This window comes from Microbulbifer variabilis (assembly GCF_056232115.1).
Genome location: NZ_CP174325.1, coordinates 2087501 through 2144143 on the forward strand (window position 1 = coordinate 2087501; position 56643 = coordinate 2144143).

At 52.0% G+C, this 56643-nt stretch carries 60 protein-coding genes, 5 tRNA genes and 2 rRNA genes (2 of these 67 only partly in view); 58 read left to right on the top strand and 9 right to left on the bottom strand.

Annotated elements, in window-relative coordinates; translation table 11 throughout:
* A 23S ribosomal RNA gene (locus ACJJI7_RS09070) occupies positions 1 to 2342 on the top strand (it extends 536 nt beyond the left edge of the window).
* Between the two features lie 199 nt (positions 2343 to 2541).
* Positions 2542 to 2657: ribosomal RNA gene (gene rrf / locus ACJJI7_RS09075) — 5S ribosomal RNA — on the top strand.
* Positions 2658 to 3595: 938 nt separating this feature from the next.
* On the opposite strand, the gene ACJJI7_RS09080 is transcribed toward rrf, so the two are convergent.
* On the bottom strand, positions 3596 to 4552 hold the full coding sequence (locus tag ACJJI7_RS09080) for a hypothetical protein (protein ID WP_444902284.1): 957 nt from the start codon (positions 4550 to 4552) through the stop codon (positions 3596 to 3598).
* A 189-nt stretch (positions 4553 to 4741) separates the two neighbouring features.
* Here ACJJI7_RS09080 and ACJJI7_RS09085 point away from each other — a divergent pair, with 189 nt between their 5' ends.
* From ACJJI7_RS09085 to tuf (ACJJI7_RS09205), 25 genes are all read left to right on the top strand, one after another.
* The gene (locus ACJJI7_RS09085; RefSeq protein WP_444902283.1) at positions 4742 to 6163 is read left to right on the top strand and encodes an alpha/beta hydrolase; all 1422 of its coding nucleotides are present in this window, start codon (positions 4742 to 4744) and stop codon (positions 6161 to 6163) included.
* Positions 6160 to 6912: an ABC transporter ATP-binding protein gene (locus ACJJI7_RS09090; RefSeq protein WP_444902282.1), complete on the top strand. Its 753-nt coding sequence runs from the start codon at positions 6160 to 6162 to the stop codon at positions 6910 to 6912. The genes ACJJI7_RS09085 and ACJJI7_RS09090 overlap by 4 nt, the downstream gene beginning before the upstream one ends.
* Positions 6909 to 8102, top strand: a complete 1194-nt coding sequence (locus tag ACJJI7_RS09095; RefSeq protein ID WP_282951747.1) for an ABC transporter permease — start codon at positions 6909 to 6911, stop codon at positions 8100 to 8102. The genes ACJJI7_RS09090 and ACJJI7_RS09095 overlap by 4 nt, the downstream gene beginning before the upstream one ends.
* Positions 8103 to 8127: 25 nt before the next feature.
* Positions 8128 to 9240: an alanine racemase gene (gene alr / locus ACJJI7_RS09100; RefSeq protein ID WP_282951746.1), complete on the top strand. Its 1113-nt coding sequence runs from the start codon at positions 8128 to 8130 to the stop codon at positions 9238 to 9240.
* Between the two features lie 5 nt (positions 9241 to 9245).
* Positions 9246 to 10247, top strand: coding sequence for a bifunctional biotin--[acetyl-CoA-carboxylase] ligase/biotin operon repressor BirA (gene birA, locus ACJJI7_RS09105; protein ID WP_245556634.1), 1002 nt, complete (start codon positions 9246 to 9248; stop codon positions 10245 to 10247).
* Entirely contained in the window at positions 10244 to 10993 is a 750-nt protein-coding gene (locus tag ACJJI7_RS09110; protein ID WP_444902281.1) for a type III pantothenate kinase, read from the top strand. Before birA ends, ACJJI7_RS09110 begins: the two co-directional genes overlap by 4 nt.
* 14 nt (positions 10994 to 11007) lie before the next feature.
* On the top strand, positions 11008 to 11697 hold the full coding sequence (locus tag ACJJI7_RS09115; protein ID WP_020411100.1) for an SPOR domain-containing protein: 690 nt from the start codon (positions 11008 to 11010) through the stop codon (positions 11695 to 11697).
* A gap of 194 nt (positions 11698 to 11891) precedes the next feature.
* Positions 11892 to 11967: transfer RNA gene (locus ACJJI7_RS09120), tRNA-Thr, on the top strand.
* 110 nt (positions 11968 to 12077) lie between these two features.
* Positions 12078 to 12161 (top strand) — tRNA-Tyr (locus tag ACJJI7_RS09125).
* A gap of 60 nt (positions 12162 to 12221) precedes the next feature.
* Positions 12222 to 12295 (top strand) — tRNA-Gly (locus ACJJI7_RS09130).
* Positions 12296 to 12364: 69 nt separating this feature from the next.
* Positions 12365 to 12439 (top strand) — tRNA-Thr (locus ACJJI7_RS09135).
* 129 nt (positions 12440 to 12568) lie between these two features.
* Positions 12569 to 13762: an elongation factor Tu gene (gene tuf / locus ACJJI7_RS09140; RefSeq protein WP_020411101.1), complete on the top strand. Its 1194-nt coding sequence runs from the start codon at positions 12569 to 12571 to the stop codon at positions 13760 to 13762.
* A 101-nt stretch (positions 13763 to 13863) separates the two neighbouring features.
* Positions 13864 to 13939, top strand: a tRNA-Trp gene (locus tag ACJJI7_RS09145).
* Between the two features lie 117 nt (positions 13940 to 14056).
* Positions 14057 to 14425: a preprotein translocase subunit SecE gene (gene secE, locus ACJJI7_RS09150; protein ID WP_020411128.1), complete on the top strand. Its 369-nt coding sequence runs from the start codon at positions 14057 to 14059 to the stop codon at positions 14423 to 14425.
* A gap of 10 nt (positions 14426 to 14435) precedes the next feature.
* A complete protein-coding gene (nusG, locus tag ACJJI7_RS09155; RefSeq protein ID WP_026304859.1) occupies positions 14436 to 14969 on the top strand; it encodes a transcription termination/antitermination protein NusG in 534 nt (177 codons plus the stop codon).
* 158 nt (positions 14970 to 15127) lie between these two features.
* A complete protein-coding gene (gene rplK / locus ACJJI7_RS09160; RefSeq protein WP_020411126.1) occupies positions 15128 to 15559 on the top strand; it encodes a 50S ribosomal protein L11 in 432 nt (143 codons plus the stop codon).
* Complete coding sequence (gene rplA / locus ACJJI7_RS09165) at positions 15560 to 16255, top strand: 50S ribosomal protein L1 (protein ID WP_020411125.1); 696 nt, start codon at positions 15560 to 15562, stop codon at positions 16253 to 16255.
* Positions 16256 to 16535: 280 nt separating this feature from the next.
* Positions 16536 to 17030 (top strand): 50S ribosomal protein L10, encoded by a 495-nt coding sequence (gene rplJ, locus ACJJI7_RS09170; protein ID WP_020411124.1) that lies wholly within the window; start codon positions 16536 to 16538, stop codon positions 17028 to 17030.
* Positions 17031 to 17107: 77 nt separating this feature from the next.
* Positions 17108 to 17476: a 50S ribosomal protein L7/L12 gene (gene rplL / locus ACJJI7_RS09175; RefSeq protein WP_444902280.1), complete on the top strand. Its 369-nt coding sequence runs from the start codon at positions 17108 to 17110 to the stop codon at positions 17474 to 17476.
* A 297-nt stretch (positions 17477 to 17773) separates the two neighbouring features.
* The gene (gene rpoB, locus ACJJI7_RS09180) at positions 17774 to 21847 is read left to right on the top strand and encodes a DNA-directed RNA polymerase subunit beta (protein WP_282951744.1); all 4074 of its coding nucleotides are present in this window, start codon (positions 17774 to 17776) and stop codon (positions 21845 to 21847) included.
* Positions 21848 to 21978: 131 nt separating this feature from the next.
* Positions 21979 to 26208 carry a DNA-directed RNA polymerase subunit beta' gene (gene rpoC / locus ACJJI7_RS09185; RefSeq protein WP_020411121.1) on the top strand — a complete coding sequence of 1410 codons (4230 nt, stop codon included), beginning with the start codon at positions 21979 to 21981 and terminating at the stop codon, positions 26206 to 26208.
* Positions 26209 to 26457: 249 nt separating this feature from the next.
* Positions 26458 to 26832 (top strand): 30S ribosomal protein S12, encoded by a 375-nt coding sequence (gene rpsL / locus ACJJI7_RS09190; RefSeq protein ID WP_020411120.1) that lies wholly within the window; start codon positions 26458 to 26460, stop codon positions 26830 to 26832.
* Between the two features lie 110 nt (positions 26833 to 26942).
* A complete protein-coding gene (gene rpsG, locus ACJJI7_RS09195; protein WP_020411119.1) occupies positions 26943 to 27413 on the top strand; it encodes a 30S ribosomal protein S7 in 471 nt (156 codons plus the stop codon).
* A gap of 90 nt (positions 27414 to 27503) precedes the next feature.
* Positions 27504 to 29609, top strand: coding sequence for an elongation factor G (gene fusA, locus ACJJI7_RS09200; protein ID WP_444902279.1), 2106 nt, complete (start codon positions 27504 to 27506; stop codon positions 29607 to 29609).
* Positions 29610 to 29684: 75 nt separating this feature from the next.
* Positions 29685 to 30878 carry an elongation factor Tu gene (tuf, locus tag ACJJI7_RS09205; protein WP_020411101.1) on the top strand — a complete coding sequence of 398 codons (1194 nt, stop codon included), beginning with the start codon at positions 29685 to 29687 and terminating at the stop codon, positions 30876 to 30878.
* Between the two features lie 147 nt (positions 30879 to 31025).
* On the opposite strand, the gene ACJJI7_RS09210 is transcribed toward tuf (ACJJI7_RS09205), so the two are convergent.
* The gene (locus tag ACJJI7_RS09210; RefSeq protein ID WP_020411383.1) at positions 31026 to 31535 is read right to left on the bottom strand and encodes an aminoacyl-tRNA deacylase; all 510 of its coding nucleotides are present in this window, start codon (positions 31533 to 31535) and stop codon (positions 31026 to 31028) included.
* Positions 31536 to 31677: 142 nt separating this feature from the next.
* Here ACJJI7_RS09210 and rpsJ point away from each other — a divergent pair, with 142 nt between their 5' ends.
* The 30 genes from rpsJ (at position 31678) to ACJJI7_RS09360 (ending at position 46916) form a co-directional block, all read left to right on the top strand.
* The gene (gene rpsJ / locus ACJJI7_RS09215; RefSeq protein WP_010133849.1) at positions 31678 to 31989 is read left to right on the top strand and encodes a 30S ribosomal protein S10; all 312 of its coding nucleotides are present in this window, start codon (positions 31678 to 31680) and stop codon (positions 31987 to 31989) included.
* A gap of 110 nt (positions 31990 to 32099) precedes the next feature.
* Positions 32100 to 32735: a 50S ribosomal protein L3 gene (rplC, locus tag ACJJI7_RS09220; RefSeq protein ID WP_353377120.1), complete on the top strand. Its 636-nt coding sequence runs from the start codon at positions 32100 to 32102 to the stop codon at positions 32733 to 32735.
* An 18-nt stretch (positions 32736 to 32753) separates the two neighbouring features.
* Complete coding sequence (gene rplD / locus ACJJI7_RS09225) at positions 32754 to 33368, top strand: 50S ribosomal protein L4 (RefSeq protein ID WP_020411385.1); 615 nt, start codon at positions 32754 to 32756, stop codon at positions 33366 to 33368.
* Positions 33365 to 33661, top strand: coding sequence for a 50S ribosomal protein L23 (gene rplW / locus ACJJI7_RS09230; protein ID WP_020411386.1), 297 nt, complete (start codon positions 33365 to 33367; stop codon positions 33659 to 33661). The genes rplD and rplW overlap by 4 nt, the downstream gene beginning before the upstream one ends.
* Before the next feature lie 14 nt (positions 33662 to 33675).
* Positions 33676 to 34500 carry a 50S ribosomal protein L2 gene (gene rplB / locus ACJJI7_RS09235; protein ID WP_020411387.1) on the top strand — a complete coding sequence of 275 codons (825 nt, stop codon included), beginning with the start codon at positions 33676 to 33678 and terminating at the stop codon, positions 34498 to 34500.
* Positions 34501 to 34537: 37 nt separating this feature from the next.
* On the top strand, positions 34538 to 34816 hold the full coding sequence (gene rpsS, locus ACJJI7_RS09240; protein WP_020411388.1) for a 30S ribosomal protein S19: 279 nt from the start codon (positions 34538 to 34540) through the stop codon (positions 34814 to 34816).
* A 15-nt stretch (positions 34817 to 34831) separates the two neighbouring features.
* Positions 34832 to 35164 carry a 50S ribosomal protein L22 gene (gene rplV, locus ACJJI7_RS09245; protein ID WP_020411389.1) on the top strand — a complete coding sequence of 111 codons (333 nt, stop codon included), beginning with the start codon at positions 34832 to 34834 and terminating at the stop codon, positions 35162 to 35164.
* A gap of 19 nt (positions 35165 to 35183) precedes the next feature.
* Entirely contained in the window at positions 35184 to 35864 is a 681-nt protein-coding gene (gene rpsC, locus ACJJI7_RS09250) for a 30S ribosomal protein S3 (RefSeq protein ID WP_020411390.1), read from the top strand.
* Between the two features lie 11 nt (positions 35865 to 35875).
* Positions 35876 to 36289, top strand: a complete 414-nt coding sequence (gene rplP / locus ACJJI7_RS09255) for a 50S ribosomal protein L16 (RefSeq protein ID WP_020411391.1) — start codon at positions 35876 to 35878, stop codon at positions 36287 to 36289.
* Complete coding sequence (gene rpmC, locus ACJJI7_RS09260) at positions 36289 to 36480, top strand: 50S ribosomal protein L29 (RefSeq protein WP_020411392.1); 192 nt, start codon at positions 36289 to 36291, stop codon at positions 36478 to 36480. Before rplP ends, rpmC begins: the two co-directional genes overlap by 1 nt.
* A 2-nt stretch (positions 36481 to 36482) precedes the next feature.
* Positions 36483 to 36746: a 30S ribosomal protein S17 gene (gene rpsQ, locus ACJJI7_RS09265; RefSeq protein ID WP_020411393.1), complete on the top strand. Its 264-nt coding sequence runs from the start codon at positions 36483 to 36485 to the stop codon at positions 36744 to 36746.
* A 46-nt stretch (positions 36747 to 36792) separates the two neighbouring features.
* Positions 36793 to 37161 carry a 50S ribosomal protein L14 gene (gene rplN / locus ACJJI7_RS09270; protein ID WP_020411394.1) on the top strand — a complete coding sequence of 123 codons (369 nt, stop codon included), beginning with the start codon at positions 36793 to 36795 and terminating at the stop codon, positions 37159 to 37161.
* 20 nt (positions 37162 to 37181) lie between these two features.
* Positions 37182 to 37493 carry a 50S ribosomal protein L24 gene (gene rplX / locus ACJJI7_RS09275; protein WP_020411395.1) on the top strand — a complete coding sequence of 104 codons (312 nt, stop codon included), beginning with the start codon at positions 37182 to 37184 and terminating at the stop codon, positions 37491 to 37493.
* Between the two features lie 31 nt (positions 37494 to 37524).
* Complete coding sequence (gene rplE, locus ACJJI7_RS09280; protein ID WP_020411396.1) at positions 37525 to 38064, top strand: 50S ribosomal protein L5; 540 nt, start codon at positions 37525 to 37527, stop codon at positions 38062 to 38064.
* A gap of 9 nt (positions 38065 to 38073) precedes the next feature.
* A complete protein-coding gene (gene rpsN / locus ACJJI7_RS09285; protein WP_020411397.1) occupies positions 38074 to 38379 on the top strand; it encodes a 30S ribosomal protein S14 in 306 nt (101 codons plus the stop codon).
* Positions 38380 to 38419: 40 nt separating this feature from the next.
* Positions 38420 to 38812, top strand: a complete 393-nt coding sequence (gene rpsH / locus ACJJI7_RS09290) for a 30S ribosomal protein S8 (protein WP_020411398.1) — start codon at positions 38420 to 38422, stop codon at positions 38810 to 38812.
* A 13-nt stretch (positions 38813 to 38825) separates the two neighbouring features.
* On the top strand, positions 38826 to 39359 hold the full coding sequence (gene rplF, locus ACJJI7_RS09295) for a 50S ribosomal protein L6 (protein ID WP_020411399.1): 534 nt from the start codon (positions 38826 to 38828) through the stop codon (positions 39357 to 39359).
* Between the two features lie 13 nt (positions 39360 to 39372).
* Entirely contained in the window at positions 39373 to 39723 is a 351-nt protein-coding gene (rplR, locus tag ACJJI7_RS09300) for a 50S ribosomal protein L18 (RefSeq protein ID WP_020411400.1), read from the top strand.
* A gap of 10 nt (positions 39724 to 39733) precedes the next feature.
* The gene (gene rpsE, locus ACJJI7_RS09305) at positions 39734 to 40240 is read left to right on the top strand and encodes a 30S ribosomal protein S5 (protein ID WP_020411401.1); all 507 of its coding nucleotides are present in this window, start codon (positions 39734 to 39736) and stop codon (positions 40238 to 40240) included.
* 38 nt (positions 40241 to 40278) lie between these two features.
* Positions 40279 to 40464 carry a 50S ribosomal protein L30 gene (gene rpmD / locus ACJJI7_RS09310; RefSeq protein ID WP_020411402.1) on the top strand — a complete coding sequence of 62 codons (186 nt, stop codon included), beginning with the start codon at positions 40279 to 40281 and terminating at the stop codon, positions 40462 to 40464.
* 1 nt (position 40465) lies between these two features.
* The gene (gene rplO / locus ACJJI7_RS09315) at positions 40466 to 40900 is read left to right on the top strand and encodes a 50S ribosomal protein L15 (RefSeq protein ID WP_020411403.1); all 435 of its coding nucleotides are present in this window, start codon (positions 40466 to 40468) and stop codon (positions 40898 to 40900) included.
* A gap of 11 nt (positions 40901 to 40911) precedes the next feature.
* Positions 40912 to 42258, top strand: coding sequence for a preprotein translocase subunit SecY (gene secY, locus ACJJI7_RS09320; protein WP_020411404.1), 1347 nt, complete (start codon positions 40912 to 40914; stop codon positions 42256 to 42258).
* A gap of 41 nt (positions 42259 to 42299) precedes the next feature.
* Positions 42300 to 42416 carry a 50S ribosomal protein L36 gene (gene rpmJ / locus ACJJI7_RS09325; protein ID WP_010133825.1) on the top strand — a complete coding sequence of 39 codons (117 nt, stop codon included), beginning with the start codon at positions 42300 to 42302 and terminating at the stop codon, positions 42414 to 42416.
* 341 nt (positions 42417 to 42757) lie between these two features.
* Entirely contained in the window at positions 42758 to 43114 is a 357-nt protein-coding gene (gene rpsM, locus ACJJI7_RS09330) for a 30S ribosomal protein S13 (protein WP_020411405.1), read from the top strand.
* 87 nt (positions 43115 to 43201) lie between these two features.
* The gene (rpsK, locus tag ACJJI7_RS09335; protein WP_020411406.1) at positions 43202 to 43591 is read left to right on the top strand and encodes a 30S ribosomal protein S11; all 390 of its coding nucleotides are present in this window, start codon (positions 43202 to 43204) and stop codon (positions 43589 to 43591) included.
* Between the two features lie 15 nt (positions 43592 to 43606).
* Positions 43607 to 44227 carry a 30S ribosomal protein S4 gene (gene rpsD, locus ACJJI7_RS09340; RefSeq protein WP_020411407.1) on the top strand — a complete coding sequence of 207 codons (621 nt, stop codon included), beginning with the start codon at positions 43607 to 43609 and terminating at the stop codon, positions 44225 to 44227.
* Positions 44228 to 44271: 44 nt separating this feature from the next.
* A complete protein-coding gene (locus ACJJI7_RS09345; RefSeq protein ID WP_026304886.1) occupies positions 44272 to 45276 on the top strand; it encodes a DNA-directed RNA polymerase subunit alpha in 1005 nt (334 codons plus the stop codon).
* 123 nt (positions 45277 to 45399) lie between these two features.
* On the top strand, positions 45400 to 45786 hold the full coding sequence (gene rplQ / locus ACJJI7_RS09350; RefSeq protein WP_020411409.1) for a 50S ribosomal protein L17: 387 nt from the start codon (positions 45400 to 45402) through the stop codon (positions 45784 to 45786).
* A 74-nt stretch (positions 45787 to 45860) separates the two neighbouring features.
* A complete protein-coding gene (locus ACJJI7_RS09355; RefSeq protein ID WP_020411410.1) occupies positions 45861 to 46115 on the top strand; it encodes a YeaC family protein in 255 nt (84 codons plus the stop codon).
* Positions 46116 to 46280: 165 nt separating this feature from the next.
* Complete coding sequence (locus ACJJI7_RS09360; protein ID WP_020411411.1) at positions 46281 to 46916, top strand: hypothetical protein; 636 nt, start codon at positions 46281 to 46283, stop codon at positions 46914 to 46916.
* A 57-nt stretch (positions 46917 to 46973) separates the two neighbouring features.
* Here ACJJI7_RS09360 and ACJJI7_RS09365 read toward each other — a convergent pair whose 3' ends face one another.
* From ACJJI7_RS09365 to uvrA, 7 genes are all read right to left on the bottom strand, one after another.
* Positions 46974 to 48428 (bottom strand): pectin acetylesterase-family hydrolase, encoded by a 1455-nt coding sequence (locus ACJJI7_RS09365; protein WP_020411412.1) that lies wholly within the window; start codon positions 48426 to 48428, stop codon positions 46974 to 46976.
* Positions 48429 to 48835: 407 nt separating this feature from the next.
* Complete coding sequence (locus ACJJI7_RS09370) at positions 48836 to 49813, bottom strand: 5-oxoprolinase subunit C family protein (RefSeq protein ID WP_444902278.1); 978 nt, start codon at positions 49811 to 49813, stop codon at positions 48836 to 48838.
* Positions 49810 to 50574, bottom strand: a complete 765-nt coding sequence (gene pxpB / locus ACJJI7_RS09375) for a 5-oxoprolinase subunit PxpB (RefSeq protein ID WP_282951740.1) — start codon at positions 50572 to 50574, stop codon at positions 49810 to 49812. The genes ACJJI7_RS09370 and pxpB overlap by 4 nt, the downstream gene beginning before the upstream one ends.
* On the bottom strand, positions 50571 to 51320 hold the full coding sequence (pxpA, locus tag ACJJI7_RS09380; RefSeq protein ID WP_020411415.1) for a 5-oxoprolinase subunit PxpA: 750 nt from the start codon (positions 51318 to 51320) through the stop codon (positions 50571 to 50573). The genes pxpB and pxpA overlap by 4 nt, the downstream gene beginning before the upstream one ends.
* Positions 51321 to 51377: 57 nt before the next feature.
* Positions 51378 to 51986 (bottom strand): hypothetical protein, encoded by a 609-nt coding sequence (locus tag ACJJI7_RS09385; protein ID WP_444902277.1) that lies wholly within the window; start codon positions 51984 to 51986, stop codon positions 51378 to 51380.
* Between the two features lie 141 nt (positions 51987 to 52127).
* Positions 52128 to 52412, bottom strand: a complete 285-nt coding sequence (locus ACJJI7_RS09390; RefSeq protein ID WP_444902276.1) for a hypothetical protein — start codon at positions 52410 to 52412, stop codon at positions 52128 to 52130.
* 127 nt (positions 52413 to 52539) lie between these two features.
* Positions 52540 to 55365: an excinuclease ABC subunit UvrA gene (uvrA, locus tag ACJJI7_RS09395; RefSeq protein WP_353377125.1), complete on the bottom strand. Its 2826-nt coding sequence runs from the start codon at positions 55363 to 55365 to the stop codon at positions 52540 to 52542.
* 159 nt (positions 55366 to 55524) lie between these two features.
* Between uvrA and ACJJI7_RS09400 the strand changes: the two genes are divergently transcribed.
* On the top strand, positions 55525 to 56643 hold the 5' portion of the coding sequence (locus tag ACJJI7_RS09400; protein WP_353056942.1) for a mannose-1-phosphate guanylyltransferase/mannose-6-phosphate isomerase. 288 nt of this gene lie beyond the right edge of the window; only the first 1119 of its 1407 coding nucleotides appear in the window; the start codon lies at positions 55525 to 55527; the stop codon falls past the right edge of the window.

Genomic DNA, 56643 nt, shown 5'->3' on the forward strand with positions numbered 1-56643 from the left:
GTGACTGCGTACCTTTTGTATAATGGGTCAGCGACTTATTGTCTGTAGCAAGGTTAACCGCTTAGGGGAGCCGTAGAGAAATCGAGTCTTAATAGGGCGTTTAGTTGCAGGCAATAGACCCGAAACCCGGCGATCTATCCATGGGCAGGTTGAAGGTTGAGTAACATCAACTGGAGGACCGAACCCACTAATGTTGAAAAATTAGGGGATGACCTGTGGATCGGAGTGAAAGGCTAATCAAGCCGGGAGATAGCTGGTTCTCCTCGAAAGCTATTTAGGTAGCGCCTCGCGTCTCACCCTCGGGGGTAGAGCACTGTTTGGGCTAGGGGGTCATCCCGACTTACCAACCCCATGCAAACTCCGAATACCGAGGAGTGCAATCGCGGGAGACACACGGCGGGTGCTAACGTCCGTCGTGGAAAGGGAAACAACCCAGACCGCCAGCTAAGGTCCCAAATACCAATTAAGTGGGAAACGATGTGGGAAGGCCCAGACAGCTAGGAGGTTGGCTTAGAAGCAGCCATCCTTTAAAGAAAGCGTAATAGCTCACTAGTCGAGTCGGCCTGCGCGGAAGATATACCGGGGCTAAATTGGTAACCGAAGCTGCGGATGCCTTCGGGCATGGTAGAGGAGCGTTGTGTAAGCCGTTGAAGGTGGATCGGGAGGTCTGCTGGAGGTATCACAAGTGCGAATGCTGACATGAGTAACGATAAGGGAGGTGAAAAACCTCCCCGCCGGAAGACCAAGGGTTCCTGTCCAACGCTAATCGGGACAGGGTTAGTCGGCCCCTAAGGCGAGGGCGAAAGCCGTAGTCGATGGAAAACAGGTTAATATTCCTGTACTCGCTATTGCTGCGATGGAGTGACGGAGAAGGCTAGGCCAGCATGGCGATTGGTTGTCCATGTTTAAGGTTGTAGGCTGGGGACTTAGGCAAATCCGGGTCCCTAAGGCTGAGAACTGATGACGAGTCTCTTTTAGAGACGAAGTGGTTGATGCCCTGCTTCCAGGAAAAACTTCTAAGCTTCAGGCAATAGTGAACCGTACTCTAAACCGACACAGGTGGTCAGGTAGAGAATACCAAGGCGCTTGAGAGAACTCTGGTGAAGGAACTAGGCAAAATGGTACCGTAACTTCGGGAGAAGGTACGCCGGTTTTGGTGATGGGACTTGCTCCCTAAGCTGAGGCCGGTCGAAGTGACCAGGTGGCTGCGACTGTTTATTAAAAACATAGCACTCTGCAAACACGTAAGTGGACGTATAGGGTGTGACGCCTGCCCGGTGCCGGAAGGTTAATTGATGGGGTTAGCTTCGGCGAAGCTCTTGATCGAAGCCCCGGTAAACGGCGGCCGTAACTATAACGGTCCTAAGGTAGCGAAATTCCTTGTCGGGTAAGTTCCGACCTGCACGAATGGCGTAACGATGGCCACGCTGTCTCCACCAGAGACTCAGTGAAATTGAAATCGCTGTTAAGATGCAGTGTACCCGCGGCTAGACGGAAAGACCCCGTGAACCTTTACTACAGCTTTGCACTGAACTTTGAGCCTATTTGTGTAGGATAGGTGGGAGGCTTTGAAGCAGCGACGCTAGTTGTTGTGGAGCCGTCCTTGAAATACCACCCTGGTATGTTTGAGGTTCTAACTCTGGTCCGTTATCCGGATCGAGGACAGTGTATGGTGGGTAGTTTGACTGGGGCGGTCTCCTCCCAAAGAGTAACGGAGGAGTACGAAGGTGCACTCAGCATGGTCGGAAATCATGCAATGAGCATAATGGTATAAGTGCGCTTGACTGCGAGACAGACATGTCGAGCAGGTACGAAAGTAGGTCATAGTGATCCGGCGATTCTGTATGGAAGGGTCGTCGCTCAACGGATAAAAGGTACTCCGGGGATAACAGGCTGATACCGCCCAAGAGTTCACATCGACGGCGGTGTTTGGCACCTCGATGTCGGCTCATCACATCCTGGGGCTGAAGCCGGTCCCAAGGGTATGGCTGTTCGCCATTTAAAGTGGTACGCGAGCTGGGTTTAGAACGTCGTGAGACAGTTCGGTCCCTATCTGCCGTGGGCGTTGGAGATTTGAGAAGAGTTGCTCCTAGTACGAGAGGACCGGAGTGAACGAACCTCTGGTGTTCCGGTTGTCACGCCAGTGGCATTGCCGGGTAGCTATGTTCGGACGGGATAACCGCTGAAAGCATCTAAGCGGGAAGCCTCCTTCAAGATAAGATCTCCCTGGGAACTTGATTCCCCTAAAGGGCCGTGGAAGACTACCACGTTGATAGGCTGGGTGTGGAAGCGTTGTGAGGCGTTGAGCTAACCAGTACTAATTGCCCGTGCGGCTTGACCATACAACAGAGATGGTTACTAACGACTAGCTAAGCTAGCGGATTGTGAGTTAGAGACATACAATCGCTTGCGGTGTATTACTACAGATTGTTTTACCGACTTATTTGGGGTTATCGCCGGTCGACAGACCGAGGCAAACAGCGATAACGCGGCAGGCCAAGCACATTGCTTATAAGACCAGCGCCAACCCAAGCCAGTTTGCCTGACGACAATAGAGTTGTGGAACCACCTGATCCCTTGCCGAACTCAGAAGTGAAACGCAACATCGCCGATGGTAGTGTGGGGCTTCCCCATGTGAGAGTAGGTCATCGTCAGGCTTCTAATCCGAAAGGGCCACCCAATGGGTGGCCCTTTTTTTATGTGTGAAAAAAATATCCGTGAAGAGCCGTAAAGAAGAAAAGCAAAAACTTGGAAGTTAAAAATAAAAAGAAGTTAAAAATAAAAAAAGGCAAAGATGAAACGAAGAAAAATTAAAAAAGAAAAGCTAAAAATAAAAACAAAGAAATCCTGAGAAGTAATGAATAACCCAGTCAGGTTTTTGCCCTCAAAATCCAGTTGAAAAATTTAAACAGGAAAAACCCCGATAAAAAGTCGAACACGTTTACGCGACTGTAAATAAAGAGTTCTCCTCGCGACTTTCTCTCCTGAAAAAAATTGAGCGCCCAGCTATTTTTTACTGCAATCTTCCCTGGAAGGGCATTCCCAAATAATTTACCGCAGTACTACTAGTAGTCTTCCCGGAAAAAATCTTCCCAATAAAGAAATTATCTCCGCTGTAAAAAAGGGCCTGACAGGGATAAAAGTGACACAAAAATACCAACGAAAAAGCCGGTGATTTTTTGTGCGCTCGCGCAATGTCACACAACTGTAAGGCTGGCAGCGGATATACCACAGTTATACACAAGTCTATCCAGCCATTCTGTTAATAACGGCCGACCTGTGGAAATCACCCTAGAATCAGTGGTGTTTTTTTATCCATTAAAAGGCCCCCTATGGAAACAGAGGCCTGAAAGTGGATATCCCGGAGTTATGCACAGGTCTATCCATGGATTCTGTTAGTAACCGTCTCTTCATCCGCTTGTCATCAGTTATAAACAACTACCTGTTTAGACAGAGGTGTCAGTTTTATTAAAGGTGGCACGGAAGTCTTTGTGATCGAAAGTTTGGGTTGGGTGGAATAAGAGGGAAATAAAAAAGCCCCTCTGAGTGGGGCTTTTTTATTTAGGTTGTGCTGAAGTATGCAGAAAATAGTTTGCTATGGTTCATAGGCATTTTCTGGGACCAGATCGTAATTCATTTCTTTTAGGCTCAGCTCATCAAGAGGAACCAGCTGTGCGGGAAGAGAAAAGCTACGTAGTGGCTTACCCTGGGCCCAGTCCAGGATAGTAATTGTTTCTGTTTCTTCTTGGAGATGGTGTAATAGGCCCTTTAGTGCGATCGCATTAGCTGAAGATAAGAAGTGATACTCATGCTCTCCCTGCAGCTGAACGAAACGGGACTCCTTGTCAGCTTCTTCAATACGAAGCCATGCCGTGCCTTTATCCACACCCTCTTCACCGAGGACCATAGGCCCAAGTGGGTCTTCATAGATCGAGGTTAAGTTGTTAACTATTGGAGGGCGTAATGTGCCAACCCAAACCCAACCAGAGAGACTTATACGACTTAACTGCCATTCACACAGCCAGACTGTCTGATCATCATCGATGCGAAACTCACGATACTCTCGCTGCCCAAGATAGCTGTCAAAACTAACTTCCTCGTTGGGGTTATCCCGACGGAAGCTGTGTAGCTGCTGGGTCATCTCATAATTGACTTCCCAGTGTTTTCTTAAACGCCACTGCATAGGGTATTGACCCCACTCGACGATATATTCTTCCCGCTCGCGGATAGTTTCTACAACCCGCCAGAAGGCGCCATCAATCAAAATGCAGGTATCGCCAATTTTACAGCCTGGAGCGATGATGCTGCATTCCGGTGACGCCTCTGAAGCGCTGACAATATGTTCAGCGCGCCCTTCGATTACATCGTACCAGGGGAATCCATGGCGCAAGGGCGGAGGGAATGCGAGTGGTGGTCGACCACCGAGTAGGCGACGAAAAAGTACCGACTTCTCAATTTCCAGGTCAGAGAGAGTATAACCTTCCTGTTGGGTGATCTGGCCCCAGGCAAAGGCGGCTCGGATTAGGTGTTTTTCACGGTCTGAAAAGCTCATGGGTGCAGTCATGGGCAAACTAAAACGGAAACCTTACCACTGTGGGGAGGAGGGTGCTAATGCAATTCATTGACATGGGATGGTAAAGGACAGGTTTACTTGAGCTTAGATACACTGGGGTACTCGACAAATAGATTAGGAGAAGCTGTCGTGGTATGGATGCGGAGGTTATATTTCGGTTGTTTAGTAATGGGGTTTTTTATCGCCCATGGTGCTATGGCAGCCGAAGGAGATGGTGGGGCTGACGATTGCTATCTTGATGGATGGCAATACTCATTGCAGTGTTCTCGGATTACAGTTGGGAAAGGGGACACACAAGTTAAACTGGCCGTAATGGTTTCTCCCGCGCTGGATGAAAGCGGAGAAGAGCCTCTCTATCTACTCGCGGGGGGGCCTGGACAGGCGGCGAGTGATCTTGCAATCCTGCTGAACAAGTTTCGTAAAATAAACCAAACGCGTGCAATCGTATTGGTGGATCGCCGCGGTGCAGGATTATCCCGCCCATTTAGCTGCGGTATTGATCGCAATACGCCAAACGAATTGGAGGTGATCTCAAAATCACTGGCAGATTGCTACCTGCAACAAACAACATTTGCCAATTCACTCAGTAGCCGCCAGACCATTGAAGACCTTGAACTGGTGCGGAAACATTTCGGCCACGAGAAGATTTCCCTGTGGGGTGGTTCCTGGGGAACACGGACAGCTTTACTTTATCAGCAGTGGTATCCGGACAGTTTAACTGCCTTGGTACTAGATGCGGTAGCACCTATAGATACAAAGGTGTTTTTAGGGGCTTCGGCTGCTGAGCATGCCTTGCAAACTTTAGTGAGAGACTGTCAATCCGATTTAGCCTGCTCCCGGTTTGGTGATTGGCAGGGAGTATTGGAACAATTGCTGATTAACTGGGATGACTCCGCTGCGAAAAAATTTCCGGACCCAGTTACGGGGAGAGTATCCGAGCAACCCATGTCACTTTGGGCCTTGCAAAGCATGATCCGGGCGGCTTTGTACTCTCCCGAAGCGTCGGCGCAACTGCCATTTGCAATCACTGAAGCAGGCTCAGGTAATTACTTGCCATTGGCCGGTATAGCGGGATTTTTTTCAGATACAACAACGGGAATGTCCCTGGGCCTGACTTTCTCTGTTGCCTGCTCAGAGGAGTTACATCGAATCAGCGAGGAAGAAGTTGCTGCGGATATTGCTGGTGCTTTTATTGGCAGGGCTTTTCTTGAGTTTTTTTCTCGTGGTTGTGATGTATGGCCTGTGCCTAAAAGGCCTTATAGCAAACCTGAACCCCGTCACCATCCAGTATTGTTAATATCGGGTGAAGCGGATCCGATCACGCCGCCAATCTATGCACAAAAGGATCTTGATTATCTCTCCAATAAGCAGCACCTGATAGTAATGGGGGGAGGGCATATTAATTCCATTCGAGGTTGTATTCCTGATTTGATTGATAAATTTCTTACTTCACCTGAAGTGAAGCTGGATCAAGCTTGTGTGAAGGATATTCACAGACCGCCGTTCATGATTGGAGCTTATGGGCCAGAGTTGGATCGGAGAGGCGGTTCTGATTCAAAAGGAATGGAACAGGGGGGGGAGCGGCAGTGATTAGAGTTAATTCGGTTAGTAAGCAGTTTTCGGGAACCCCTGTACTGAAGAACCTGAACTTTTCTATTGCTGATGGGCAGATAACAGCCTTACTGGGTGCCAATGGTGCGGGCAAAACGACATGTCTTCGCATTATTACCGGTTTACTAAAAGCAGATAGTGGGCATGCTTATGTTGGTGGCCTCGAGGTTTCAAAGTATCCGAAGGAAATACGTCGGCAGTTAGGCGTGGTTGGAGACCGGGAAGGACTTTATGAACGTCTTACCGTAGCGGAGTATTTGTCCTTTTTCGCCAGTGCCCAAGGGTTGGCTGGAGATAAATTAGAATTTGCATTGCAATCTGTGCGAGAAGAGTTAGAGCTATCCAGCCTTTGGAATCGCCGAACAAAAGGGTTTTCTCAAGGGGAGAGAATGAAGGTGTCTCTCGCTCGGGCGCTAGTACATCGGCCCTCCCATCTGATTTTGGATGAGCCCACCCGTGGTTTAGATGTGCTTGCTGCCAGGTTACTGCGTAGAACTCTTTTAAACTTGAGGTCAGAGGGAACAGCAATTTTATTTTCGAGCCATATTATGGCTGAGGTTGTAGAGCTATCCGATACTGTTTTGATCATGGCAAATGGCACTATTGTCGATAGTGGAACCCCAGGCGAACTCAATACACGTTCAGGTAGTAACAACCTTGAGGATAGTTTCGTGAAGCTTGCTTATGGTCAAAGGGCAGGGAAGAGTCAGCAGGGAGAGGTAGCATGAGTATTGTCGATAATGTTTTATCACAGCAATTCCAAGCACTGGTTCTAAAGGAGCTTCTTGAAGTTTGGCGTGATCGGCGGGCTTTAATGATTGCATTGGGTTTTACCCTTTTATTTCCAGCAATAATGATTGGAAGTGGTGCCCTATCTTTTAAGGTAGTGTCCGAAACCAATTTAAATATTGCCATTGTAGGTAGTGACTATGCCCCTTTATTAGAGAATCAATTACATGGAACTGGTTTCCGGATTGATCAGTTGAGGGAGGGGATTCCACGTGAACTTCTTGAGGATAAATATGATGCTGTCCTACAAATAGGCAAAGAATTTGAGACAGACTATCGCAATCTCCTGTCTCCCAAAGTCTATTTGTATGTTGATGGTTCAAGTAAATCTGGTGGGCGGGGTATTCAGCTTATACAGGAGCGCCTGGGTACCCTACAGAAAACAATTATGCAGCAGCGTTTATCAGCACGTGGTATTGCGCCTCAGGTTCTTACTCCCTGGCAGTTACAAATAAGGGACGTTAGCACTCCGTCCAGCCGGGGGTTAGCTATTTTAGGAATTATGGTGCCAGTGCTATTGATTATGGCGTTGATGGTATGCAGCGCAGCTCCATCTATCGACACCTCTGCGGGAGAGCGGGAGCGCATGAGTATCGAAACCTTATTGCAGCAACCCTTGAATGGTTGGCAGATTATTGTGGCGAAAGTGCTCGCCGTAACCAGTATCGGTTGGTTTGGGTCACTTCTTTCGCTCGCAGTTTTAACGCTATCATTTACTCTTTTACCACTGGCAGAAATTGGAGTGCAGTTTTCTGCAGGAATAACCGAGTTGGTGGCTATGAGTTTTTTGTTATTGCCACTGGCATTGCTGGTTGCTGTTCTCCAGATTCTTTTAGCCCTGCGCTCCCAGTCCTTTAAAGATGCACAAATCCAGCTGAGCATTTTGCAGGGATTACCTGTCGCATTGCTGATGATAGTAAATCTATCTGACATTAAATTGGACTCACCCGCTTGGCAACTGACCCCCTTAATCGGGCAGCAACAATGGCTCAGCCTGTTAATGGCAGGTGAGGCGATACCTGTACCCTTGGCTCTTGCTGGCTCCTTGGTCACCCTATCTTTGGTTGGGCTGTGTATATTAGTAGGTGCACGTGCTTTGAGTCGTGAGAGCCTGCTTGGGGCTACCTAGCTGATGAATTGAGAGTTGTATTGGCATGAATGACTTCCGCGAGGGGCTGCTGAGTATTAATTTGCAGTCAATTGCTGATAACTATCTAGATCTGACCGAGAAGTTGGCTGGTGGCGCCCGCTGTGGCGCTGTGGTCAAGGCGGATGCCTATGGCCTAGGTATGACCCAGGTAGCGCCGACCCTCTACCGGCAAGGCTGCCGGGACTTCTTTGTTGCAACCCAAGCGGAAGGGGAGCGTCTTCGTAGAGAGCTGGGGGACGAGGTCCGCATCGTTATTCTAACCGGGGTGCGAAATGGGGCAGAATTAGAGTGTGCCCACGCAGGGTTGATGCCAACACTGTTTACCCTGGAGCAATTGCGCAATTGGGTCGAAATATGTGCTCGCGCGGAATTAGTGGCTCCCTGTGCGGTAAAAGTAGATTCGGGTATGACGCGCCTGGGTCTCAGCGAGGAGGAGTTTGAACTACTACTGGGGGACCGGCAATTACTTGACTCCGCGGATATACGCATCCTTCTCAGCCATCTGGCTTGTGCGGATGAGCCGCTCCATCCACAAAATAGCTTTCAATTGCGCAGTTTTAAAGAAGCTGGTGAGAGGCTGCGTTCACTGTGTCCCGAGGTGCAGCTGAGCCTCGCTAATTCCTCAGGCATTTTCCTCGGTGAGGATTATCACTTTGATATTGCCCGCCCCGGATCTGCTCTCTACGGGATTAACCCGGTTCCCGGTACTCCCAATCCAATGAGGCCCACAGTAGCACTCAGTCTACCGATAGTGCAAAAGCGTTTTGTCAGTCGCGAACAGTCTGTTGGTTATGGAGCGACCCAACAGGCTGCAGCAGGAAGCTGGCTGGCAGTGGCTCGGGGTGGCTATGCAGACGGTATAATCCGGGCTCAGGGTGGCCGGGGTCGCGGCTGGGCCTGCGGTCGCCATCTACCGATAATCGGTCGTATATCTATGGATTCCACGACTTTCGATATCTCTGCGTTATCCGACCAAGACCGGGAATCTCTGCAGTCCATAGATGTTCTCAATAAAGAGCTAACGGTGGATGAGGTGGCAGAATACGCTGGCACTATTGGTTATGAGGTGTTGACCAGCCTCGGACATCGTTATTTTCGTCGCTATATAAAAAGTTGATCGCCTTGCAAGACACTATCGCAAAAAGCTCACTGGAACAGTTACGCCCGGTATTGGAATTACTGGCTGATGGTAATCTGCATTCTGGGGAATCTCTCGGTGCAGCCCTTGGAGTAAGCCGCGCTGCAGTGTGGAAGCAATTAAAGAAACTTGAGCATTACGGATTGGCGCTCGAATCGGTTAAAGGGAGGGGTTACCGTTTGCCTGGAGGGTTGGAGTTGCTCTCTTCGGACAAGATTTACGAGGGGCTTGGGGATAATTCCAATGCTCTTTTACGCGAGCTGATTTTATTTGACGAGGTGGGCTCGACGAATACGCAGCTCTTAACTCGCATGGAGCAGGGTAGTGGGCATGCTATTGCCATGCTTGCAGAAAGACAGAGTGCTGGTCGAGGGCGTCGCGGTCGAGGCTGGATCAGCCCTTATGGGGTTGGGGTGAGTTTGTCTGTCGGCTGGGAGTTCAGCGGCGGAGTGCAAAGCCTGGAGGGACTGAGCCTCGCGGTAGGGGTGGCGTTGGCGCGGGCATTAGAACGTTTTTCGGTACCGGATATCCGCTTGAAATGGCCCAATGATATCTGGTGCCGTGGCCGGAAGCTTGCAGGGGTTTTGCTTGAGCTCAAGGGGGATCTGACCGATCGCTGTGCTGTGGTTATCGGCATAGGGCTGAATAGTGGCCTGCGCATTGAAACCGCCACTGAAATTGATCAGCCTTGGGCGGATTTGCAGCAGATTTGCCCGGGGATACCGCGTAACCATTTAGTGGCTGCGATATTGGATGAGCTGTTACCGTTATTGCACGAATATCCACAAAGAGGATTTAGTGCTTACCGGGATGCCTGGACCAAGCTGGATCAATTTGCCGGTCAGCCGGTCACACTGCAGGCCGGTTCTCAGGTTTGGGCCGGTATCGCCGCCGGGGTAGATGACAAAGGTGCCTTAATTTTAGATATGGATGGAGAGCTGAAACACTTTCATGGAGGGGAAATCTCTTTGCGGGGGCAGGTTTGATTCTGGAACTGGATATTGGTAATACCCGTGGCAAATGGCGCCTGTTAAACGAAGGGCAGGTAGATATGCGCGGGCATTTTGGTACCTCCGACTTGCGTGAAGGTCGTATGCCGGACGGCTGGGATAAGCTGGGCCTGGAGTTGCAGCCCAAGCGGGTTCGCGTGGTAAATGTTGCGGGCCCCGTAGTCGCTGAGTCGTTGTCAGAGCATGTAAGATCCTTGTTTTCTCTGGATGTGGAGTTCTCACAGGTACTCGAAGAATGTGCCGGAGTTACCTGTGGCTATGACAACCACCAGGTATTAGGTACTGATCGATGGCTGGCGATGCTTGCCGCATATGGCCGGGACCAGAGTGCAGCACTAATTGTGGACTGTGGCAGCGCGGTTACCCTAGATTTGATAGACAATAACGGAGGTCACCTTGGTGGGTATATCGTACCCGGTATAGGTTTAATGCAGCGCTCTCTGCGGCTGGATACTCATGCGGCCAAGAGTGCGCAGGCGTTTACATTGACGACATCGTTAAGTGCTGGGCGCAATACCGATGAGGCCATTAATCGCGGACTATTTCTAATGGTGCTTGGGGCAATCGATCGGGCACTTGATCAACTGCGAAATTATACTGGTGGGGAGCCGTTACTGTGGCTTACCGGTGGAGATGGGGTGCTACTGTCCTCTCTCTATCAAAGTGAGCATCACTTGGTGCCGGAGTTGGTACTGGATGGCTTGGCGTTGAGTAATCCCTAAATATAAAGACTGTTATGCGTTGGATCGCTCTCTTCTTACTGATACTTAATCTGGGGGTGTTTGCCTGGTTTATGGCGGCATCCCCAGCTAATGATGGCACCGTCAGTGTTGTCAGCCCAGGTCGGGGCACTGAAATCCAGGAAATTGTCTTGGTTAGTGAAATATCGCCAGAACAGCTGCCCCCAGTGGAAGAGGAGACGGCCCCGTTAGCCACTGAGGTCTCTGGAGAGCAATTGTGTACCTTGATCGGGCCTTTTCCCGAAGAATATCTGGGGAAGGATATAGTGGAGCGTCTCTCCGCCCTCCAGGTTTCTGCCAGTCTTCGCGAAATTCAAATGCAAGGGCAGATGCGTTACTGGGTTTTTTTACCGCCGCTGAACTCTCGTAGAGAGGCATTCAACCGTTTGCGTGAACTGCAGGCCCAGGGTATCGATAGCTATGTAATCCCCAAGGGTGCTCTTGCCGACGGTATATCATTTGGTATTTTCAGTGAACGCGAACGCGCAGAAGGTCTTGCTGAAGAACTGGCGGAAAAGGGAATTGGGGCGCAGTTCCGTGAAGAGCCTCAGACTCATATGGAGCGTTGGATTATATTGGCGCCTGGGCAGGCTGAACGTTTGGCTGGAGAATTCTGGCAACATCTGCAGGAAGAGCACCCCAAGCTGGATCGGCGCAGAAATCTTTGTTCAGAAGTGGCGAGCTGAAAGGCTCTCGACTATAGGTCTTAATCCTCACGGCTTGATATTTAGCGGCTGAATTTTTCTCTATGAGGCAAATGGCGACACAAAAAATTCCGATTTATCTGTAAAAAGGGTGTTGCTTGTCAGGATAACTTCCCCTAGAATCCCGCCTCCATTGACGAGGCTGACCAATCAACTTCGCCAATGAATGGGATAGTGCTGGCGTAGCTCAGTTGGTAGAGCAGCTGACTTGTAATCAGCCGGTCGGGGGTTCGACTCCTCTCGCCAGCTCCATTTTATCCCAGCATTGTTCAACATTAAATTTCGCAGGTAAGTCTGTGAAATTTAAAGAAAAAAATGTTGACAGTGCAGCGGAAGGTGTAGAGAATGCACCCCGCATTGAGGCAGGGGTTCCCGAGTGGCCAAAGGGATCAGACTGTAAATCTGACGCGAAAGCTTCGGTGGTTCGAATCCACCCCCCTGCACCATTTTTTACACCGTAAGGTGTTGCCAGCGAAACGGATTGTTTCGTTTGGAGGCTCCCGCAAGCGGGCATAGTTCAATGGTAGAACCTCAGCCTTCCAAGCTGATGATGCGGGTTCGATTCCCGCTGCCCGCTCCAGTTATGGGTTCAGCTGGAATATCCTCCGGATTGGCAAGCCTTGTGGTCGCCTGGTTTGGCGAGATATTTGCTCATGTAGCTCAGGGGTAGAGCACACCCTTGGTAAGGGTGAGGTCGGCGGTTCAAATCCGCCCATGAGCTCCATTTTTAATAGCCGCGAGGGTGAGAGCTCTTGCGGTTGTTTGTGTCCGGGGTCGGGGTTTTCCGGGTCGGATGCGCATGTTCTGGACATGGGTGGGATCGTTAACGGTTCACCTATATTAGGAGGCTGCAATGGCAAAAGAAAAGTTTGAACGTTCCAAGCCCCACGTGAACGTGGGCACCATCGGTCACGTTGACCACGGTAAAACCACCCTGACCGCTGCTCTGACCCGCGTATGTGCGGAAGTATGGGGCGGTGACGCTGTAGCTTTCGACGGTATCGACAATGCACCGGAAGAGCGTGAGCGCGGTATCACCATCGCTACCTCTCACGTTGAGTACGAGTCCCCGACTCGCCACTACGCGCACGTAGACTGCCCGGGACACGCCGACTACGTTAAGAACATGATCACCGGTGCTGCTCAGATGGACGGCGCTATCCTGGTATGTTCCGCAGCTGACGGCCCCATGCCGCAGACTCGTGAGCACATCCTGCTTTCCCGTCAGGTAGGTGTACCTTACATCGTTGTGTTCCTGAACAAAGCGGACATGGTAGACGACGAAGAGCTGCTCGAGCTGGTAGAGATGGAAGTTCGCGAACTTCTGGACCAGTACGAGTTCCCGGGTGACGACACTCCGATCATCGTTGGTTCTGCTCTGATGGCCCTGAACGGCGAAGACGACAACGAAATGGGTACCACCGCTGTTAAGAAGCTGGTTGAGACCCTGGACGAGTACATTCCTGAGCCGGAGCGCGCTGTAGACCTGCCGTTCCTGATGCCGATCGAAGACGTATTCTCCATCTCCGGCCGTGGTACCGTGGTAACCGGTCGTGTAGAGCGCGGTGTAATCCACACTGGCGACGAGATCGAAATCGTTGGTATCAAAGAGACCACCACTACCACCTGTACTGGTGTTGAGATGTTCCGCAAGCTGCTCGACGAAGGTCGTGCAGGTGAGAACATCGGCGCGCTGCTGCGCGGCACCAAGCGTGACGAAGTGGAGCGTGGTCAGGTACTGGCTAAGCCTGGTTCTATCACTCCGCACACCAAGTTCGAAGCAGAAGTGTACGTACTGTCCAAGGACGAAGGTGGTCGTCACACCCCGTTCTTTAAAGGCTACCGTCCTCAGTTTTACTTCCGTACTACCGACGTAACTGGTGCGGTAGAGCTGCCGGAAGGTACTGAAATGGTAATGCCGGGCGACAACATTCAAATGGTTGTTACCCTGATCGCTCCGATCGCCATGGAAGACGGCCTGCGCTTCGCTATTCGCGAAGGTGGTCGTACCGTAGGTGCGGGCGTTGTTGCTAAGATCATCGAGTAATCTTTGATCTTCGTGCCGCCGAGGTTCCTTGGCGGTGCACCAGATGAGAGGGCAGGCTATAGTCCTCTCCATCTTCGAGTGTTAAAGCACTCGTGATGTACAGGCCAGTAGTTCAATTGGTAGAGCACCGGTCTCCAAAACCGGCTGTTGGGGGTTCGAGTCCCTCCTGGCCTGCCATTTTCAATCACTCCGCTTAGGATAAGCTTAGGGGTGTCGCGAAACCCTGCTTATGAGTGGGGCTTTTGTGTTTTTGAGCACTAGGGGCTTATCTGTAGTGCGCTAAGGGCTTCATATATGAATGCTAAAGCAGAAGCGAAAACCTTTCGTCTTGACGGCCTAAAGTGGCTGCTGATAGTGCTGTTGGTTGGCGGTGCTGTCGCGGGCAACTCTTATTATGCCGAATTCCCCTTGATCTACCGCGTGTTGGCAGTTACTGCCATCTGCTTGGTCGCTCTGGTTGTGGCAGTAAATACCGCCAAAGGCAATGCTCTCTGGCAACTGTTGCGCGAGGCGCAAACCGAGGTCAGGCGCGTGGTTTGGCCGACCCGCCAAGAGGCAACCCAGACCACAGTGATTGTGGTGGTTTTTGTATTGATTATGGCGTTAATTCTCTGGGCGCTGGACTCCGCATTAGGTTGGGCGGCATCCAAACTCATCGGCTAAAGGTTGATACATGTCAAAGCATTGGTATGTGGTCCAGGCTTACTCGGGATATGAGAAGCGTGTTGCCAGCTCCCTAAAAGAGCGAATTGAGCTGCACGAAATGGATCACCTGTTTGGTGAAGTGCTGGTTCCCACCGAAGAAGTGGTGGAGATGCGAGCAGGACAGAAGCGTAAAAGTGAGCGTAAGTTCTTCCCCGGCTATGTTCTGGTGGAAATGGAACTGAATGATGATACCTGGCACCTGGTAAAAGAAACTCCACGTGTGCTCGGTTTTATCGGTGGTAAGGCGGATAGGCCGGCGCCTATTACCGATCGAGAGGCGCAGGCTATCCTGAATCGCATTGATGATTCTGTCGATAAGCCGAAGCCCAAAACACTGTTTGAGCCTGGCGAAATGGTTCGGGTTATCGACGGTCCGTTTAATGATTTCAATGGTGTGGTTGAAGAAGTTAACTACGAGAAGAGCCGCTTGCGCGTAGCAGTGTTGATTTTCGGACGCTCCACCCCGGTTGAGCTGGAATTTAGCCAGGTAGAAAAGACCTGATTCCAGTATATTTTTTTGCCCTCTTTCGCCGCGAGGTGGAAGGGGGTTTTCGCGTCCCCGAAAAATAAGTTTTATTTTTGGGGTTTTGGGGAGCCGGTTCCTTTGATCATAGTGGTTAGTTGGAATGGGCGTTACCACCCATCTAGAGGAGAGCTGTAATGGCTAAGAAAGTAGAAGCTTATATCAAGCTGCAAGTTAAGGCCGGTCAGGCCAATCCAAGTCCACCCGTAGGTCCTGCACTGGGTCAGCACGGCGTGAACATCATGGAATTCTGTAAGGCGTTCAATGCCCAGACCCAGAGCCTCGAGCCAGGTCTGCCAGTGCCGGTTGTGATCTCTGTTTACAGTGATCGCTCCTTCACCTTCATTATGAAATCTCCGCCTGCCGCGGTACTGCTGCGCAAGGCTGCCAAGATCAAGAGCGGTTCCGGTCGTCCTAATACCGACAAGGTGGGCAAGGTTACCCGTGCTCAGCTGGAAGAGATCGTGGAAATGAAGAAAGCCGACCTGACTGCATCCGATATGGACGCGGCCGTGCGCACCATCGCCGGTTCCGCACGCAGTGCCGGTATCGAAGTGGAGGGTCTCTAAGTGGCTAAATTGAGCAAGCGTCAGCGCGCTATCGCTGAGAAAGTGGAAGCTGGCAAGGCTTATGGCATTGAAGAAGCTGTTGCCCTGCTGAAAGAGCTGTCCAACGTTAAGTTTGCAGAGACTGTAGACGCCTCTGTAAACCTGGGCATCGACCCGCGTAAATCCGACCAGGCTGTTCGTGGTGCGACCACTCTGCCGCACGGTACCGGTAAAGAAGTTCGCGTAGCTGTTTTCACCCAGGGTGCAAATGCTGACGCCGCTAAGGAAGCGGGCGCTGACCTGATCGGTATGGATGAGCTGGCTGCCGATGTTAAAGCCGGCAAGATGGACTTCGACGTAGTAATCGCTTCTCCGGATGCGATGCGCGTAGTTGGCCAGCTGGGTCAAATCCTCGGCCCGCGTGGCCTGATGCCGAACCCGAAGACTGGCACTGTAACTCCAGACGTTGCCACTGCTGTTAAGAATGCCAAAGCTGGTCAGGTGCGTTTCCGCGCTGACAAAGGCGGCATCATCCACGGCGGTATCGGCAAGGTAGCTTTCGATGCAAATGCACTGAAAGAAAACCTGGAAGCCCTGGTTGCCGACCTGAAGAAAGCCAAGCCGGCTTCCGCTAAGGGCGTGTACCTGAAGAAGATCACCTTGAGCACCACTATGGGCCCGGGCCTGGTTATCGACCAGTCTTCTCTGACCATCTAATTATGGCAGTGCAGCCCTCTGGGGCTGTATGCCGAAATGAACTTTGGGGTCCACTTGATGCTTCGGCAGAAATGTGGGCCGTCAAAGACCGTAGGTGCCCGGTGCGTTGAGGTTTAACGTGTCTGGCTTAATCCAAACCTCGGCCAGGTTGGTCGCTAAGAGGTTTGAGCCTACGCAGACGGTGTCGCCCAAACCAGTATTTTTTGCTGGATTTGAGCTTTATGCACCGGAACGGATCGGACGGTTAAGTCCGATTTTTTTCAAATCCAGGAGTGACACTATGGCTATTGGACTCGAAGACAAGAAAGCGATTGTCGCAGATGTCCAGCAAGCTGCTGAGGGTGCTCTGTCTGCGGTAGTTGCGGATTCCCGCGGCGTAACCGTGAATGACATGACTGCCCTGCGCAAAGAGGCTCGCGAGAACGGCGTTTGGTTAAAAGTCGTCCGCAATACTCTGGCGCGTCGCGCTCTGGCAGGAACCGATTACGAATGTCTGACCGACAAATTCGTAGGTCCCAGCATCATTGCATTTTCCAACGAACACCCGGGTGCCGGTGCGCGCATCCTGAGCCAGTTCGCCAAGGGCAATGACAAGCTGGAACTGAAAGGTGCTGCCTTCGAAGGCGCGATCACCGACGTCGCACTGTTGGCAAGCCTGCCGACATACGACGAGGCGATCGCCAAGCTGATGAGCGTGTTGAAAGAAGCATCTGCTGGCAAGCTGGTTCGCACTATTGCGGCCGTTCGCGACCAAAAAGAGCAGGAAGCTGCATAATTTTTTCGCAAGAGCGAATCGCAGCTTCAAAACGAAATACGAGCAGCTACTGCTCAAACCAATTCAGGTAATGACTCATGCCTCTGACTAAAGAAGATATCATCAACGCTGTTGCTGAAATGTCCGTTAAGGACGTTGTTGAGCTGATCGAAGCGATGGAAGAGAAGTTCGGTGTAACTGCTGCTGCAGCAGTTGTAGCCGGTCCGGCTGGCGGCGAGGCTGCTGCTGAAGAGAAGGACTCTTTCGACGTGATCCTGACCTCTGCAGGCGACAAGAAAGTGAACGTGATTAAAGCTGTTCGCGGCATCACTGGCCTGGGCCTGAAAGAAGCCAAGGCATTGGTTGACGGCGCTCCGAGCCCGCTGAAAGAAGGCGCAACCAAAGACGAAGCTGAAGCCGCTAAGAAAGAGCTGGAAGAAGCTGGCGCAACTGTAGAACTGAAGTAATTCAGTTGTTGCGATTCCCGCTAGCAGTCGCGTAAAGCGGCAGGTAGCGGTAAGGCTGGTGGACTTTGTCCGCCGGCCTTTTTGCCGTTTGCGGTACTGAGGTTTTTAGTGGTGCCGGCGGAAGGAAAAACCGTGGCAAACCTCATTTAACCATAGCGCAGCCATGCTGCCTAAAAGCAAGCGGAGAGGTTTCTGATCAGTACAGCCCAAACTGTGTTGCTCAGAGGCTTCTCGCCCGGAGGAACTCCCGAATGGAGTTCCACGAAGTCTTGTCACTGATCAAGCTGGGGAATTTGAATGGCTTACTCATATACTGAGAAAAAACGTATCCGCAAGGATTTTGGCAAACTGCCTAAGGTCATGGATGTGCCCTTCCTGCTTGCGATACAGCTGGATTCATATCGCAATTTTACACAGGCCGACAAGCGCCCAGATGACCGCCTGGATGTTGGCCTGCAGGCGGCGTTTAAATCTGTATTTCCAATTGTCAGCTATTCCGGCAATGCCGCCCTGGAGTACGTGAGCTATACGCTGGGTAAGCCGGCTTTTGATGTAAAAGAGTGCACCCTGCGCGGTGTCACTTACGCGTGCCCACTGCGCGTGCGAGTACGCCTGATTATTTACGATAAAGAGTCTGCGAATAAGTCCATCAAGGACATCAAAGAGCAGGAAGTGTACATGGGCGAAATCCCGCTCATGACCGACAACGGTACTTTTGTAATCAATGGTACTGAGCGGGTAATCGTATCCCAGTTACACCGTTCCCCGGGTGTATTTTTCGATCACGACAAAGGCAAGACTCACTCCTCCGGTAAGCTGTTGTACGCCGCACGAGTTATCCCTTACCGTGGATCCTGGTTGGATTTCGAGTTCGACCCGAAAGATCTGGTATTCGTACGTATCGACCGTCGCCGCAAACTGCCAGCGACGATTCTGTTGCGTGCACTGGGTTATAGCTCCCAGGAAATGCTGGAGATGTTCTTCGAGACCAGCAGGTTTGAGCTGCACGAGGATCACGTCAGCCTGGAACTGATCCCTTCTCGCTTGCGTGGTGACGTTGCCTCCTTTGATATCAAAGATGACCAGGGCAAGGTGATTGTGGAAGAGGGGCGTCGTATCACTCCGCGCCACATTCGCCAGCTGGAAAAGGCCGGTGTTGAGAAACTGGAAGCACCCCTGGAGTACCTGTTTGGCCGCACCTTGGCCCACGATATTGTCGATGAATCCACTGGCGAAATTGCGGTCGAGTGTAATACCGAGATCACTGCAGAAGTGATCGCGCAGTTGCGTGTGCTGAATATCAAGCAGTTCGATACTCTGTACACCAATGATCTGGACCGGGGACCGTTTATCTCCGATACCTTGCGTGCAGAGCCCTCCCGCACTCAGCTGGAAGCGCTGGTGGAGATCTACCGCATGATGCGCCCGGGCGAGCCACCTACCAAGGAATCTGCGGAGTCCCTGTTCGAGAACCTGTTCTTTACCGACGAGCGCTATGACCTGTCTGCGGTTGGCCGCATGAAGTTCAACCGCCGCCTGGGCCGTGAAGATGAAACAGGCCAGGGCACTCTGAGCAAAGAAGATATCGTTGATGTGCTGAAAATGTTGATCGATATCCGCAACGGCCAGGGTATGGTGGACGATATTGACCACCTGGGTAACCGTCGCGTGCGTTCCGTAGGTGAGATGGCTGAAAACCAGTTCCGCGTTGGCCTGGTGCGTGTTGAGCGCGCGGTCAAAGAGCGCCTGTCCATGGCAGAGTCTGAAGGCCTGATGCCGCAAGACCTGATCAACGCCAAGCCGGTAGCAGCTGCCGTTAAAGAGTTCTTCGGTTCCTCACAGCTGTCTCAGTTTATGGACCAGAACAACCCGCTGTCGGAAGTTACCCACAAGCGCCGTGTTTCCGCACTGGGCCCGGGCGGCCTGACGCGCGAGCGCGCCGGCTTTGAGGTACGAGACGTACACCCTACGCACTACGGCCGCGTATGTCCTATTGAAACACCGGAAGGACCGAACATCGGTCTGATTAACTCCCTGGCGACTTACGCCCGTGCCAACCACTATGGCTTCCTTGAGAGTGCCTACCGCAAAGTGGTTGATGGCAAGGTTACCGACGAAATCGAGTACCTGTCTGCGATTAACGAGGCCAACTACGTAATTGCCCAGGCGTCTGCTGCTGTTGATGATGAAGGCAATTTCACCGATGACCTGGTGAGCGTGCGTCACCAAAATGAATTCGCCCTGAAAGCGCCGGGTGAAATTCAGTATATGGATGTATCCGCTAAGCAGGTGGTTTCTGTAGCTGCGGCAATGATTCCTTTCCTTGAGCACGATGACGCCAACCGTGCATTGATGGGATCGAACATGCAACGCCAGGCGGTTCCAACCCTGCGTGCTGAAAAGCCGTTGGTGGGTACCGGTATGGAACGCACTGTGGCGCGTGACTCCGGTGTGTGTGTGGTAGCCAAGCGCGGCGGTGTGATTGAACGTGTAGATTCCAGCCGCGTTGTAGTGCGAGTGGCTGATGCTGAGGTTGAAGCCGGTGATGCAGGTGTGGATATCTACAACCTGACCAAGTACATCCGCTCCAACCAGAATACCTGTATTAACCAACGCCCGATCGTAAGCACCGGTGATCGCGTTGAGCGCGGTGACATTCTTGCCGATGGCCCGTCTGTTGATCTGGGTGAGCTGGCACTGGGCCAGAATATGCGCATCGCATTTATGCCCTGGAATGGTTACAACTTTGAGGACTCCATCCTTATCAGTGAGCGTGTTGTACAGGAAGACCGCTTCACCACCATCCATATTCAGGAGCTGACCTGTATTGCCCGTGATACCAAGTTGGGTAGTGAGGAAATCACCGCGGATATTCCTAACGTGGGTGAGTCTGCGCTGAATAAACTGGATGAATCCGGCATCGTGTATATCGGTGCGGAAGTGGGCCCCGGCGATATTCTGGTGGGCAAGGTAACTCCGAAAGGTGAAGCACAGCTGACTCCGGAAGAGAAGCTGCTGCGCGCAATCTTCGGTGAGAAAGCCTCCGACGTTAAGGACACCTCCCTGCGTGCGCCTAGCGGCACCCGCGGTACCGTGATCGATGTACAGGTGTTTACCCGCGACGGTCTGCAAAAAGACCAGCGTTCCATCGATATCGAGAAAGCCCAGTTGGATGAGGTTCGCAAGGACCTGAACGAAGAATACCGCATCGTTGAAGCTGCTACTTTTGAGCGCTTGCAGAACGCATTGCAAGGCCAGAAAGCCGCTGGTGGTAAAGGTATCAGCAAAGGTCAGGAACTGACTGCTGAAGTGCTGGGTGCGCTGCCACGCGAAGACTGGTTCAAGCTGCGTATGGAAGAAGAAGGCTTGAATGATCAGCTGGAAAAGGCGGAAGCTCAGTTGAAAGAGCGCCGTAAGCTGCTGGACGAAGCCTTCGAAGACAAGAAGAAGAAACTGGAGTCCGGCGATGACCTGGCTCCAGGCGTATTGAAAATCGTTAAGGTCTACCTGGCGATCAAGCGCCGCATCCAGCCGGGCGACAAGATGGCCGGTCGCCATGGTAACAAGGGTGTGATCTCCGTAATCAAGCCCGTTGAGGATATGCCGTACGACCAAAACGGTGAGCCGGTAGACATCGTTCTGAATCCACTGGGGGTTCCCTCGCGGATGAACGTCGGGCAGGTTCTGGAAATGCACTTGGGCATGGCTGCTAAAGGCCTCGGCGTCAAAGTCGACAAGATGATTAAGGAGCAGCAGGAAATTGCCAAGGTACGCGGTTTCCTGGAAGAGGTTTACAACTCCACCGGTGGTCGCCGTGAGGAGCTGGAAACCCTGTCCGATGAGGAAGTCATGGGAATGGCGCACAACCTGCGTCGCGGTGTGCCTATGGCAACTCCCGTATTCGACGGTGCCGATGAGAGCGAAATCAAGCAATTGCTCCGTCTTGCGGATATCCCAGATTCCGGACAGATTACTCTGCACGACGGCCGTACAGGCGATGCCTTTGAACGTCCTGTGACTGTGGGCTACATGTACATGCTCAAGCTGAACCACCTGGTGGACGACAAGATGCACGCGCGTTCCACTGGTTCCTACAGCCTGGTTACCCAGCAGCCACTCGGCGGTAAGGCCCAGTTCGGTGGTCAGCGTTTCGGGGAGATGGAGGTCTGGGCACTGGAAGCTTACGGTGCGGCTTACACCCTGCAGGAAATGCTCACAGTTAAATCCGATGACGTGGAAGGTCGTACCAAGATGTACAAAAACATCGTGGACTCTGACCACCGTATGGAGCCCGGCATGCCGGAATCCTTCAACGTACTGGTTAAGGAAATCCGCTCTCTCGGTATGAACTTCGAGCTCGAGCACGAGTAAGACCGATTTGTGCAGCAGCCTGTTAGCAGGCGAATTGAGACAAGTGCCGGCGCCCCTGAATGCAGTAGGGCACCGGCCCACCCGGCACAGCTTGTCTGCCGGGTTGACTATCCCCTAGTGGAGGAAAGGCCTTGAAAGATTTATTAAATCTGGTGAAGTCCCAGGAGCACCTGGAAGAGTTTGATGCGATCCGCATCGGTCTGGCCTCGCCGGACATGATTCGCTCCTGGTCCTACGGCGAAGTGAAGAAGCCGGAGACCATTAACTATCGTACCTTCAAGCCAGAGCGCGAAGGTTTGTTCTGTGCCAAGATCTTTGGTCCAGTGAAGGATTACGAGTGCTTGTGCGGTAAGTACAAGCGCATGAAGCATCGCGGCATTATCTGTGAGAAGTGTGGCGTTGAAGTTACCAAGGCCAAAGTGCGCCGTGAGCGTATGGGCCACATTGAGCTGGCTAGCCCGGTTGCGCATATCTGGTTCCTGAAATCCCTGCCGTCCCGTATCGGCCTGCTGCTGGATATGACCCTGCGTGATATCGAGCGTGTGCTGTATTTTGAATCCTACGTGGTAACCGAGCCCGGCATGACCACCCTGGAGCGCGGCCAGCTGCTAAATGACGAGCAGTACTTCGAGGCGATGGAAGAATTCGCCGATGAGTTCGAAGCAAAGATGGGTGCCGAAGCGATCCAGGAGTTGATGAGTGACATCGAATTGCCTGCTGAGATTCAGCGTCTGCGTGAAGAGATCCCGGCTACCAACTCCGAGACCAAGATCAAGAAACTGTCCAAGCGCCTGAAGCTGCTGGAAGCTTTCTACAAGTCCGGCAATAACCCCGAGTGGATGGTAATGCAGGCACTGCCTGTTCTGCCGCCGGATCTGCGCCCACTGGTACCGTTGGATGGTGGCCGCTTTGCGACCTCCGATCTGAACGACCTCTACCGCCGTGTGATTAACCGTAACAACCGCCTGAAGCGCCTGCTCGAGTTGAATGCGCCAGATATTATCGTGCGCAACGAAAAGCGTATGCTGCAGGAATCTGTGGATGCGCTGTTGGATAATGGTCGTCGCGGCCGTGCCATCACTGGCTCTAACAAGCGCCCGCTGAAGTCCCTGGCGGACATGATTAAAGGTAAGCAAGGTCGTTTCCGTCAGAACCTGCTGGGTAAGCGTGTTGACTATTCCGGTCGTTCCGTAATTGTGGTCGGTCCGACCCTGCGCCTGCATCAGTGTGGCCTGCCCAAGAAAATGGCGTTGGAGCTGTTCAAACCGTTTATTTTCGGCAAGCTCGAAGCCCGAGGCCTGGCCACCACCATCAAAGCTGCCAAGAAAATGGTAGAGCGCGAGGAAGCGGTCGTTTGGGATATTCTCGACGAAGTTATCCGCGAGCACCCGGTACTGCTTAACCGTGCCCCGACTCTTCACCGTCTGGGTATCCAGGCGTTTGAGCCGGTACTGATTGAAGGTAAAGCAATCCAGCTGCACCCGCTGGTTTGTGCCGCCTATAACGCCGACTTCGACGGCGACCAGATGGCAGTACACGTACCGCTGACTATTGAAGCGCAGCTGGAATCCCGCGCGCTGATGATGTCCACCAACAATATCCTGTCGCCCGCAAACGGTGAACCGATCATCGTACCTTCCCAGGACGTGGTGCTGGGTCTGTATTGGATGACCCGTGAGCGTGTAAATGATAGAGGCGAGGGCATGTTCTTCTCCGATATCAAGGAAGTGAGCCGCGCCTTCTACGCCAAGCAGGTTGGCTTGCAGGCGAAAGTCAAGGTGCGCATCCGCGAGAAGATTCTTGGTGAGGATGGGGAGAAGCACGAGAGTATCTCTGTACAGGACACCACTGTCGGCCGTGCGCTGCTTTGGAACATCGTACCGGAAGGCCTACCGTTCGAGCTGGTTAACCAGCCGATGAAAAAGAAATCCATTTCTCGTGTGCTTAACGAGTGCTACCGCAAGGTGGGCCTGAAGGCGACAGTTATTTTCGCTGACCAGCTGATGTACACCGGTTTCGATTTCTCTACAAAGTCCGGTTCCTCCATTGGTGTGAATGACTTTGAAATCCCAGCTGCTAAGGCCGACCTGATCGGCGCTGCTGAAGCTGAAGTAAAAGAGATTGAAAGCCAGTTTGCTTCTGGTCTGGTAACCCAGGGTGAGAAGTACAACAAGGTTATCGATGTTTGGTCCCGTACCAACGATAAGGTAACCCAGGCAATGATGGCGGGGATCAAGAAAGAGAAGGTGATCGATCGCGAGGGTAAAGAAGCCGAGCAGGATTCCTTCAACTCTGTATACATGTACGCCGACTCAGGCGCACGGGGTTCTGAGGCGCAGATTCGCCAGCTCGCTGGTATGCGTGGTCTGATGGCTCGTCCAGATGGTTCCATTATTGAGAACGCCATTACCGCGAACTTCCGTGAAGGTCTGACTGTACAGCAGTACTTCATCTCGACCCACGGTGCTCGTAAAGGTCTGGCGGATACCGCACTGAAAACCGCTAACTCCGGTTACCTGACTCGCCGCCTGGTGGATGTTGCTCAAGACGTGGTAATCACTGAAGTGGATTGTGGCACCGATGATGGTCTGACAATGGCGCCGGTAATTGAGGGTGGTGACGTAATCGAGTCTCTCGGTGACCGTATCCTCGGCCGTGTTGTAGCCCGCGATGTCCTCAAGCCTGGTAGCGATGAAATTGCCGTTCCCGCTGGCACTATGATCGACGAGAAGTGGGTAGAGCGCATCGAAGCCATGGGTATCGATGAGGTTCTGGTTCGCTCCCCGATCAGCTGTACCACCGCCCACGGTATTTGTGCCCAGTGTTACGGTCGTGACCTGGCCCGTGGCCACCGCGCCAACCCAGGTGAGTCTGTGGGTGTTGTTGCCGCACAGTCTATCGGTGAGCCGGGCACTCAGCTGACCATGCGTACCTTCCACATTGGTGGTGCTGCGAGCCGTGCTTCTGCAGCGGACAGTATTCAGGTGAAGCTGGGCGGTACCGTACGCCTGCACAATGTGAAGACAGTGAAAACCGAAGCTGGCACTCTGGTAGCGGTTTCCCGCTCCGGTGAGTTGGCTATTGCTGATGGTGCTGGCCGCGAGCGTGAGCGCTATAAGCTGCCTTACGGCGCTGTGATCAGCGTTTACGAAGGTGCTGAGGTAGACGGTGGCCAGATCGTGGCCAAGTGGGATCCGCACACCCACCCGATCATCACCGAGGTTGCCGGTTGGGTGAAGCTGTCCGGTATGGAAGACGGTCTCTCTATTCGCAAGCAGACCGATGATATTACCGGTCTGTCCTCTATTGAGGTAATCGATCCGGCCGAGCGTCCGGCAGCGGGTAAAGACCTGCGTCCTGCAGTAACCCTGGTTGATGAAAATGGCGAAGAGCTGACACTGGCTAACAGTAATGCGCCGGCGCACTACGCATTGCCGCCGCGCGCCATCCTCAGTCTGGCTGAAGGCAAACAGGTGAACGTGGGTGACGTTATCGCGCGTATTCCGCAGGAATCCGGTGGTACCAAGGATATCACCGGTGGTCTGCCGCGCGTTGCCGACCTGTTCGAGGCCCGTAAGCCGAAAGAGCCGTCTATCCTGGCGGAAATCTCCGGTACTGTTTCCTTCGGTAAAGAGACCAAGGGCAAGGTTCGTCTGCAGATTACTCCGCGCGACGGCAAGCCTCTGGCCAACGGTAAGGATCACTACGAGGTTCTGATTCCGAAGCACCGTCAGCTGACTGTGTTCGAGGGTGAAACCGTAGAAAAGGGTGAGGTTATCTCCGATGGCCCGTCAAACCCGCATGACATCCTGCGCCTGAAAGGTGTGGAAGAGCTGGCACGCTACATCACCAATGAGATCCAGGAAGTTTACCGTCTCCAGGGTGTAGGCATTAACGATAAGCACATCGAAACGATTGTGCGTCAGATGTTGCGTAAAGTGGAGATCACCGAGATGGGTGACTCCGGCTTTATTAAGGGCGATCAGGTTGAATACCAACGCGTGATAGAAGAGAACGAACAGCTGCGTGCCGAAAACAAGCAGCCTGCGCAATTCGAGCGTCTGTTGCTGGGTATCACTAAAGCCTCTTTGGCCACCGAGTCCTTCCTGTCGGCGGCTTCGTTCCAGGAGACTACTCGCGTTCTAACTGAAGCGGCGGTAACCGGCAAGGAAGACAGCCTGCGCGGTCTGAAAGAGAACGTAGTAGTGGGTCGCCTGATTCCGGCAGGTACTGGTCTGGCCTACCACAGCGAGCGCAAGCGCAAGCGCAGCCTGCAGTTGGAAGAGAGCTTCAGTGAAGGTCCTTCCGCAGCAGAGGTGGAAGCGGCCTTGACCGAGGCCTTGAAGTCCTCTGGCGAATAAGGTGTATTCCCACTCTGCCTTGCCGGCGGAGTGGGGTATATCCAGGCATTTCGGTGCCGAGTGAGATTGGCGACTGTCTGTGATGTAAGCACTTACTTCCGTCGCCGATTGACTAGGCGGGTTGTCGCTTATAGAATGCGGCCCCCGCTGATGTGGGGTGTTTCGTCCGGCCTTCGAGTCGGCGCTACACACAGACGACAGGCCCTCACTGTAAGAGGTGGGGGCATTTTATTTTTGGAGTGATTTTTAATGGCAACGATCAACCAGTTGGTTCGTAAGCCGAGAAAACGCAAAGTCGAAAAAAGCGACGTTCCCGCTCTGCAGGCCAGCCCGCAGCGTCGTGGAGTTTGCACTCGCGTGTACACCACTACACCGAAGAAGCCGAACTCCGCACTGCGCAAAGTTTGCCGTGTGCGTCTCACCAACGGTTTCGAAGTAACTTCGTACATCGGTGGTGAAGGCCACAACCTGCAGGAGCACAGCGTGGTACTGATTCGCGGCGGTCGTGTAAAAGACCTGCCGGGTGTGCGTTACCACACTGTACGCGGTGCACTTGACTGTGCCGGCGTAAACGACCGCAAGCAGGGCCGTTCTAAGTACGGCGCCAAGCGTCCTAAAGGTTAATCTCCTTTAACGATTTGCGTTTCGGTTTCCAACCGGAGTAAGGCTGAGCTCGCCGGATTGTAAGGTTTTACGGCGGCGTCTCAGAATAACCCTGAAGAGAGGCAATACCCATGCCGAGAAGACGAGTAGTCGCCAAGCGCGAAGTACTACCCGATCCCAAGTTCGGGAACGTCACCCTGGCCAAGTTCATGAACCATGTCATGATCAGCGGCAAGAAGTCAGTAGCAGAGCGTATCGTATACGGTGCCCTGGAGACTGTTTCTGAAAAAATGAACAAAGACCCTATCGAAGTATTTGAGGAGTCTTTGGAAAACATCGCGCCTATGGTGGAAGTTAAATCCCGCCGTGTTGGTGGTGCGACCTATCAGGTGCCTGTAGAAGTGCGCCCCTCGCGCCGTATGGCTCTGGCAATGCGTTGGTTGGTGGAGTTCTCCCGCAAGCGCGGCGAGAAGTCCATGGCTCAGCGCCTGGCCAATGAAATGATCGATGCAGCTCAGAACAAGGGCGGTGCGGTCAAGAAGCGTGAAGATGTACACCGCATGGCGGAAGCCAACAAGGCGTTCTCTCACTACCGCTTCTAAGTCTGATGATTACCAACATCGGAAATTAATACCGAAAGGCAGCACGGAAATTTCCAGGCTGCCTTTTGCCGTTATATCGAGGATACAACTGTGGCACGTAAAACGCCTATCGCACGTTACCGCAACATCGGTATCTGTGCCCACGTAGACGCCGGTAAAACCACCACTACTGAGCGCGTACTTTTCTACACTGGTCTGTCCCACAAAATTGGTGAGGTGCACGAAGGCGCCGCAACCATGGACTGGATGGAGCAGGAGCAGGAGCGTGGTATTACCATCACTTCCGCTGCAACCACCTGTTTCTGGGCCGGCATGCAGCAGCAGTTCGACCAGCACCGCGTAAACATCATCGACACCCCGGGACACGTTGACTTCACCATTGAAGTAGAGCGCTCCCTGCGCGTACTCGACGGCGCGGTTGTTGTTCTGTGTGGTTCCTCTGGTGTTCAGCCTCAAACTGAAACCGTTTGGCGCCAGGCGAACAAATACGAAGTACCGCGCATGGTATTCGTCAACAAAATGGACCGCGCCGGTGCGAACTTCCGCAACGTTGTGAGCCAGCTGAAAGACCGTCTGAACGCGAACGCTGTACCGCTGCAAATGACCATCGGTGCTGAGGACGAGTTCAAGGGTGTTGTTGACCTGGTGAAGATGAAAGCCATCATCTGGAACGAAGCAGACCAGGGCATGACCTTTGAATACGCTGACATCCCCGCTGAGCTGCAGGACGAGTGCGACGAAATGCGCGAGTACCTGGTAGAAGCGGCGGCTGAAGCCAGCGAAGAGCTGATGGAGAAATACCTGGAAGAGGGTGAGCTGACCGAAGGCGAGATCAAGGCAGCTATTCGCCAGCGTACTCTGGCCAACGAAATCGTTCCGGTTCTGGGCGGCTCTGCCTTCAAGAACAAGGGCGTACAAGCTGTACTGGACGCAGTTATCGAATACCTGCCGGCGCCGACTGAAGTTAAGGCGATCGAAGGTACTCTGGAAGACGGCGAAACCGTTGAGACCCGCGAAGCGGATGACGAGGCTCCGTTCGCCGCTCTGGCGTTCAAAATTGCTACCGACCCCTTCGTTGGCACCCTGACTTTCTTCCGTGTCTACTCCGGTAAGCTGGAGAGCGGTACTGCGGTATACAACTCCGTAAAAATGAAGAAAGAGCGCGTTGGCCGTATGGTGCAGATGCACTCCAACGACCGTCAGGAAATTAAAGAAGTATTGGCTGGCGACATCGCAGCTGCGATCGGTCTGAAGGATGTAACCACTGGTGACACCCTGTGTGCCGAGAGCAACAAGATTGTTCTGGAGCGCATGGAGTTCCCAGAGCCGGTAATTTCTGTTGCGGTTGAGCCCAAGTCCAAGCCGGACCAGGAAAAAATGGGTATTGCCCTCGGTAAGCTGGCCCAGGAAGACCCGTCTTTCCGTGTGAAGACCGACGAGGAAACCGGTCAGACCATCATCTCTGGTATGGGTGAGCTGCACCTGGACATCATCGTCGACCGTATGCGTCGCGAGTTCAACGTTGAAGCGAACATCGGTAAGCCTCAGGTTGCCTACCGTGAAGCGATCCGTAACACCTCTGAGATCGAAGGCAAGTTCGTTCGTCAGTCCGGTGGTCGTGGTCAGTTCGGTCACGTATGGGTGAAATTTGAGCCCGCTGAAGACGAGTCCCAGGAAGGTCTGGAATTTGTTAACGAAATCGTGGGCGGTGTTGTACCTAAGGAATACATCCCGGCGGTATCAAAAGGTATCGAAGAGCAGATGCAAAACGGTGTTCTGGCTGGCTACCCGCTGCTGGGCCTGAAGGCAACTCTGTACGACGGTTCCTACCACGATGTGGACTCCAGTGAAATGGCGTTTAAAATCGCCGGCTCCATGGCGACCAAGAAGCTGTCCTCTGTGGGCGGTGCAGTACTGCTTGAGCCGATGATGAAGGTGGAAGTGGTAACTCCGGAAGAGAACATGGGTGACGTGGTTGGTGACCTCAACCGTCGTCGTGGCCTCATTCAGGGTATGGAAGACAACCCCGCTGGTAAGGTTGTAAACGCGGAAGTACCTCTGGCAGAGATGTTTGGTTACGCAACCGACCTGCGTTCTGCTACTCAGGGCCGTGCTACCTACACCATGGAGTTCCTGAAGTACGCCGAAGCGCCGAAAAATGTTGCCGATGAGATCATCGCAAAGAACAAGGCCTAATTAACTTCTGCTCAAAAGGGCCTCAGTGAATGGCTGAGGCTTCTTTGGCAAACTTTTAGCTAGAGGACATCTAAGATGGCAAAAGAAAAGTTTGAACGTTCCAAGCCCCACGTGAACGTGGGCACCATCGGTCACGTTGACCACGGTAAAACCACCCTGACCGCTGCTCTGACCCGCGTATGTGCGGAAGTATGGGGCGGTGACGCTGTAGCTTTCGACGGTATCGACAATGCACCGGAAGAGCGTGAGCGCGGTATCACCATCGCTACCTCTCACGTTGAGTACGAGTCCCCGACTCGCCACTACGCGCACGTAGACTGCCCGGGACACGCCGACTACGTTAAGAACATGATCACCGGTGCTGCTCAGATGGACGGCGCTATCCTGGTATGTTCCGCAGCTGACGGCCCCATGCCGCAGACTCGTGAGCACATCCTGCTTTCCCGTCAGGTAGGTGTACCTTACATCGTTGTGTTCCTGAACAAAGCGGACATGGTAGACGACGAAGAGCTGCTCGAGCTGGTAGAGATGGAAGTTCGCGAACTTCTGGACCAGTACGAGTTCCCGGGTGACGACACTCCGATCATCGTTGGTTCTGCTCTGATGGCCCTGAACGGCGAAGACGACAACGAAATGGGTACCACCGCTGTTAAGAAGCTGGTTGAGACCCTGGACGAGTACATTCCTGAGCCGGAGCGCGCTGTAGACCTGCCGTTCCTGATGCCGATCGAAGACGTATTCTCCATCTCCGGCCGTGGTACCGTGGTAACCGGTCGTGTAGAGCGCGGTGTAATCCACACTGGCGACGAGATCGAAATCGTTGGTATCAAAGAGACCACCACTACCACCTGTACTGGTGTTGAGATGTTCCGCAAGCTGCTCGACGAAGGTCGTGCAGGTGAGAACATCGGCGCGCTGCTGCGCGGCACCAAGCGTGACGAAGTGGAGCGTGGTCAGGTACTGGCTAAGCCTGGTTCTATCACTCCGCACACCAAGTTCGAAGCAGAAGTGTACGTACTGTCCAAGGACGAAGGTGGTCGTCACACCCCGTTCTTTAAAGGCTACCGTCCTCAGTTTTACTTCCGTACTACCGACGTAACTGGTGCGGTAGAGCTGCCGGAAGGTACTGAAATGGTAATGCCGGGCGACAACATTCAAATGGTTGTTACCCTGATCGCTCCGATCGCCATGGAAGACGGCCTGCGCTTCGCTATTCGCGAAGGTGGTCGTACCGTAGGTGCGGGCGTTGTTGCTAAGATCATTGAGTAATCGTTACTCGTGATCTGAAAAAGCCGCGGCGGAAACGCTGCGGCTTTTTTTATGCCCGAAATAGAGATTTGGAGTTAAGGGTTGGCGACATAATTGAAAGCACCCTTAATTACGGTTGGCCAGCGGCCTGGTTGGTCGGGTGGTAATTTACGGCCAGTCCTTGCTCAGGTCGGCTGTGTGGCTGCTGATAAAGAGCTTGGTGAATTGTGGTCCGTCCATTTCCACAAGTTCTTCGTGGTCACCGGCCTCGAAATAAATGGTCTCCTGGTGGCTGAGGCTGCTGTCCAGCAGGGTGGTGATGCCATACGCCTGGCCAATTGGGGGGAGGGCGCCCAGTTCACAATCCGGGAAGATTGAACCGAGTTCATTCTCCGCAACCATTTCCAGGCCGTTACGACCGGTTTCCATATGTACGGCACGCATATCCAGGCTGCTACTGGCGGGTATCACCACCATTACATAGCCGTCATTGTCCTGCAGCATAATCGCCTTGGCTACCTGGTCCTCTCTGACATGGGCTGCGTGTGCGCTTTCGCGGCTGGTTCGTGTATGTGGGTGTTGAACCAGGTGGTAGTCGACCGACTGGTCATTGAGGTATTGACTCAATTTTGCGGCAATAGTCATTTCTGTACCCTCGTTCCACTTTAGGTACTTCATTGTAGTTTGCGCAGATTGAAATTTGCGCAGGCTGTACAGTTGACAGCCTCCCGCGCTCCCCGTAGAATTCGCGCTCCTTTTCGCCCGCCCTCGGGGCTGCGGAAGAGGACGTTCTTTAGTTCATAAGTTGGAGTTTGATTCCATGCAGGGTCAACGTATCCGTATTCGCCTGAAGGCCTTCGATCACAAGCTGATCGACGCGTCCACTCAGGAGATCGTAGAGACGGCTAAGCGCACTGGCGCACAAGTTCGCGGTCCTATCCCGCTGCCGACTCGCAAAGAGAAGTACACCGTACTGATTTCTCCGCACGTTAATAAAGACGCTCGCGACCAGTACGAAATCCGTACTCACAAGCGTTTGCTGGACATCGTTGAGCCTACCGAGAAAACCGTCGACGCGCTGATGAAGCTCGATCTGGCGGCCGGTGTTGAGGTCCAAATTAGTCTCGGCTAACACTTTTACTAACTACCGAATCCCGGGCGAAAAAGGTCCGGGTAGTGTAACGCTCTGAAACTGGGCGGCCGCAGTGGGTTAAAGCCCCGTGCACTGAGAGGTTAATAAAGATGACTATAGGTATTGTCGGCCGCAAGAGCGGCATGACTCGCATCTTCACTGAAGATGGCGTATCCATTCCGGTAACCGTTGTTGAGGTTGCTCCGAATCGCGTCACCCAGGTGAAAACTCAGGAAACTGATGGCTATACCGCTGTTCAAGTAGCAGTGGGTAACCGCAAAGCTTCCCGTGTCTCCAAGCCCGAAGCGGGCCACTTCGCCAAAGCCAATGTAGAGGCTGGCACTAATCTTTTCGAACTGCGCACTGATGGTTCTGAAGAGACTTTCGAAATCGGTTCTGAAATCACTGTCTCCAGCTTTGAAGCTGGCCAGAAGATCGACGTAACCGGCACTTCCAAAGGTAAAGGCTTCCAGGGCGGCGTTAAGCGCTGGAATTTCCGCACCCAGGACGCAACCCACGGTAACTCCCTGTCTCACCGCGCACCCGGTTCTATCGGTCAGTGTCAGACTCCTGGCCGCGTATGGAAAGGCAAGAAGATGGCTGGCCATATGGGTGCTGAGCGCGTAACAGTGCAAAACCTGGAAGTGGTTCGTGTCGATGCCGAACGCAACCTGCTGTTGGTTAAAGGCGCTGTTCCCGGTGCACCCGGTGGCAACGTTATCGTTCGTCCGGCAGTTAAAGCCTAAGTCTGAGGGGAAATAGATATGGAACTGAATATCGCTACTCCCGAAGGCGCTAAAGGCACAGTAGCTGTCTCTGAAGTGACTTTCGGGCGTGAGTTCAACCAAGATCTGGTGCACCAGGCAGTAGTGGCCTATATGGCCGGCGCTCGCCAGGGTACCAAGGCGCAGAAGAATCGTTCCGACGTTTCTGGTGGTGGCAAGAAGCCATGGCGCCAAAAAGGTACTGGCCGTGCACGTGCCGGTACTATTCGCAGCCCGCTGTGGCGTTCCGGTGGCGTAACTTTCGCCGCTGATCCGCGCGATCACAGCGTTAAGCTGAACAAGAAAATGTACCGCGCTGCACTGCGTTGCATTCTGTCTGAGCTGGCTCGTCAGGAGCGCCTGGTAGTGGTTGAGTCCTTTGACGTGGATGCACCCAAGACCAAGCAGCTGGTAAGCAAACTGGCTCAATTTGACCTGTCCGACGCGCTGATCGTGACTGAAGAGGTTAGCGAAAACCTCTACCTGGCCGCTCGCAACTTGCACAAGATCGACGTCCGCGATGTACAGGCGATCGATCCCGTAAGCCTGATTCGCTTTGATAAGGTCGTGGTTACCGTTTCTGCGCTCAAGAAAATTGAAGAGGTGCTGGGATGAACCAAGAGCGACTCTACAAAGTACTGCTGGGCCCGGTAATTTCCGAAAAAGCTGCTGTGCTGGCCGATAGTGCCAACCAGGTGGTTTTCAAGGTTTCCACCGATGCTGAGAAAGCAGAAATCAAGGCTGCGGTAGAGAAACTGTTTAACGTTTCCGTTGAGCAGGTTCGCACCGTGAACGTAAAAGGTAAAACCAAGCGCACTCGCCACGGCATGGGCCGTCGCAGCGACTGGAAAAAAGCCTACGTTCGCCTGGCTGAAGGCAGCGACATCAACTTTGAAGCTGCTGAGTAAAGGGGACTGTTACAATGGCAATTGTAAAAACAAAACCGACCTCCGCCGGCCGTCGTCACCTGGTTAAGGTTGTTAACCCCGACCTGCACAAAGGTGCTCCTTACGCTCCTCTGCTGGAGAGTAAAAGCAAAAGCGGTGGCCGTAACAACAATGGTCGTATTACCACTCGCCACATCGGCGGTGGTCACAAGCAGCACTACCGCGTTATCGACTTCAAGCGCAACAAAGACGGTATTCCGGCTAAAGTTGAGCGCCTGGAGTACGATCCCAATCGCAGCGCGCACATCGCTCTGGTGTGTTATGCAGATGGTGAGCGTCGTTACATCATTGCACCGAAAGGCCTGAAGGCTGGTGCCACCATTCAGTCCGGCGATGCCGCACCGATTGCTGTGGGTAACACTCTGCCTCTGCGCAACGTTCCGGTAGGTTCTGTAATTCACGGCATTGAGCTGAAGCCTGGTAAAGGCGCTCAGTTAGCCCGCTCTGCAGGTGCCTCTGTACAGCTGGTAGCTCGTGAAGGCCAGTACGCGACTATTCGTCTGCGTTCCGGCGAAATGCGCAAGGTTCTCGCTGAGTGCCGCGCAACCCTGGGTGAAGTGAGCAACTCCGAGCACAGCCTGCGCAAGCTGGGTAAAGCCGGTGCTGCACGCTGGCGTGGTGTTCGTCCTACCGTTCGCGGTGTGGCGATGAACCCGGTAGATCACCCGCACGGTGGTGGTGAAGGTCGTACCTCCGGTGGCCGTCACCCTGTTACTCCGTGGGGCGTTCCGACCAAGGGTAAGAAAACGCGCAAGAACAAGCGCACCGATAAGATGATAGTACGTCGTCGCGGCAAGTAAGCCGCGCGATGTCTGAGCAGCTAGAGAGGAATCGACAGTGCCACGCTCATTAAAGAAAGGTCCCTTTATTGATCTGCATTTGATCAAGAAGGTGGAGGCGGCGATTGAAGCAAACGATCGTCGACCGATTAAAACCTGGTCCCGCCGTTCCATGATTATGCCGGAAATGGTTGGACTGACGATTGCCGTACACAACGGTCGTCAACACGTGCCCGTTTTGGTTAACGAAGAAATGGTTGGCCACAAACTGGGCGAGTTCGCTGCTACCCGCACTTACCGCGGTCATGCTGCGGACAAGAAAGCGAAGAAGCGCTAAGCCGAGGTTAAAAAGATGGAAGTAGCAGCAAAATTACGCGGCGCACGTCTATCGGCGCAAAAGGCGCGACTGGTAGCTGATCAGGTTCGCGGCAAAGGCGTTGAAGAAGCCCTGGATATTCTTGCATTTAGCAATAAAAAGGGTGCGGCGATTGTCAAGAAAGTACTGGAATCGGCCATTGCCAACGCTGAGCACAACGAAGGTGCTGACGTTGACGAGCTGAAAGTTTCCACAATTTTTGTGGACGAAGGTATGACCATGAAGCGCATTAAACCGCGTGCGAAAGGTCGTGCAGATCGCATTCTTAAGCGTACTTGTCACATCACTGTGAAAGTGGCCGAGAAATAAGAGAGCAGGCGAGAAAACCATGGGACAAAAAGTACATCCTACCGGCATTCGTCTGGGTATCGTTAAAAAGCATACCTCTGTTTGGTATGCCGGCAGCGACGAGTACGCAGACAAGCTGTACACGGATCTGAAAGTTCGCGAATACATTCGCAAAAAACTGGCCCACGCTTCCGTGAGCCGTATCGAGATCGAACGTCCGGCAAACACTGCACGTGTGACTATTCACACTGCACGCCCCGGTATCGTAATCGGTAAAAAAGGTGAAGACGTAGAACGTCTGCGCAACGAAGTAAGCGCGCAGATGGGCGTACCTGTGCACATCGATATCGAAGAAGTGCGCAAGCCTGATATGGACGCGGCTCTGGTTGGCCAGAACGTTGCCCAGCAGCTGGAACGCCGTGTTATGTTCCGTCGCGCTATGAAGCGTGCGGTACAGAACGCTATGCGTCAGGGTGCCGAAGGTATCAAGATTCAGGTGAGTGGTCGTCTCGGTGGTGCGGAAATCGCACGTACCGAATGGTACCGCGAAGGTCGTGTGCCCCTGCACACCCTGCGCGCTAACATCGACTACGCCACTGCTGAAGCGATGACAACCTACGGCATCATCGGTATCAAGGTGTGGATCTTTAAAGGCGAAGTTATCGGTGACGAAGTTCCCGATGAGAAGCCGGCTAAGACCCGCAAGAAAGCTGCTAAATAAGGGGTACGCAGATGCTGCAACCAAAGCGTACAAAATTCCGCAAGGTACAGAAGGGTCGCAACCGCGGTCTTTCTCAGCGCGGCTCTAAAGTGAGCTTTGGCGAGTTTGGCCTTAAGGCTATCGGTCGCGGTCGCATTACTGCGCGCCAGATCGAAGCAGCTCGTCGCGCAATGACTCGTCACGTTAAGCGTGGCGGTAAAATCTGGATTCGCGTGTTTCCGGACAAGCCAATTACCAACAAGCCCCTCGAAGTTCGTATGGGTAAAGGTAAAGGTGGCGTTGAATACTGGGTGGCTCAGATCCAGCCGGGCAAAGTTCTCTATGAAATGGAGGGCGTGTCCGAAGAGCTGGCTCGTGAGGCTTTCGCACTTGCTGCGGCCAAGCTGCCTGTAAAGACAACTTTCGTTAAGCGTTCGGTGATGTAATGAAGACTGCAGATCTACGCGAAAAGTCAGTTGAAGAGCTGAACCAGGAACTGCTGAACCAGCTCGAAGCTCAATTTAAGCTTCGTATGCAAAAATCCACCGGTCAGCTGGCACAGACTCATCTGCTGAAGCAGACTCGTCGCGACATTGCTCGCATTAAGACTGTGTTGACCGAGAAGGCAGGTAACTAATCATGGCTGAAGCAAAACTGAAGCGTACTCTGACCGGTAAGGTCGTGAGTGACAAGATGGATAAAACCATCACCGTTTTGATCGAGCGCCGTGTTAAGCACCCGATCTACGGCAAAATTGTGAGCAAGTCCACAAAGCTTAAGGCTCATGACGAGAACAATGATTGCAGCATCGGTGATGTTGTAACCATCGAGGAATCTCGTCCGCTGTCCAAGAGCAAATCCTGGGCCTTGCAGAAAATTGTAGAGCGTGCGGCGAAGGTATAACCCCTAGCGCATTGACTGCCGAATTGAAAGGTTTCGGAGAGAGACAATGATTCAAGCGGAATCCTACTTAGAAGTAGCTGACAACAGTGGGGCTCGCCGCGTCATGTGCATCAAGGTGCTGGGCGGCTCCCATCGTCGTTATGCCGGCGTGGGCGACATTATTAAGGTAACCGTTAAGGAAGCCATTCCCCGCGGTAAAGTAAAGAAAGGTCAGGTAATGAACGCTGTTGTGGTTCGCACCAAAAAAGGTGTACGCCGTAACGACGGATCCCTGATTAAGTTTGACGATAACGCAGCGGTACTGCTGAACCAGCAATTGGCGCCGGTTGGCACCCGTATTTTTGGTCCGGTAACTCGCGAACTGCGCGGTGAGAAGTTCATGAAGATCATCTCGCTCGCCCCCGAAGTTATCTAAGCCTCGAGCGGAGAAGAGTTATGCGCAAGATCAAGCGTGACGATGAAGTGATCGTTATCGCCGGTCGCGACAAAGGCAAGCGTGGTTCAGTACGTAAAGTACTGAACGACGGTCGCCTGATTGTTTCCGGCATACAGATGATCAAGAAACACCAAAAGCCAAATCCCCAGCTGGGCGTTGCTGGCGGCATCGTTGAAAAAGAAGCTGCGATCCAAGCTTCCAACGTAGCCATCTTCAACCCCAACACCCAGAAGGCTGACCGGGTGGGCTTTAAAGTACTGGAAGACGGCACTAAGATTCGCGTCTTCAAATCCAGCGGCGAAGCCATCTAAGGCTCTTGACGCAAAAGCAGGTTGGTAGATCATGGCAAAGCTTAAAGAGCTCTACACTAAGGACCTCGTGGCCAAGCTAAAAGAAGAGCTTGGTCTCGAGAATGTGATGGCAGTGCCGCGCATCACCAAGATCACCATCAACATGGGTGTTGGTGAAGCGATTGGTGATAAGAAGGTGCTGGAGCACGCTGTTAATGATATGACAGCAATTACTGGTCAAAAGCCCATCGTTACTAAAGCGCGCAAATCTATTGCGGGCTTTAAGATTCGTGACGGTTGGCCGATCGGCTGCAAGGTAACTCTGCGCGGTGAGCGCATGTATGAGTTCCTGGAGCGTTTGGTTGACATCGCGATTCCGCGTATCCGTGACTTCCGTGGCATTAGCCCGAAGCAGTTTGACGGCCGCGGTAACTTCTCTATGGGCGTGACCGAGCAAATCATCTTCCCGGAAATTGACTACGACAAAGTAGACAAGCTCCGCGGTCTGGATATTTGTATTACCACTACAGCTGCAAACGACGATCAAGGTCGCGCGCTGCTGAAAGCGTTCAACTTCCCTTTCAAGGGTTAAGAGGATTCCATGGCGAAGAAATCCATGATTGCGCGCGAAAACAAGCGCGCTCGAACCGCAGCTAAGTACGCCGAGAAGCGTCAAGAGCTGAAGGCGATCATCGCCAGTTCCACTGCTTCCGAAGAGGAGCAGTGGGAGGCTCAACTCAAGCTGCAGAAAATGCCGCGCGATGCAAGCCCGGTACGTCAGCAACGCCGCTGTCGTATTACTGGTCGCCCCCACGCTGTATACCGCAAGTTCGGCCTGTGCCGTAACAAGCTTCGTGAAGCTGCGATGCGTGGTGATGTTCCTGGCCTCGTGAAGTCCAGCTGGTAATTACCAGCTGGTTTAAGGCAGATTTGAGGAGTCTCATAAGATGAGTATGCAAGATCCGTTGGCAGATATGCTGACTCGCATCCGCAATGCCCTGGCGCGCGGAAAGGCGGAAGTCACCCTGCCATCATCAAAATTGAAAGTGGCTGTAGCCAAAGTCCTGAAAGACGAAGGTTACGTTACTGACTTGAATGTAAGCGAGGGCGCTAAGCCTGAACTGACTATCGCTCTGAAATACTTCCAGGGCAAGCCGGTTATCGCTGAACTGGACCGCGTTTCCCGTCCGGGTCTGCGCTCTTACACTGGTAAGAAAACTCTGCCTACCGTACGTGGTGGTCTGGGTATCGCGATCGTTTCCACCTCTAAAGGTGTAATGACCGATCGCGCTGCTCGCCAGGCCGGTATCGGTGGCGAAGTGCTCTGCACCGTATTCTAAGCGGGGGGTCATAATGTCTCGAGTAGCAAATAGTCCGGTAGTTATCCCCGCAGGTGTTACCGTTGACCTGAAAGGTCAGAACATCGCTGTTAAGGGCGGTAGCGGTAACTTGGATATGGTTATTCACGGTGAAGTAGAAGTGAGCCAGGCAGACAGCCAGCTGACTTTTGCCGCGCGCAATAGCTCCAAGCAAGCCAGGGCCTTGGCGGGTACTACCCGTGCACTGGTTAATAACATGGTGATAGGCGTAAGCGCTGGCTTCGAGAAGAAGCTGCAGTTGCTGGGTGTTGGTTATCGTGCGAAAGCCGCCGGTAAAACGGTTAACCTGACCCTGGGCTTCTCCCATCCGATCGATTATCAGTTGCCGGAAGGTGTGACTGCGGAAACTCCCTCCCAGACTGAAATCGTACTGAAGAGCAGCAATAAGCAGCTGCTGGGCCAAGTGGCCGCTGAGATCCGTGCGTTCCGTCCGCCGGAGCCCTACAAAGGTAAGGGTGTCCGTTATGCCGATGAGCGCGTGTATCGCAAAGAGGCCAAGAAGAAGTAAATAGGGCATAGATATGAACGTTAAGAAAGCATCTCGCTTGCGTCGTGCACGTCGTGCCCGCGCCAAGATCAGTGAGCTGGGCGCCGTTCGCCTTACCGTGAACCGCACTCCACGTCACATTTACGCACAGATCCTGTCTGCCGAAGGCAATACGGTATTGGCTTCCGCCTCTACCCTGGACAAGGACCTGCGCGCTGGTAAAACCGGTAACGTCGACGCTGCTACCGCGGTTGGCAAGCTGATCGCTGAGCGTGCAAAAGCCGCCGGCGTTGAAGCAGTTGCCTTTGATCGCAGTGGCTTTAAGTACCACGGCCGTGTTAAGGCTCTGGCTGACGCTGCCCGCGAAGCCGGTCTGAAATTCTAAGGGTTGAGTTATGGCTAGAGAGAAAGACAAAAGCAACGACGAAGGCCTGCAGGAGAAGCTGGTCCAGGTCAACCGCGTTGCCAAGACTGTTAAAGGTGGTCGTATCTTCGCCTTTACCGCACTGACTGTCGTTGGTGACGGCAATGGCCGTGTCGGTTTCGGTCGCGGTAAGGCGCGTGAAGTGCCTGTAGCGATTCAGAAGGCGATGGAAGCTGCGCGCCGCAACATGGTCCAGGTAGAACTGAATGGCGATACCATCCAGTACGCTACCAATGGTCGCCATGGTGGTTCCAAGGTTTACATGCAGCCCGCTTCCCAGGGTACCGGTGTAATTGCCGGTGGTGCTATGCGCTCCGTACTGGAAATGGCTGGTGTACACAACGTATTGGCCAAGTGCTACGGTTCCACCAATCCGGTGAACGTAGTGCGCGCAACCTTCAAAGCTCTGGAGCAAATGCAGAGCCCTGAAGATGTTGCTGCCAAGCGCGGTAAATCAGTCGAAGAGATTCTGGGCTAATCACAGTCCAGATTTAAGGTTATTGGTGGGTTAAGACCATGGCTAAGAAGACCATTAAAGTCACCCAGACCAAAAGTATCAACGGACGCCTGAAAAGCCATCAGGCGTGCGTTGCGGGTCTGGGCCTGCGCCGCATCGGCCACACAGTGGAAGTGGAAGATACTCCTTCCGTGCGCGGCATGATCAACAAAGTAAACTACCTGGTTAAGGTTGAGGGGGAATAACATGCGTTTGAATGACTTATCTCCCGCACAAGGCCACAAGCACAGCGCAAAGCGCGTTGGTCGCGGAATAGGTAGTGGGTTGGGTAAGACCGGTGGCCGTGGCCACAAAGGTCAAAAAGCACGTTCCGGCGGTAGTGTTCGTCCAGGCTTCGAAGGCGGTCAGATGCCTTTGCAGAAGCGTCTGCCTAAGTACGGTTTCACCGCTCGTGTTTCTCGCTTCACCGCGGAAGTACGTCTGGCTGAGCTGGCCAAGGTAGAAAGTGACGTAATCGATTTGGCAGCGCTGAAGAATGCCGATATTATCGGCAGCCATATTAAACGCGCCAAAGTGTTCCTCTCAGGTGAACTGACTAAAGCAGTTACTGTAAAGGGTCTGGGAGTGACCAAAGGTGCAAAGGCGGCTATCGAAGCTGCTGGCGGTAAAATAGAAGACTAATCGAGGCGCCAATGGCACGACCAGGATCCGGTGGAAATCCCCTGGGCAACAGCAAGGGATTGGGCGAGCTTTGGGCTCGCCTTCGTTTTCTGTTTCTAGCGATTCTTGTTTATCGACTGGGGACGCATATTCCGGTGCCCGGTATTGATCCGGAAAAGCTGTCAAACCTGTTTAACCAGAACCAGGGGACCATCCTTGGCCTGTTTAACATGTTCTCTGGCGGCGCCCTGGAAAGGATGAGTATTCTGGCGCTGGGCATCATGCCCTACATCTCCGCGTCCATCATCATGCAGTTGATGAGCGCGGTGACTCCCTCTCTGGAAGCGTTGAAGAAGGAAGGGGAGGCCGGAAGGCGCAAGATCAACCAATATACTCGCTACCTCACGGTAGTGCTGGCCCTGATTCAGGGTATTGGTATGACTTTCGGGCTTGCTGGACAGAATCTGGCTTACTCATCTGAGCCTGCGTTTGGTTTTTACTTTGTGGCGGTAACGTCACTGGTGACCGGTGCCGTATTTATGATGTGGCTGGGTGAGCAGATCACCGAGCGCGGTGTTGGCAATGGCATTTCCATGCTGATTTTCGCCGGTATCGTCGCCGGTTTGCCCGGTGCCATCGGTCAGGCGTTTGAACAGGCACGGCAGGGTGAGCTGCATATTCTTATGCTGCTGATCATCGGCGTAATTGCTCTTGCGGTGGTGTTCTTTGTGGTAGTGATGGAGCGCGGTCAGCGTCGAATCACAATTAACCACGCCCGACGCCAGGCTGGTCGCTATTCTGCCGCACCGGCTGCGCAGGCGAGCCACCTGCCCCTGAAGGTGAATATGGCCGGTGTTATTCCGGTGATCTTCGCCAGTAGTATCCTGCTGTTCCCGGCTACGCTGGCGCAGTGGTTTGGTCAGGGCGGGGAAGGTGTTGGTGCTCAGATTCTGCAGTGGATGGCATTGCAGCTGGGGCCAGGGCAGCCGCTGAACATTATTTTGTTCGCACTGCTGATCGGTTTCTTCTGTTTCTTCTACACGGCGTTGATGTTTAACCCGAATGAAGTAGCAGATAACCTGAAAAAGTCCGGTGCTTATGTGCCAGGTATTCGCCCTGGTGAGCAGACAGCCCGCTATATCGATAGCGTGTTGACCCGACTCACCCTGGTAGGTGCCGTGTATATCGCGCTGGTATCCCTGCTGCCGCAGTTCCTGGTAGTTGGGTTTAACGTTCCCTTCTATCTGGGGGGTACCTCACTACTGATCGTTGTAGTCGTAGTGATGGACTTTATGGCGCAGGTACAGTCGCATCTGCTGTCACACCAGTACGAAGGCTTGATGAAAAAAGCGAACCTGCAAAGCTACGGTCGTCGCTAGTGCGTCACCTGCTCGCAGTTTGATTGAATTGAGGTAAGGTCATGAAAGTACGCGCTTCTGTAAAAAAGATCTGCCGTAACTGCAAAATCGTACGTCGCAAAGGCGTTCTGCGGGTAATCTGCAGCGCTGAGCCACGTCACAAGCAGCGTCAAGGCTAAAAAGGGGCCAGCCCCTTCGGGGTGCGTCCATTGGGCGCCCCTGTAAAAGCTGGAAGAATTCGCTGATCGCTACAGCCCCGTATCGATTGGCAACACCTCAAAATTTTTGGGGTGGGGAGGAGGTGGTAAAGCCTTTTTCCAATTGGGGGCGTTGACTGTCGTCCGCAGCCGTTTCGGGAGGCCGAAACGGTCGTGGGCTATTGCAAATTAGTGTCTGAAAAGCTATTCTTGCGCGCCTTTTTGGTGGCGCCGCCGGTTTTTTAGTCGCTGTCAGCGCCGAAATCAAAGTAGAGCCACATACTTATTTATAGCAGTGGCTCCAATACGTGGAGTACGCCTCTATGGCACGTATTGCTGGTGTCAATGTACCAGACCACAAGCACGCCGTGATCTCCCTGACCCACATTTACGGGGTAGGTCTCACTAAGTCAAAGTCTATTTTGGCAGCGGTTGGTATCGCTGAATCCACCAAAATCCGCGACCTGTCTGAAGAGCAGATCGAAACCATCCGCGGTGAAGTTGCAAAACTCACTGTAGAGGGCGACCTGCGCCGTGAAGTATCCATGAACATCAAACGTTTGATGGACCTTGGATGCTACCGCGGTTTGCGTCACCGCCGCAGCCTTCCGCTGCGTGGTCAGCGCACCAAAACCAATGCTCGCACCCGTAAGGGTCCGCGCAAGCCGATTCGCAAGTAAGCCTGATTAAGGCGCGATATCGCGGTTTAACAAGCCCCTTCCCGGTAGTGAACCGAGGGGATTTGATACAGGATTTAGGATACTGGTATGGCTAAGCCAAAAACTACTGTTCGCAAAAAGGTCAAAAAGACCGTTGTTGACGGTATTGCCCACATCCACGCATCGTTTAACAATACGATCGTGACGATCACTGATCGCCAGGGTAATACCCTCAGCTGGGCCACCGCAGGTGGATCCGGCTTCCGTGGCTCAAGAAAGAGCACCCCGTTTGCAGCCCAGGTTGCCGCTGAGCGCGCAGGTACTGCAGCTCAGGAGTACGGCCTGAAAAACCTCGACGTAGAAGTAAAGGGCCCTGGCCCCGGTCGCGAATCCGCTGTTCGCGCACTGAACAACTGCGGCTACAAGATCACCAACATCACCGACGTGACGCCAATCCCGCATAACGGTTGTCGTCCGCCCAAGAAACGTCGCGTGTAAGAGGGGGCTGATAAAATGGCACGTTATATTGGACCAAAATGTAAACTGTCCCGTCGTGAAGGGACTGACCTGCAGCTGAAGAGCGGCGTTCGTCCGCATGACTCTAAGTGTCGCGCAGAATCCAAGCCCGGCCAGCATGGTGCTGGCCGTGGTCGTCTGTCCGATTACGGTATTCAGCTGCGCGAGAAGCAAAAGGTTCGCCGTATCTATGGCGTACTGGAAAAGCAGTTCCGTAACTACTATAAGGAAGCGGCGCGCCTGAAAGGTGCAACTGGTGAGAACCTGCTGCAACTTCTGGAAAAACGCCTGGACAACGTGGTTTACCGCATGGGCTTCGGCTCAACGCGCTCTGAAGCGCGTCAGCTGGTTTCCCACAAGGCGATTCTGGTAAACGGCACAACTGTTAACATTCCTTCTTACCAAATTAAGGAAGGTGATGTAGTTGCTGTACGTGAAAAAGCTAAGAAGCAGCTGCGTATCCAGAATTCCGTTTCCCTCGCTGCCCAGCGTGGCGATGTCGAGTGGGTAGACGTAAACGCGAGCAAACTGGAAGGCACTTTCAAGCGCACTCCAGATCGTGTCGATCTGCCGGCAGAGATCAACGAAAACCTTATCGTGGAACTGTACTCCAAGTAACAATTAGTCCACTTTAAGGAATGCAACTGTAAACAGGTATGGCTATGCAGACTGCTGTCAACGAGTTTTTGACACCGCGTCGTATTGACGTCACCGAGTACAATCCGAATCACGCCAAGGTGATTTTGGAGCCCCTGGAGCGTGGCTTTGGCCACACTCTTGGCAATGCGCTGCGTCGCATCCTGCTGTCCTCCATGCCGGGCTGCGCCGTCACCGAAGTCGAAATCGACGGTGTCGAGCACGAGTACAGCGCGATTGAGGGTGTGCAGGAAGATGTTATTGAAATCCTGCTCAACCTGAAAGAAATCGCGGTTGTTATGCACGGCAAGGATCAGGCGGTATTGAGCCTGAGCAAGAAGGGCCCAGGTGCAGTGACTGCTGGAGATATCCAGGTAGATCACGATATCGAGATTGTGAATCCTGAGCACGTGATCGCCAATATCACTGGTGATGTGGAACTCAACCTGCGTCTCACCGTAGCGCGCGGTCGTGGCTATCAGCCAGCGGACGCTCGTCGTGACGAGGAAGAGGAAAGCCGTGCGATTGGCCGTCTGCAGCTGGATGCTTCATACAGCCCGGTACGTCGTGTTTCCTACAGTGTGGAAAGCGCGCGTGTAGAGCAGCGCACTGACCTGGACAAGCTGGTTCTGGACCTGGAGACCAATGGTACCCTGGACCCGGAAGAGGCAATTCGCCGCGCCGCTACGATTCTGCAGCAGCAGCTTGCAGTTTTTGTAGACCTGGAAGGTGAAAAGGATGCGCAACCGAAAGCTGAAGAGCCCGAAGTTGACCCGGTACTGCTGCGCCCAGTAGACGACCTGGAGCTGACCGTACGTTCGGCCAACTGTCTGAAAGCAGAAAACATTTACTACATCGGTGATCTGATCCAGCGCACCGAAGTTGAGCTGCTGAAGACGCCGAACCTTGGTAAGAAGTCTCTGACAGAAATCAAGGACGTACTCGCTTCCCGTGGTTTATCCCTGGGTATGCGCCTGGAAAACTGGCCGCCGGCCAGTCTGAAAGGCGACAGCAAGTTAAGCCCCCTGTAAGCATTTGGTAGTCGCGGCGGTGCCGCGACTAGTAGAAAGAACCCGAGCGGTGCCACAGCTTAGCGCGACACCGCTCCAGAACGACCTGCTGTGACAGCAACTTAGGTCGTAAGGAATTGAGTCATGCGTCATCGCTATAGTGGCCGTAAATTCAGCCGCACGAGCGCTCACCGCAAGGCCATGTTCAAGAACATGAGCGCCTCTCTGGTGGAGCACGAACTGATCAAAACCACACTGGCCAAAGCCAAAGAACTGCGCCGCGTTGCCGAGCCGCTGATCACTCTGGCTAAGAAAGACAGTGTTGCCAACCGCCGTCTGGCTTTCGCTCGTATCCGTGACAAGGATGCTGTGCGCAAGTTGTTCGACGAGTTGGGTCCTCGTTACGAAGCCCGTCCTGGTGGATATATTCGTATCCTGAAGTGTGGGTTCCGCGCTGGTGACAAAGCACCAATGGCTTATGTTGAGCTGGTAGATCGTCCTCAGGTTGAAGACGAAGCTGCGGAAGCGTAAGCTTGCCAACTAGCCATAGTGCTACGGAAGGCCGGTCATAGACCGGCCTTTTTTATGCGTTTAGAAGGGTTTGTATGTCTTTTGAACAATTACTGAGTAACTTGAACCCCCACATTGTAGCGAGCCTGAGGCGTGCTATTGAGTTGGGTAAATGGCCTAATGGTGTTGTTATTACCCCAGAGCAGCGTAGGCTTTGTGGAGAGGCTGTAGCCAACTGGGAGGCACGGAACCTGCCTAAGGAGCAGCAGGTAGGCTATGTAACTCCGAAGGCCTCAGAAGAACCTTGTGCGGGCAAAAAGGATGATGAGCAGCCATTGAACTGGGTTTAATATCGCACAGATTGAGATCATGGTTTTTGTTTTCAGCAGGCTTTAGAGATATTGGCGCAAATATCTACATCTGGGACGCCCTTTCCATTCATCACTTCAGCTTTCTCTGCTTATATAGTTACCGACATAGAAATATAAAATTTCCAATTTGCTCGGTAACTGATTATGAAAAAACTGATATTGCTTGCCGGCGCAGTAACTCTAGCAGTTGTTGGCATTGATCACTACGATATTGACGTGCAGGCCGGTGTTGCCAAAGTTCGGCAATTTATAACTCCTTTAACCGAAAATAGTGAATTAGCGAAGGATATTGCTGAGCGTATACCGTGGTCACAGCTGGAAAATGCGGAAGTGGAGGAGTTATTGGACCACCCCCGTGTGAAAGCTTACCTGGACCAGGAAAAGGCGAAGAAGGCTTTGCAGAACTATTTTGCAAATCTTGGAAACCTATCCAGTGAGGAGGCCTGGGATACGATAGAACAAGTGGAAAGTGAAAAGCGAGTTACCGGTTACGAGGCGCTGTCCTTAAAGCTCGCCTGGCTGGAAAAAAATAGTATCAACGAAGCTGAGTTCAAGCAGCGCGCGGAAGAGCTGTTTAATATCTACCGTGAGCAGGCCCAATCAGTTATTAGTCACTATGATCCCCATACAGAGGTGCCTGGCTTCTCAACATATAAAGATCTTGAAAGGTCTATTGTTGAAGAAGTGCAGCAAATGACCTCCTTCCCAGATGGAATGAGCAAACATGAGTACCTTCGTAAACGCCTGCAAGAAGCACGGGAAACTGTTTACGGCTCCTAATTAGATCGCAGTGCCGCTAGTAATAAACTAACAGCACTGCTTTCTTTCAGGCTTTACCTACATGAACAAGCCGATCAGGTCGTAAAACCAATTACTATTGTTTTCAAAGTCTGAAACTTTATCCGTTTCGTAGGCGCGAATCATACCCCCACCGTTATGGTTCACAATGTTGTTGAGAAAATCTTTTAACTCCAGTCCATGTTCTGCAATCTCACCATAGTGCAAGTCGATAATGGTAGTGCAATGGCTCTCGTTAAGATTACGGAACATCGGGAAGTAGTAGCCCCAATTACTGGTTTGGTCCAAGAGAGGGATTAGATTCTCATGGGTGTCCTTTTGCCAGCGTTGGCGCAGTTTATTTAAGCGAGAGTTGGCATCTGGATCATTGTAAATATCTTCGTAGAAGCGCTCATAGGAGTATGAAGAAAAATTACCGTCAGCCAGGAAGTGCGTGATACCAAGGCGATCTGTGGGAAATTTATTTGATAATGCACTGTATATCGAAGCCAGCTGATTGCTATCAAACCCAGGAGTAAAGGATTTTATCGCATTAATTGGGTTCTCTTCATTTGGGTCCCCGTCAGTTGTGTAAGTGGTCCAGGAGTGAAGAACTTCGTTATGTAACGGTAACGATGGGTACTCGGTGCTGTTATCACTATCTAAAGGTGCTTTATAAAGCGGGCCGGAGTCATCAATTAAATAACCATAGTCGACATCCATATCCTCGCGAAGTTTTGTATAATTTAACAGAGCCCCTACACTTCCAGCGCTGCATCCAGCAGTCAGCATTTGTTTAGGCTTCTGTAAATTATTTTTTACCCACGAAGTGACAGCCTGGACATTACGTAATCCATTGTGGTGCCAAATTAAATCTGGATTTTGACCGCTGGAATCTTCATAAATCTCTGTTTTATCGCCAACATAAATATCACCGGTACAATAGGGAACATATACTAAATTCCATTCACCAGTCTTGTATTGGTTATAGGGATGGTGGGTGTAGATTAAGGGGGATACGCCGGCAGTCGTCAGGTTATCTAGATTACTGAAATCTAATAAATTTATGTTGCTGAGATAGTCGTCAGGAATGCCATTGGGGTTACGTGCCCCGCGAATGCCCGCCTGCCCTGAACAGCTCTCATAATCCCAGCATGCACCGCCACCCTCAAAATAGAAAACGGTGTTGCTGGTATCGGGCACTCGGTATACGAAGAATTTATAGGGGGAGCCGTTGCCGCACATGGCGCCTGTGTTGGCAGGAACGTCGATTTTTTGCCAGGTGTTGAAATCGCTGGGATCGAAGTCATCGTTAAAGCTGGGATCATCTATTGTTAATGGATACATCCCTTGGGCCTGCTCGGTAGTTACAGGAGCATTAGCACTGGGTGGATTAAATAAATGTTTTAAAGTTGTCCAAAAATTGTAATCTCCGGGCTCTGCTTGAGCATAGGAGGTGATTAGAAATGAGCTGGCAATCAGTGCCGTAATAAAACCACGGAGAATTCTTATCATTATTAATCCCCTTGAGGTAGTTGATATATTCTCTCTGGACCAGGTCGAATTGGGGCGCTAAGTATAGAGGTCGGTAGTGGCCTCTACTCCTGCAAGTCAATTAGAACACTCGTCCAAATCGCTGCTTCGGTAAAACCCAAAGAGGTTAGTTAATATTGATCTTCTGGTCTAGCAGGAGCCGTATAAAAACTTATTGGTCATTAAGGACTGCTTGGTCCAGGCGGATTTATTGAAGATATTTTATTAATGTTTGAAATTTTTTGATTTTGGGTAAGATGTGTTTCTATTGAAACCGGTGATGCTAGAAGTGACAAGCTTTGGTTTTCAAAATAAAGAGGTATGTAAGGAGTGAGAATATTGTTTGCTCTATGCTCTTAGTTCGGAATTCTAAATAAGAAAAAATACTTTCAGAGAGTAAGTAAATCCCTGGTTTCTGTAGCAATCTCCCTTTGTAGTTTTTCCAAACTTTTCTGCTTTTCGCGTAGAATTATTCTCGCGTTTTCCAAGGTAATTACCTGAAAACTAATTTTATCTAACGCGTTTAGTTGACCCAATCTGTGGAGGTCTGCCCGGATGACATGGGCCAGCCGGGGATAACCACCGATAGTTTGTCCCTCTATAAAAGAAATGATGGGTTCACCATTCTCGGGAATTTGGATGCTCCCCGGATATAGACCGGACGAGATCATTTTCCCTGAAGTTTCAGTAAGAGCTTCACGACTAGGATTAATTGAGGGAGATAGGCGTATCCCCATACGGTTACTCTGAGCGGATACCTGAAAAGAGGTCCCGCTGAACTTTTCCATGATTTCCTGGCTAAAACTACCAGCTTCCGGGCCATGTACCACCCTTATTAGGGGGCGTAATTTATAATTGGGTTGAAGTTCACGTTTTAGTTTTGCAGGCCTAGCTGTCCAAGTATCTACGAAGCCAATTCTATCACCATTTTCAATGGCTCTATCATGATGTCCGCCAAAACCACTGATTAAATGGGTTGCAGTACTGCCTAAAATCATAGGGGTCGATATCTTTGCAGAAATACCTATATAAGCACGCATACCGCTGATAAGTTTAGAAAAATTCAGAATATCTCCACGTTTTACCTGGATAACCTTGTAATACTCAATGGCCCTGTTATTTAAAGATGTTTTGAATTGCGCTCCGGTAATGGCTATTGAGACATCACAAGTGAACTCAATAAGGGGACCGGTCAAGGTAATTTCCAGCACAGGGTTATTTAATGGGTTGCCCAGTAACATGTTTGCGAGTTTCATAGAGAGAGGATCTGCGGCCCCCCCAATGGGAATGCCATAGTGCATTAGGCCGGGACGGCCATAGTCCTGGATGCTAGTTTGTAACCCTGCCCGTATAAAGTGCATGCTCATGGATAGCTTTCCTTAGAGTATTTACACTGTACTTGCGGTGCTATGTCATTAAATTCTGACTCACTGATAGAGTAGAATTCGATGGTATCCAAGGGCTGGGCAATAAAGGGGGATGTACTGTAAGGCTGGAAGAGTTTGATAGGCGTTTGCCCAATAATTTGCCAACCACCTGGTGTGGCCTGTGGGTAGATCCCAGTCTGGCCGCCACCGATACCAACGGCACCTGCGGGAATGTGTAAGCGCGGCGCTTCTTTTCGCGGGCAATGTAGCTTGGGGTCCAGTCCACCCAAATATAAAAAACCGGGAGAAAAACCCAGCATATGCACTAAATAAACGGAAGTGCTATGTAGCTCAATAATTTCTTCAGGTGTTAGGCCTGTGTATTCGCTCACAGTAAGCATGTCTGGGGCAAAAGAATTTTCATAGCATACTGGAATGCGGATTACGCAGGGTTCTCTTTCCAGGAAGTGGGAGTTCGTGGCCTTTAAGAATTTTTTGGTCAGAGTTTTCACTTCCCGTGAAAGCGATTCGTCAAGATATAAAAGTGGATCAAAAGTAATAGTCAGGCACTGGTAAGCGGGAATCAGATCGATAACTTTTAGGTCGTCCTGCTTGAGAATGTACTGTCGCAATCCAATTATATATCGACTAAGGAGTTCACTGGGTTCAGCTGAAAAGCGAATATCCAGCGCGCAATCCCCATTTGCAATGATGTCAAACTCGAGTTTTAGGAAACGCGGCTTTTCTTGGGTAGATATCACGAGCCGATACTCAGCCCATGATGGTGTAGATGGTTGATCAGCCTCTGTGCAATATTAACCGCCTGGGGGTTGTCCCCATGTAAACATATTGTATCGACAGAAAATTTAAGGGGTGTGCCATGATAACTTGCAAATTTCTTTCCCTTAGCTAGCGCAACAGCCCGCTCAAGGCATAAATCTACGTTACTCAGTACGGAACCTGGCAGGGAGCGAGGCGCCAGTTTATCTGGAGTTAAATATTGCCGATCCATAAAGCCCTCCCGATAAAATATGCGGCCTTTCTCCTTGGCTATAACTTCCATTGCGCCATTGGCTAAGCCGATAATTTTCAGAGAGGGATATTCTTCATTGAGTAAGGAGGTAATTTTTCGTGCTAGCACTATATCTGCTTCTGCATCGTTATATAGAGCTCCGTGCAGTTTAATATGATCGAGATGCGCTCCTACTTCCTGAGTAAGGCCTTGCAATAGTTCAAGTTGCTCGTATAAAGAGTCGAGCAACTGATTGATGGAAATTTTTATTGATTTGCGCCCAAAATTTTCCCTATCAGGGTAGCTGGGGTGTGCGCCAACTTGTAACTGGTGTTTTCTTGCATTGATAACGGAGAGGCGCATTATCTCTAGGCTTCCCGCGTGCGCGCCACAGGCGATATTACAGCGGGAGATAAAGGGCATAAGTTGAGCATCCTTTTCACAGCTGGCTAGATCAACACCTTCACCTAGATCGCAGTTGATATCAATATGCACAATGCTTGCCTCTTGAAGTCTTAATTGGCGCCGCTTAAACAAATAGGTGCTGTTTTTTTATTTTTTATTATGGGGGCAATGTTTTACTTCAGAGGAAATTTGAACTCCCTTTGATTCGTAACAATCACCCAAGGGTGAGCAAAAGCATGCTTCAACTTCAATATGGTTTCGAAGCATGTCGAGCTTTTCCCAGAGCGGGTCACTTGCAACTGTTCTTTGCAACGTTAAGAATTTTATAGATGCCTGAGCAGGAATGATGGCTTGTTCCAATATCACCGTGTTCAAACCGCTCTGGTTGGCAAGAATACTATCACCTTCTTTTTTAAGTTCACTTATAGCTTCATATAATTTATTTTTTTCCTTGGCGCAGCAGCCGTCTAGAAAAGTATCTAAGTCAGGGTAGGTTTTATTTTGGTATGTGAACTCTAGGTTCTTTAGGATGGCAGGCCCTGCGCCGGCATTATGCAATGCGAAAATTATAGTTGCTTTTTGAGTTGATCCGTCAAAGTTGCCTTGGTCAAATTTAACGACTGGCATCGTCATTACTCTGACCTGTTTATTAGCTGCTTTAGCTTGAAGATAAGTGGCGTAAAAAGAGGCTATAGAAATAAAGATGGCGCATAGTGCAATTATTAAGTTGAGCCTTTCCTTATTAAGATATTTCATAATTATGTGCCTACAAGTCAGTCAGAACTGGAGTGCGCTCTATTTGTTTTCTATAGTGGAAAATCGGCGCCATTTGCTAATAAATATGTTAGCTGTTTTGGTGGTTTTTTACTTTACAGCAAATAATGGCGTGTATAGGTGTTAATCTGTTGGGCAATGATCTACCTCTGCAGACATTTTTTGAGAATTTGATTGATAACAATTTTCAAGTGGAGAGCAAAAATAGGAAGACACAGTAATGTTCCATCTTTCTTTGTTGAGTTTTTCCCATAGCTCAGCGGTTTCCTCTCCACGAGAGACTGCAAGAAGCGTGTATTTGTCCTGTGCTGGAATTATAAATTCCCTTCTCTCTCCAGACCATATGGATCCATTCTTGGAGAGAGAATAGGAGGAATTAGATTTAGCCTCTCTAATTTTCTGTCGCACTATCCTGAATTCTTCTTTGCAGCAGGCCTGTAGAAGCTCAAAGTAATTAGGATAGCTATTGCCACCATAATGGTATTCAATGGATTTCAGGATGCCGGTTTTTAGACTGGCACCCTATCTCACTTAACTAACTAAGCATCGGTTTCAGAAAACGTCCGGTATGGGAAACTTTTATTTCAGCAACTTCCTCAGGTGTCCCAGCAGCGATGATCTGCCCACCGCCTGAACCGCCCTCGGGGCCCAGGTCTACGATCCAGTCTGCAGTTTTGATAACGTCTAAATTGTGTTCTATTACAACTATCGTATTACCATGGTCGCGCAGGCGGTGCAGAACATCCAATAACAGTTGGATATCGGCAAAGTGTAGGCCGGTTGTGGGCTCGTCGAGGATATATAAGGTTTGCCCTGTATCTCGCTTGGAGAGTTCGCGGGATAGTTTCACTCGCTGGGCTTCACCGCCGGAGAGCGTGGTGGCTGCCTGGCCGAGCTTGATATAGGAGAGGCCTACATCCATTAGGGTTTGTAATTTTTTGGCGATTACCGGCACGGGATCAAAAAACTCCCGAGCATCTTCTACTGTCATCTCCAGCACTTCGTGGATATTCTTGCCTTTGTAGTGTACTTCCAAGGTTTCACGGTTATAGCGTTTACCATGGCAGGTATCACAGGGTACATAGATATCTGGTAAGAAGTGCATTTCCACCTTGATCACGCCGTCACCCTGACAGGCCTCGCAGCGCCCGCCCTTAACATTAAAGCTGAAACGTCCAGGCTTATAGCCGCGTGAACGAGCTTCTTGGGTGCCGGCAAACAGATCGCGAATTGGAGTGAAGATGCCGGTGTAGGTAGCCGGATTGGACCTTGGGGTACGCCCGATGGGGCTTTGGTCTATATCCACGCACTTGTCGAAGTTTTCCAGCCCATGGACAGCCTTGTAAGGGGAGGCCTTTAGGGTGGTGGCCTTGTTGAGGGCAGTGGCAGCAAGCGGATACAAGGTGGTGTTAATTAACGTGGACTTGCCGGAGCCTGAAACACCCGTGATACAGGTAAATAGCCCAACGGGAATCTCTAAGTCAACATTCTGCAAGTTGTTACCGCTGGCTCCTTCGAGTCGCAGAACATAATCGGGGGCAGGGATGTAACGCTCTTCTGGTACGGCAATTTTCTTTTTACCTGACAGGTATTGGCCGGTTAGGGATTTCTTGCACCTGGCAATCTTATCAGCGGTGCCAGCCGCGACCACTTCGCCACCATGAACGCCGGCACCGGGGCCGATATCGACAATAAAATCGGCACTGCGAATGGCGTCTTCGTCGTGCTCAACAACGATTACGGTATTACCAATATCACGGAGGTGGGTAAGTGTATTCAGTAAGCGCTCATTATCCCTCTGGTGTAGACCGATGGAGGGCTCGTCGAGGATATACATTACGCCGACAAGGCCGGCACCGATCTGACTGGCGAGGCGGATCCGTTGTGCCTCACCGCCGGATAGGGTTTCTGCACTGCGGTTCAGAGTCAGGTAGTTCAGACCTACATCTACAAGGAAGCGAAAGCGGTCTCGCAGCTCTTTAAGAATCTTATCGGCGATCTCTTTCTGTGCGCCTTTGAAGGTCAGTTCGTGGTCGAAATAATCAAAGGCGTCGCCAACGGGTAACTCGGTAATCTGTGCCAGTGTACGGTTATCCACAAATACATGTCGAGCCTCACGGCGCAAACGGGTGCCGTGACACTCAGGGCACTTTTGTGTGCTCAAGTATTTAGCCAGCTCTTCGCGTACAGACTGGGATTCTGTATCCCTATAGCGGCGCTGGAAGTTGGGGATAATCCCCTCGAAGGTATGCTGGCGCACGGTGACATCACCGCGATCATTGACATAGCTGAAATCGATTTCCTCATCGCCACTACCCTGCAGGATAATTCTGCGATGGGTTTTACGAAGCTTTTTCCAGGGTTTGTCGAGGTCGAATCCGTAATGTTCGGCGAGGGAGTCGAGCATATGGTAGTAATAGATATTGCGTCGGTCCCAGCCGCGAATGGCGCCCTCGGAAATACTGCTTTCCTGGTCGAGAATCACCTTGTCTTCATCGAAGAACTGCTTGACTCCCAGGCCGTCACAGCTGGGACAAGCACCGGCAGGATTGTTAAAGGAGAACAGGCGTGGCTCCAGCTCATCCAGTGAGTAGTCACATACTGGACAGGCATGGCGGGCTGAAAAGAGGCGGTCTTCCTGGTCACCGTCCATAAAGCTGATGGAAGCGATACCATCAGTGAGATTTAAAGCGGTCTCGAAGGATTCAGCCAGGCGCAATTGCAGGTCTTCACGTACCTTAAAGCGATCTACCACCACCTCAATGGTGTGCTTGCGGCGCTTATCCAGCTTGGGGGTATCGTCCAGGTCGCAGATAAGCCCATCGATACGTGCACGTACAAATCCGTCTCGACGCAGCTGCTCGAACACATGTTGATGCTCGCCTTTGCGATCGCGAACCACAGGTGCCAATAACATGATCTTGCTGCCCTCTGGCAGGGCTAATACCTGGTCCACCATCTGGCTAACAGTTTGGGCCTGGAGTGGCTCATTGTGCTCCGGGCAGCGAGGCTCACCTACCCGGGCAAATAATAGCCTTAGATAGTCGTAAATTTCAGTGATGGTACCCACTGTAGAGCGCGGATTGTGGGAGGTGGACTTCTGCTCAATGGAGATGGCAGGAGACAGGCCCTCTACGGTATCCACGTCGGGCTTTTCCATCATCGATAGGAACTGACGCGCATAAGTGGAGAGAGACTCAACATAACGGCGCTGGCCCTCTGCGTAGAGAGTATCAAATGCCAGGGAGGATTTACCGGAACCAGACAGTCCGGTTATCACGATCAGCTTGTCGCGGGGAATGTCGAGATCGATATTCTTCAGGTTGTGGGTGCGCGCACCCCTTACATAAATCGTGTCCACGCTCTACCTATCTACTGATAATACTGGGCCGGACTTCGAACTTGTTACGCTCAGGGCGATCACAACTGCGGTGCCGGAAAAACAGCCAAGTATAAACTCGCTACCCGATGTGCCAAAATCGTCTGCCGCAAATATCCAACAGCCAAGCAGATTGAATTGATGATTCCCGTAATTCTCTGTGGCGGCACAGGTTCTCGTCTGTGGCCGCTCTCCCGTGAAGCCTACCCAAAGCAATTTTTACCTTTAATTGGTAGCGAGACCATGTTGCAGGCTACGGTGCGGCGCTTGGAGGGAATACAGCAGCTGCAGGCCCCCATTTTGGTGTGCAATGAGGAGCACCGCTTTGCAGCTGCAGAGCAATTACAGGAGATCGGCCATGGAACTCAGTCTATCCTGCTGGAGCCCTGTGCGCGCAATACGGCGCCGGCTATCGCTCTTGCGGCTTTAGCGGCTCTGGAGGGTGGTGATGACCCGTTGCTATTAGTATTGCCGGCGGATCATGCTGTGGCTGATGTCACGACTTTCCAAGAGGCTGTGCAATCGGCAAGTGCCTTGGCGGAGCAAGGGCACCTGGTAACATTTGGAATTGTGCCAACACGTGCTGAAACGGGATATGGCTATATTCGCCGTGGAGAGCTCTTGACAGCAAAGGCCTGGAAAGTGGCGGAATTTGTCGAGAAGCCTGACTCCCAGGCGGCTGAGTCTTATCTGACAGGAGGTGAGCATTGCTGGAACAGTGGCATGTTCTTATTTCGCGCTTCCCGTTACCTGGAAGAGCTGGGGCAGCACCGTGGAGATATACTCACCGCCTGCCGAGAAGCCTATAAAGGTGCTGTTAGGGATTTAGACTTTACACGTGTGAATAAAGTCGCTTTTGCTGCCTGTGCTGATGAGTCCGTGGATTATGCGGTGATGGAGCTCACTGAATCTGCCGCGGTGGTGCCAATGGATGCGGGCTGGAGCGACGTAGGTTCTTGGCTCGGACTCTGGGAACTGGCAGAACGGGATACCGATGACAATCTGCTACATGGAGATATCCTGCTGGAAGAGAGTGAGGGTTGCCTGGTGCGATCAGAGAGCCGTTTGGTAAGCCTGTTGGGAGTGAAGGATCTGATAGTTGTAGACACTGATGATGCTTTGCTGATCGCTGAAAAACAGCGGGTTCAGGAGGTTAAGAAGCTGGTTAACAGTCTCAAGCGCTCTGGCCGCAGCGAGGCCCAGCGCCATCGCAAAGTCTATCGTCCCTGGGGCTATTACGACTCTATTGATGCCGGACCG

Coding starts and splice junctions, on each gene's coding strand:
- ACJJI7_RS09080 (WP_444902284.1), bottom strand. CDS start 4,552: ATGAGCTTTTCAGACCGTGAAAAACACCTAATCCGAGCCGCCTTTGCC.
- ACJJI7_RS09085 (WP_444902283.1), top strand. CDS start 4,742: ATGGGGTTTTTTATCGCCCATGGTGCTATGGCAGCCGAAGGAGATGGT.
- ACJJI7_RS09095 (WP_282951747.1), top strand. CDS start 6,909: ATGAGTATTGTCGATAATGTTTTATCACAGCAATTCCAAGCACTGGTT.
- alr (WP_282951746.1), top strand. CDS start 8,128: ATGAATGACTTCCGCGAGGGGCTGCTGAGTATTAATTTGCAGTCAATT.
- ACJJI7_RS09115 (WP_020411100.1), top strand. CDS start 11,008: ATGCGTTGGATCGCTCTCTTCTTACTGATACTTAATCTGGGGGTGTTT.
- tuf (WP_020411101.1), top strand. CDS start 12,569: ATGGCAAAAGAAAAGTTTGAACGTTCCAAGCCCCACGTGAACGTGGGC.
- secE (WP_020411128.1), top strand. CDS start 14,057: ATGAATGCTAAAGCAGAAGCGAAAACCTTTCGTCTTGACGGCCTAAAG.
- nusG (WP_026304859.1), top strand. CDS start 14,436: ATGTCAAAGCATTGGTATGTGGTCCAGGCTTACTCGGGATATGAGAAG.
- rplK (WP_020411126.1), top strand. CDS start 15,128: ATGGCTAAGAAAGTAGAAGCTTATATCAAGCTGCAAGTTAAGGCCGGT.
- rplJ (WP_020411124.1), top strand. CDS start 16,536: ATGGCTATTGGACTCGAAGACAAGAAAGCGATTGTCGCAGATGTCCAG.
- rplL (WP_444902280.1), top strand. CDS start 17,108: ATGCCTCTGACTAAAGAAGATATCATCAACGCTGTTGCTGAAATGTCC.
- rpoB (WP_282951744.1), top strand. CDS start 17,774: ATGGCTTACTCATATACTGAGAAAAAACGTATCCGCAAGGATTTTGGC.
- rpsL (WP_020411120.1), top strand. CDS start 26,458: ATGGCAACGATCAACCAGTTGGTTCGTAAGCCGAGAAAACGCAAAGTC.
- rpsG (WP_020411119.1), top strand. CDS start 26,943: ATGCCGAGAAGACGAGTAGTCGCCAAGCGCGAAGTACTACCCGATCCC.
- tuf (WP_020411101.1), top strand. CDS start 29,685: ATGGCAAAAGAAAAGTTTGAACGTTCCAAGCCCCACGTGAACGTGGGC.
- ACJJI7_RS09210 (WP_020411383.1), bottom strand. CDS start 31,535: ATGAAGTACCTAAAGTGGAACGAGGGTACAGAAATGACTATTGCCGCA.
- rpsJ (WP_010133849.1), top strand. CDS start 31,678: ATGCAGGGTCAACGTATCCGTATTCGCCTGAAGGCCTTCGATCACAAG.
- rplC (WP_353377120.1), top strand. CDS start 32,100: ATGACTATAGGTATTGTCGGCCGCAAGAGCGGCATGACTCGCATCTTC.
- rplD (WP_020411385.1), top strand. CDS start 32,754: ATGGAACTGAATATCGCTACTCCCGAAGGCGCTAAAGGCACAGTAGCT.
- rplW (WP_020411386.1), top strand. CDS start 33,365: ATGAACCAAGAGCGACTCTACAAAGTACTGCTGGGCCCGGTAATTTCC.
- rplB (WP_020411387.1), top strand. CDS start 33,676: ATGGCAATTGTAAAAACAAAACCGACCTCCGCCGGCCGTCGTCACCTG.
- rplV (WP_020411389.1), top strand. CDS start 34,832: ATGGAAGTAGCAGCAAAATTACGCGGCGCACGTCTATCGGCGCAAAAG.
- rpsC (WP_020411390.1), top strand. CDS start 35,184: ATGGGACAAAAAGTACATCCTACCGGCATTCGTCTGGGTATCGTTAAA.
- rplP (WP_020411391.1), top strand. CDS start 35,876: ATGCTGCAACCAAAGCGTACAAAATTCCGCAAGGTACAGAAGGGTCGC.
- rpmC (WP_020411392.1), top strand. CDS start 36,289: ATGAAGACTGCAGATCTACGCGAAAAGTCAGTTGAAGAGCTGAACCAG.
- rpsQ (WP_020411393.1), top strand. CDS start 36,483: ATGGCTGAAGCAAAACTGAAGCGTACTCTGACCGGTAAGGTCGTGAGT.
- rplN (WP_020411394.1), top strand. CDS start 36,793: ATGATTCAAGCGGAATCCTACTTAGAAGTAGCTGACAACAGTGGGGCT.
- rplX (WP_020411395.1), top strand. CDS start 37,182: ATGCGCAAGATCAAGCGTGACGATGAAGTGATCGTTATCGCCGGTCGC.
- rplE (WP_020411396.1), top strand. CDS start 37,525: ATGGCAAAGCTTAAAGAGCTCTACACTAAGGACCTCGTGGCCAAGCTA.
- rpsN (WP_020411397.1), top strand. CDS start 38,074: ATGGCGAAGAAATCCATGATTGCGCGCGAAAACAAGCGCGCTCGAACC.
- rpsH (WP_020411398.1), top strand. CDS start 38,420: ATGAGTATGCAAGATCCGTTGGCAGATATGCTGACTCGCATCCGCAAT.
- rplF (WP_020411399.1), top strand. CDS start 38,826: ATGTCTCGAGTAGCAAATAGTCCGGTAGTTATCCCCGCAGGTGTTACC.
- rplR (WP_020411400.1), top strand. CDS start 39,373: ATGAACGTTAAGAAAGCATCTCGCTTGCGTCGTGCACGTCGTGCCCGC.
- rpsE (WP_020411401.1), top strand. CDS start 39,734: ATGGCTAGAGAGAAAGACAAAAGCAACGACGAAGGCCTGCAGGAGAAG.
- rpmD (WP_020411402.1), top strand. CDS start 40,279: ATGGCTAAGAAGACCATTAAAGTCACCCAGACCAAAAGTATCAACGGA.
- rplO (WP_020411403.1), top strand. CDS start 40,466: ATGCGTTTGAATGACTTATCTCCCGCACAAGGCCACAAGCACAGCGCA.
- secY (WP_020411404.1), top strand. CDS start 40,912: ATGGCACGACCAGGATCCGGTGGAAATCCCCTGGGCAACAGCAAGGGA.
- rpmJ (WP_010133825.1), top strand. CDS start 42,300: ATGAAAGTACGCGCTTCTGTAAAAAAGATCTGCCGTAACTGCAAAATC.
- rpsM (WP_020411405.1), top strand. CDS start 42,758: ATGGCACGTATTGCTGGTGTCAATGTACCAGACCACAAGCACGCCGTG.
- rpsK (WP_020411406.1), top strand. CDS start 43,202: ATGGCTAAGCCAAAAACTACTGTTCGCAAAAAGGTCAAAAAGACCGTT.
- rpsD (WP_020411407.1), top strand. CDS start 43,607: ATGGCACGTTATATTGGACCAAAATGTAAACTGTCCCGTCGTGAAGGG.
- ACJJI7_RS09345 (WP_026304886.1), top strand. CDS start 44,272: ATGCAGACTGCTGTCAACGAGTTTTTGACACCGCGTCGTATTGACGTC.
- rplQ (WP_020411409.1), top strand. CDS start 45,400: ATGCGTCATCGCTATAGTGGCCGTAAATTCAGCCGCACGAGCGCTCAC.
- ACJJI7_RS09355 (WP_020411410.1), top strand. CDS start 45,861: ATGTCTTTTGAACAATTACTGAGTAACTTGAACCCCCACATTGTAGCG.
- ACJJI7_RS09360 (WP_020411411.1), top strand. CDS start 46,281: ATGAAAAAACTGATATTGCTTGCCGGCGCAGTAACTCTAGCAGTTGTT.
- ACJJI7_RS09365 (WP_020411412.1), bottom strand. CDS start 48,428: ATGATAAGAATTCTCCGTGGTTTTATTACGGCACTGATTGCCAGCTCA.
- ACJJI7_RS09370 (WP_444902278.1), bottom strand. CDS start 49,813: ATGAGCATGCACTTTATACGGGCAGGGTTACAAACTAGCATCCAGGAC.
- ACJJI7_RS09385 (WP_444902277.1), bottom strand. CDS start 51,986: ATGAAATATCTTAATAAGGAAAGGCTCAACTTAATAATTGCACTATGC.